We start from the raw sequence: 56,300 nt of genomic DNA, 5'->3' as shown, positions 1-56,300 counted from the left end.
CGGCGAGGAGCGCGGTCTGCTCGGCGCGCAGCCGGGCGGAGTCGGCGGCCTCCCGGTGACTGCGCACGATCAGGCCGGTGGAGGCGGGCCCGAACGACACGATCCCGACCGCCACCCCGATCAGCAGCGCCTCGGGCACCCGCCACACGGCGAACGGCACGACGGTGGCCGCCACCGTCAGCAGCCCCGTGATCCACGGGATGCGGCGGGCGGTGCCCGGGGTGCCGTACAGGACGGCGGCGTACATCAGGTCGGTGTACATCACCAGCGTGACCAGGCTGCCCTGGGTCATCGTGTCCAGGACCAGCGCGGCAGTGCCGGTCAGGACGGCGGTGCGCGGGGCGGCCCGGCGCAGCAGCTCGCAGCCGGACGTCACCGCCAGCGGGACCAGCAGCGGCCAGCCCCCGCCGAACAGCACGATCGGGTCGTCGGCCGGCCGGACGCCCAGCCCGACGCCCCACAGCAGCACCCCGCCGAGCAGCCCGCCGGCCGCGACGTACCCGTCGAAGCGGTGCGGGCGGGGGAGTCGTACGGCCATGGCTCCCATCCAACACGGCGGGCGGCGCCTTCGCCTGGTGCCGGCGGAGGGTCCCGGACTGCATCCTTCGATGTACCGCGGATTCGTCATGGCCGACGACGCCCCGCGGCGCCGCACGCGGAAGCCTGGAAGGGTGAACGAGAGGAACCCACCATGATCGTCACCCTGATCATCGTCTGCGAGATCGGCTTCTGGGTGCTGCTGGCGGCCGGGCTGGGCGCCCGCTATCTGCTGCGGATGCCGCGCACCGGCCTGGCGCTGCTGCTGTGCGAGCCGCTGCTGGAGGCCGTCCTGCTGGTCGTCACCGCCCTCGACCTGAAGAACGGCGCCGACCCGGACTGGACGCACGGCCTGGCCGCGCTGTACATCGGCTACACCGTCGGCCACGGCCACCGCACGGTGAAGTGGCTCGACGGCCACGCCGCCCACCGCCTCGACGGCCGCCCGCTGCCCGTGGCGCCGCGCTACGGCATGGCCCGCGCCGCGCACGAGGGCAAGGTGTGGCTCGGCACGGTCGTCGCCGCCGCGGTCGCGACGGGGCTGCTCGCCCTCGCCATGTGGTACGTCGGCGACCCGGCCCGCACCGGCCCGCTGGAGAACTGGACGCACACGGCCTGGCGGGTGGCCGGCATCCACGGGCTGATCGCGCTCACGTACGCGATCTGGCCGAAGAAGGCACCGGCCGAGCGGGCCGGCCTGGAGAAGACCCCCCGGTGACTACCGCTCCCCGCCCGGCACCCACAGCACGTCCCCGACCTCCTTGTTGGCGTACCGCGCCAGGATGAACAGGAGGTCGGAGAGGCGGTTGAGGTAGGTGGCGGTGAGCGGGTTCATCGTGTCGCCGTGCGCCTCCAGTGCCGCCCAGGTCGAGCGCTCGGCCCGGCGGACCACCGTGCAGGCCTGGTGCAGCAGGGCGGCGCCGGGGGTGCCGCCGGGCAGGATGAACGAGCGCAGCTTCTCCAGCTCGGCGAGGAACCGGTCGCAGTCGGCCTCCAGCCGGTCGACGTAGAACTGCTCGACCCGCAGCGGCGGGAACTCGGGCTCCGCCACCACCGGCGTCGACAGGTCGGCGCCCACGTCGAACAGGTCGTTCTGCACCCGGACCAGGACCTTGACGACCTCCTCCTCCAGCGCGCCGAGCGCGATCGCCGTGCCGAGCACCGCGTTGGCCTCGTTGGCGTCGGCGTACGCGGCGATCCTGAGGTCGGTCTTGGGTACGCGGCTCATGTCCCCGAGGGCCGTCGTGCCCCGGTCGCCGGTCCTGGTGTAGATGCGCGTGAGGTTGACCATGGGTCCAGCGTAGTTACGCCCCGGCGGTGCGGAAGACGCGTGTGCCGACCGCCACCGACAGCACGGCCAGGCCGACGGCGACCAGGACGCCGTACAGCATGTGCGCGGTGGCGTACTGCCCGACGTAGGCGTCCCGCAGGGCGTCCACCAGGTAGCGGAACGGCATGAAGTGGGAGAGGACGTCCAGCCAGCGAGGGCCCAGGGTCATCGGCAGCATCAGGCCGCTCAGCAGCATCGCGGGCATGGTCAGCGCGTTGACCACCGGCCCGAACCCCTGCGGGGTGGCGACCTTCATCGCCAGCGCGTACGACAGGGCGGCCAGGGAGACGGTGAGCAGGGCGACGAACCCGAAGCCGATCAGCACGCCCGGCAGCGGGGCCCGCAGCCCCATCGCCACGGCGGCCAGCACCAGCAGCACCGCCTGGAAGACGAAGACCGTCGCCTCCCGCAGCACCCGGCCCAGCAGCAGCGCCAGCCGGCTCACCGGCGTGACCCGCATCCGCTCGACCACCCCCTGCCCCTTCTCCAGGATGATCATGAATCCGGCGAACGAGGCCCCGAACAGGCCGAGTTGGAGCAGCAGTCCTGGCACCAGTACCTGCCAGGAGTCGCCCCGCCCGCCCAGTGGCAGGCCGGTGAGCAGCGGCCCGAAGAAGAGGAGGTACAGCAGCGGCATCAGCACGCCGAAGAGCAGCGCGAAACGCGAGCGCAGCGACTGGCGCAGATAGCGTCCGTAGACGAGAGCGGTGTCGTGCAGCAGCATGCGGGGTCCTATACGGCGACGGGGGCGGACTCGGCCGGGGAGGGGCCGCGGCCGGTGATGGCGAGGAACGTGTCCTGGAGGCTGGCGTCGATCGAGCCGCAGTGCGCCAGCTTCAGCGCGCCCGGGGTGCCCTCGGCGGCCACCACGCCCCGGTCGACGATCACCAGGCGGTCCGCGAGCGCGTCCGCCTCGTCCAGATAGTGGGTGGTCAGGAAGACCGTCGTGCCGTGCTCGTCGCGCAGCCGGCGCACCAGCTCCCACAGACCGGCGCGGCTGCCGGGGTCCAGGCCGGTGGTCGGCTCGTCGAGGAACAGCACCCGGGGGCGGTGGGTGAGCGCCATCGCGATGTCCAGCCGTCTGCGCTGGCCGCCGGAGAGCGCCCCGCACCTGCGGTCGAGCAGGTCGGTCAGGTCCAGGTCGCGGGCGAGTTCCCGGGCGCGCTCGGCCGCCCGCGCCTTGCCCAGGCGGTAGAACCGGCCCTGGGTGACCAGCTCCTCCCGCACGGTGATCTGCGGGTCGACGCCGCCGGACTGCGCCACGTACCCGCAGGCCGCGCGGACCCCCGCCGGGTCGCCGGCCAGGTCGCACCCGGCCACCGTGGCCGTGCCGCCGGTCGGCGCCAGCAGCGTGGTCAGCATCCGCAGGGTGGTGGTCTTCCCGGCGCCGTTCGGCCCGAGGAAGCCGAGGATCTCGCCCTCCCGGACGGTCAGGTCGATGCCGCGCACGGCCTCCACCGGGCCGTGCTTGGTGCGGAAGGTACGGGCCAGTCCGGCCGTACTGATGAGTGCCATGGCCCCAGAAAAACAGAGCCTCACCAATTTTGCAATGACCCCAACTTTTCAGGATGCCAACTTTTGCTTCGCCTCCAAGTTTTCATCGGCCCCAGCGAAGCTAGGATGGCGGTGTGGCCGAGGGACTCAGGGAACGGAAGAAGCGGCAGACCAGGCAGTACATCTCCGATGTCGCCACGGGTCTGTTCATCGAGCGCGGCTTCGATGCCGTGACCGTCGCGGAGGTGGCCGAGGCGGCGGACGTCTCGGTGAACACCGTGTACAACTACTTCCCGGCCAAGGAGGACCTCTTCCTCGACCGCTCCAAGGGCGTCGTCGACCGGCTCTCGCGCTGGGTGCGCGGCCGGCGGGACGGCGAGTCGGCCGCCGCGGCGGTCCTGCGCGAACTGCGCGAGGAGGTCGAGTCGGTGTCCCCACGGATCGGCCTGATGGACGGCTACGCCGCCTTCATGCGGGTCATCCACGACTCGCCCGCCCTGCGCTCCCGCATGTGGGCCATCGGCCAGGAGGTCGTCGTCGACCTCGAACGGACCCTGCGCGAGGAGACCGGCGCCGGCCCCGACGACCCCCTGCCCGACCTGATCGCCGGTCAGCTCAGCTGGGCGCACGGGACGGTCATGGCCGGCATCGGCCGGCGCATGCTGGCGGGCGGCACCCCCGCCGAGGTCTCCCGCGAGATGCTGCTCGTCCTGGACGAGATGGAGGACCTGTTGAGCGACCGGGTCCTCAACTACGCCGTACGAGGCGCCGGATGACCCCCCACGGTGTGATGTCCGTCATGTGAGACGTGACGCGCGTTACTTACCGGTCACAGGGCCCCTCGCGCCCGCTAATGTCCGCCGGAGACACACAAAGACCCGTATCCAGGGGAGTCGTACAGTGGCACGGAAGCTCGCCGTCATCGGAGCCGGCCTCATGGGGTCCGGAATCGCCCAGGTCTCCGCCCAGGCGGGCTGGGACGTCGTCCTGCGCGACGTGACCGACGAGGCGCTGCGGCGCGGCACCGACTCCATCAAGGCGTCGTACGACAAGTTCGTCGCCAAGGGGAAGCTGGAGGCGCACGACGCCGACGCCGCCCTCGCCCGGATCACCCCGACCACCGACCTGGACGCGGTCGCCGACGCGGACGTGATCGTCGAGGCCGTCTTCGAGAAGCTCGACGTCAAGCACGAGATCTTCCGCGCCCTCGACAGGCTGGCGAAGGACGAGGCGATCCTCGCCTCCAACACCTCCGCCATCCCGATCACCAAGATCGCCGCCGTCACCGGCCGCCCGGAGCGGGTCGTCGGCACGCACTTCTTCTCGCCGGTGCCGATGATGGCGCTGTGCGAGCTGGTGCGCGGGTACAAGACGAGCGACGAAACCCTCGCCAGGGCCCGCGAGTTCGCCGAGTCGACGGGCAAGACCTGCATCGTCGTCAACCGGGACGTCGCCGGGTTCGTGACCACCCGCCTCATCTCCGCCCTCGTCGTCGAGGCCGCGAAGCTCCACGAGTCGGGCGTCGCCACCGCCGAGGACATCGACCTCGCCTGCAAGCTGGGCTTCGGCCACGCCATGGGCCCCCTGGCCACCGCCGATCTCACCGGCGTGGACATCCTGCTCCACGCCGCGAGCAACATCTACACCGAGTCGCAGGACGAGAAGTTCGCCCCGCCGGAGTCGATGCGCCGAATGGTGGACGCCGGTGACATCGGCCGCAAGAGCGGGCAGGGCTTCTACACGTACGAAGCTCACTCGCCGGAGTGAATTAGGTATCGATCGGCTCACGGGCGGCAACCGTTGGGCGTTGCACACAGTCAGAAGGTGCATCACCCTCGTCACCTTGCCGCCACACCGACCACCGGTACGAGACCACACCGCGGAGCACGAGACGCACGCACGGGGAGCGCATATGCACATCAGGGGCGATCACGCCGAGCTGGCCGTCGGGGGCCGCCTCGACGTCCGCAGCGCGGCGGACGCCCGTACGGTCCTGCACTCGGCCGTCGACGACGGGGCCGGCGACCTGGTGCTCGACCTGTCCGAACTGGACTCCTGGGACGCCACCGGACTCGGCGTCATCATGGGAGCCCACCGGCGGGCCGGCCGCTGCGGCCGGCGCCTCGTGCTGCGCGGCGTACCGCCGCAGATGCAGCGCCTGCTGGTGGCCACCCGGCTGCACCGCATCCTCGCGATCGAGGGCGGCATCGGCGTGGAGACCCTGCCCCGGGTGTGACCCCCGGACGGGTGTGACGAGACGGACGCGGGGGACCCGGACAGCTCCGGCCGAACCGCGCGCCACACCCAATCCTCACGAGACTGTGACGTCTCGGGCGGCCCGGCACCCCGGACTGTCGGAGATACTGGGCTACGGTTTAGGGTCTGGCTGCCCGCTGTCCTCAGACCCACTGGCGGGCCCGGACCAGAAGCGACAGCGCGGTGTGCGGCAAGGCCGGGAGGGTGGTCCCGACCGGTGACCGAAGCACACGACGCTTTTGGGGGGCTTGGAACCTATGGACCCGAACAACCGGGGACCTCGGGAGTACGGCCATGACGGCGACGGCAGCGCGCCGCGCCCACGCCCGTCCCGGGACCCCCTCACCTCCGACTACGGACAGCCGACGGCCACGCCGGCCCGCACGGCCCAGCTCGTCGCCGGCGACTTCCTGCTCACCGTCAACCCGGTCGACGGCAGCGAGATCGAGGTCTGCCCGCCGGGAGAGCGGCCCGCCCGCCCGGAGAAGCTGACCGCCGCCGAACGCGCCGAGACCGAGCGCGCCGCCCGGCCGCCCGTCCCGCCGGGACCGGCGCTGCCCGCGCTGCCGCTCCTGGCCCGCCAGGACGAACGGGAACGCCTCGTGCGCCTCCTCGCCCGCGGCCGCAGCGTCCGCCTCACCGGCCCCGGCGGCTCCGGCCGCACCAGCCTCCTCGACCGTGTCGCCGAGGACTGCGCCGACCTCGCCCCCGACGGCGTCGTCCGCCTCAACGGCTTCCACCGCACGGCCGACGACCTCCTCCACGACCTCTTCCACGCCGTCCACCGGGCACCCCGGCACCGCCCGGCGCGCGAGGAACTCCTCGCCCACGTCCGGGAGATCGGCGCCGTCGTCATCCTGGACGACGCCGGGTTCGGCGGCGCCGCGCTGGACGACCTGCTGGCCGCGACCCCCGAGTGCGCCTTCCTGATCGCCGCCACCCCGGACGTCCCGGCCCCGTCCCCCGACGCCGCCGTCGAGGAGGTCTTCCTCACCGGACTCGACCGCGCCGACGGCGTCGCCCTGCTGGAGCGCGCCGCCGGCCGGCCCCTCACCGAGGAAGAGGCCAACTGGGCCGGCGACCTCTGGTTCGAGTCCGAGGGCCTGCCGCTGCGCTTCGTCCAGGCCGGCGCCCTGCTGCGCCGCCGCGACCGGCTGCGGGCCGGCGCCGACGCCGTCGACGAGCACGGCGTCTTCACCGACGCCCCGTCCGAGGACGGCACACCGCACGACACCGCCGCCGTCGACGACGTACCGCTGCCGTCGCTCGGGGAGGCCGCCGCGCCCGCGCCGCTGCTCGCCTCCCGGCTGAGCAGCTCCGCCCGCGCCGCCCTGGAGTTCGCCGTCGCCCTCGGCGGCGAGGTGCCGCACCAGGCGCACCTGCCCGCACTGGCCGGCGACACCCACGCGGACGCCGCCCTCGGCGAGCTGGCCGCCTGCGGCCTGGTCTCCCCGGTCGGCTCCCGCTACCGGCTCGCCGCCGGCGTCCTGACCCAGCTGGAGGCCGCCGGGTACGGCGAGGCCGCCGCCGGCCGGGTCCTGGAGGCTGCCCGGCACTACGCCTGGTGGGCCGGGCACCCCTCGGTCACCCCCGAGCGCGTCTGCGCCGAGGCCGACGCGATCCTGGCCGCCCTGACCGTGCTCGCGCCGGCCGCGGCACCGCCCGGCCCGGCCGCCGACGGCGACGAGGACCCGGACCCGGGCGACCCCGCCGTACGGCTGGCCCGCGCGGCGGCGCCCGCGTTCGCCGCCGGGCTGCACTGGGGCGCCTGGGAGCGGGCGCTGCGCTCCGGCAGCGAGGCCGGCCGGCTCGCCGGGGACGTCGCCGAACAGGCCTACTTCCACCACGAGCTGGGCGTGCTCGCGCTCTGCGAGGACCAGCTCGACCGGGCCCGCGCCGAGCTGGAGGCGTCCATCGGGCTGCGCGGCGCCGCCGCCGACAAGCGCGGCACCGTCGCCGGCCGCCGGGCCCTCGCCCTGGTCGCCGACCGGGCAGGGGACACCCCGGGCCTCGGCGCGATCGGGGGCGGGACCCCGGCCGCGGCGGTGGCCGTGTCCGGGACGACGGCGGGGGAGGAGGTGCCCGACGTCCGGCACGAGGAGTCGGCGGCACCGCCCGCCGGGGTGCCCGAGCCCTTCCCGCCGCTCCAGCCGGCCCCGCAGCCGCCGACCCTGGTCACCCACCGCGGCCCGGCCGCGGGCCGTCCGGTGACGGGCCCGTCCCGCAAGGCGCGCGGCGGCCTCACGGGCTTCGCCCGGCGCAACCTGGTCGCGGCCGGCGCGGGCGCGCTGCTGGTCGCGGTGCTCGGCACGGTCGTCACCCTCGGCGCCACCTCCGACGGCGAGGGCGAGACCCCCGCCGACCAGGTCGGCGTCAACCCGTCCGCGAGCCAGGGCGTCGACGACGGCGGCCTGGGCGCCGACCGCCCCGAGGACGGCGGCGCGGGCGGCGCCGGGGAGCCCGCCGGCGCCGACACCACCGACCCCGGCCCGGACGGCACCCCGGGGACCTCGGACGATCCGACGCCCTCGGCCTCCGGGACGCCTTCGGACGAGCCGAGCGGCAGCCGCGACCCCGGTGACCCGGAGGACTCGGACGACCCGTCGACGACGCGCCCGCCGACGTCTTCCAGGCCGCCGTCCTCCCCGAAGCCGTCCGGGCCGTCGTCCCCCACCTCGCCGGACCCCACCGAGCCGTCGGCCTCGGAATCACCGGAGACATCCGTGCCCCCGGAGACGTCCGAGCCGCCCCCGGAGACCACCCCCGAGACCTCCGACTCGGCCAGCGGCCCCACGACCACCACCAGCGCCACCACCAGCGGCTCGGCGGGCGCCCCGCGGAGCAGCGCGAGCGGCACCGGCACGGGATCGCCGCAGATCATCTGAGGCCGGACGCGGAACGACCGGGGAGGGCGGGGAAACCCCCGCCCTCCCCGGTCGTCCGTGTGATCCGCGCGGTCCGCGCGGACCGCGTGCTCAGAACAGCCGCAGCTTGTCGTCCTCGATGCCGCGCAGCGCGTCGTAGTCCAGCACCTGGCAGCCGATGCCGCGGTCGGTGGCCAGCACCCGGGCCTGCGGCTTGATCTCCTGCGCGGCGAACACCCCGCGCACCGGCGCGAGACGGGGATCGCGGTTCAGCAGTTCGAGGTACCGGGTGAGCTGCTCGACGCCGTCGATCTCGCCGCGCCGCTTGATCTCCACGGCGACCGTCTTCCCCTCGGCGTCCCGGCAGAGGATGTCCACCGGGCCGATGGCCGTGGGGTACTCGCGGCGGATCAGGGTGTAACCCGCTCCGAGGGTCTCGATGCGGTCGGCGAGCAGCTCCTGGAGGTGCGCTTCCACGCCGTCCTTGATCAGGCCCGGGTCCACGCCCAGCTCGTGCGAGGAGTCGTGGAGGATCTCCTCCATCGTGATGATGAGCTTCTCACCCGCCTTGTTGACGACGGTCCAGACGCCCGCCTCGTCGCCCGTGCCCTCCTTCAGGGTGCACGGCGGCGACATCCAGTTCAGGGGTTTGTAGGCCCGGTCGTCGGCGTGGATGGAGACGCTGCCGTCCGCCTTGACCAGGATCAGGCGGGGAGCCGAGGGCAGGTGCGCGGTGAGCCGCCCGGCGTAGTCCACGGAGCAGCGGGCAATGACGAGACGCATGGTCGGCAACGCTACTCGACGCGCCCGCCCCGGCGCGATTCGCACCCCGCGACGGCACCGCGCGCGACCGGCGCGAGTCGTCCCACCTGTCCCATAAGCACCGGTGTGCGCACTGGCCGATTGTGTGCCCACGCCGAACCGCGCATCCGGGCATTCTCCTGGTGCCGCCCCGCCGGGGTGCTTACGGTATTCAACGGGAGGTCGCGGGATGTGCACGCAGCGTGTCCGACATCGTGATCTCCCTTTACTGTCCGGCAACCCCTGCTGCCCGGGGGTGCGAGAGGAGTACTCATGTCGCTCGACGTCTCACCGGCCCTACTCGAACAGGCCGAGCGAGGCGAGGTCGACGAAGCGGACTTCGTCGACTGCGTCCGGACCTCCCTGCCGTACGCGTGGGAGATGATCAGCTCCCTGGTGGCCCAGCTGAAGGTCGACGGCGGAGACTTCGCCGACAACCAGACGCCTCCGCCGGACGAGCAGGCACGCGGCCAGCTGCTGCGTGTGCTCGCGAGTGACGCGATACGCGGCGCCCTGCAACGGCACTTCGGGGTACGGCTGGCCTTCCAGAACTGCCACCGGGTGGCGGTCTTCCCGACGGACCCCTCGGTCGACGACACGCTGGCCCGTTTCACCTCGGTGCGCAACCAGTTGCTGAACCAGTCGCCCGAACTGCGCGACTGCTGACGCCGATGAGCATCGGCTTGCCGCTCCGTACGCGGGAGGTGCGGGTTGTGCCGGGGCGGCAAGCTTCCCGGGGCCGGTCAGCGCAGCTGGGGGAGGACCTCGGTGCCGAGCCGCCGCACGTTCTCCTCGGTGGCCGCGAGGTCGCCGGAGCCCTCCGTGAGCAGTGCGAAGCGGGTCACGCCCGTGCGCTCACTGGTCGCGGTGAGCCGGTCGGCGCAGAGCCGGGGGGTGCCCACCGGGTGCAGTCCGCAGAGCAGCTCGGTGTAGGCCAGCGGGTCGCGCATCCGCCGGGGCCGCCCGTCCACCGTGACATGGGCGCCCAGACCCTGCCGCAGCCAGCCCGGCATCGCCTTCGTCAGCGTCTCCGTGGCGTCGGTGCGCCGGTCGGCGATCTGGCAGACCCCGGCCGAGACGTGCCCGGCGTCCCGGATCTCCCCGGCCGGGCGTCCGGCGGCCCGTGCGTGCCGCTGCCACAGGGCGACCATCGCGGCCTTCTCCTCGTCCCCGATGTGCATCCCGAGCAGCATCGGCAGCCCCCGCTCGGCGGCGAGGCGCACACTCGCCGGTGAGGTGCAGGCGACGACGACCTCGGGCCCCGCCGCGTCCGTGAGCGCCTCCGCGGGCCGCGGGACGACCGGCACCTGGCGGAACCGGTAGCGCTCCCCTGCGGCCCCGACCGCCGGCTCGCGCAGCCAGCGCAGCAGCAGGTCCAGGGAGTCCGGGAACCCCTCCTCGTACGCCGCGAGGCCCGCGCCGAAGACCTCCAGGTCGACCCAGGGCCCGCCGCGGCCCACGCCCAGCGAGAACCGGCCGCCGCTGGTCAGGTGGAGCAGCGCGGCCTGCTCACCGAGGGCCACCGGGTGGGCGGTGGGCAGCACACTGACCGCCGTACCCACCCTCAGGCGGCGGGTGCGGCCCAGCAGCAGGGCGGCCAGCGTCACCGCCGAGGGACAGGTGCCGTACGGCACGAAGTGGTGCTCGGCGAGCCAGACCGCGTCCAGCCCCGCCTCCTCGGCGACCTCCGCCGAACGGACCGCCCGGTGCAGCGCCTCCCCCTGGCCCTGGCCCGGGAACTGGGCCGCCAGCACGAAACTTCCCACGCGCATCGCTGTTCCTGCTTCCTTGGCTCCGACACGGAGCTCCCCCACAGGGCATAACCGCGTGACACGTGCCGAGGACACGGCCGGACGAGGAGATTGGCGGATTGTCTGCCGAATGGGCCGTCCGCTCACCGCCGTACGGAGCGGAGACCACCGCCGTGCCGGCCGCCGGGCGGCACGGCGCGGGCTCCCCGGTGCCCCCCGTGCGGTGCCCGGAGTGCCCCGCGCGGATCGGCGGCCGTCCCGGGCGCCGTAGGCGTGCCCCTGTCCGGCCCGCGTAGGCTGGACGCGGCCCGTACTCCCCTGTATAGACCCGTGAGGTGTCCTGTGTCCCCGCGTCGTAACCGACTCAAGGGAGCCGGATCGTCCGGCCGCAGCGCCGAGGACGACCGGCCGGGGCGTTACGGCGGCTGGCAGTCCGCCGAGCACTGGCGGGGCGAGGACTGGTACGTGCGGCACGTGGCGGGCGCGAGCGCGCAGGGCAAGTCCTACCGCTGCCCGGGCTGCGACCAGATGATCCCGGACGGCGTCCCGCACGTCGTGGCGTGGCCGGACCACTCGGGCGTGGACGAGCGCCGGCACTGGCACAAGGCGTGCTGGAACGCGAAGGACCGCCGCACCGCACGGGTGCAGCGGTCCCGGAACGCGCCGCGGTTCTGACCGGCGGCGACCTAGACGTCCCGGCGCTGGAGCAGCACGAAGGCGATGCCGAAGACGACGGCCGTGACACCGAGGATGATCCCCAGGGGTCCCCAGCCCGACGGGCCGGAGTCCGACAGGGAGTTGGCGTAGAAGACACTGAGCTGGTTCGGGATCGAGTACTCCAGCAGGAACTCCTGCACGTCCTTCAGCGACTCCGAGAACATGAACAGCGCGATCACCAGCGGCGCGAGCAGCAGGCCGATCATGATGGTGATGGCGCCCGCCGAGTGGCGGATGATCGAGCCGACGGCCAGCGAGAGCAGGCCGAGCAGGGCGATGTACAGCGAGACGCCCACGGTGGACCGGAGCCAGTCCTCACCGCTGGGCTCGTCGGCGCCCGGCAGCATCGCCACCTGCGCGACGGCCACCAGCGTCGCCGAGACCAGCGTCACCGCGAACGACACCAGGAAGAACACCAGGCCCTTGGCGGCCAGCACCCGGCCGCGGCTGGGGCAGGCGGTCATGGTGGTGCGGATCAGACCGGTGCCGTACTCAGAGGCCGTGGTCAGCACGCCCAGCGTCATGATGCACATGCTGCCGAGGAGCAGGCCGAAGAAGCCCAGCTCCAGCGGGTTGGAGCCGGACAGGTCGGCCTCGGTCCCGGCCACCACCCCGCCGACCAGCAGTCCGATGCCTACCACCAGCAGCACGAAGACGCCGAGCGTCCACAGCGTCGAGCGCACCGAGCGGATCTTCGTCCACTCCGAGGCGACCGCGTGCATCAGGTTGGTGCGCACCACCGGGATCGGGGAGGTGTAACCGGCGTACGCCGGACCGGGCGCCGCCCACCGGTCGGGTGCGGCCTGCGGCATCGGGGGCTGGGGCGTGCTCATCGGGCGTCCTTGGGCTCGGGCTCGGCGGGGGCGGGAGCGGCGGGCTGCTGCGGGGCGGGGGGCGGCGGCGCCGGCTGCGCGTAGGGGTTGGCGGGCGGCGCGGGCGGGGCGAAGGGCTGCCCGCCCCGCTGGGGCGGCGGCGGGGCGTACCAGCCGGGCTGGCCCTGTCCGGGCACCGGCACCGGCGGCTGCGCGCCGGGCGGCAGCGGCTGCTGGAGGCCGGCCTTCTGGTCGGCGGTCGAGCGGTAGTCGACGGCGCCCTGCGTCATCCGCATGTACGCCTCCTCCAGCGACGCCTGGTGCGGTGACAGCTCCCACAGCCGTACGCCGGTGTCGTGCGCGAGGTCGCTGATGCGGGGGAGCGGCAGCCCGGTCACGCGGAGCGCGCCGTCCTGCTCCGGCAGCACGTGGCCGCCCGCCTCGGTGAGCGCGGCGGAGAGCTTCTCGCGCAGTTGGGGCTCGGTGTCGGGGGTGCGGACCCGGGCGAAGTCGGCGGAGTTGGCGGAGATGAAGTCCGTCACGCTCATGTCGGCCATGAGCTGCCCGCGCCCGATGACGATGAGGTGGTCGGCGGTGAGCGCCATCTCGCTCATCAGGTGCGAGGAGACGAAGACCGTACGGCCCTCGGCGGCGAGCGCCTTCATCAGATTGCGCACCCAGAGGATGCCCTCCGGGTCGAGGCCGTTGACCGGCTCGTCGAAGAGGAGCACCTGGGGGTCGCCGAGGAGGGCGGCGGCGATGCCGAGCCGCTGGCCCATGCCGAGGGAGAAGCCCTTGGAGCGCCGGCGGGCCACGTCCTGGAGGCCGACCACACCGAGCACCTCGTCCACCCGGCGGGCCGGGATGCCGGAGAGCTGGGCGAGGCTCAGCAGGTGGTTGCGGGCGGACCGGCCGCCGTGCACGGCCTTGGCGTCGAGCAGGGCGCCGACCTGGCGGGGGGCGTTGGGCAGCTTGCGGTAGGGGTAACCGCCGATGGTCACCTGTCCGCTGGTGGGGTTGTCCAGACCGAGGATCATCCGCATCGTCGTCGACTTCCCCGAGCCGTTCGGCCCGAGGAAACCGGTGACAGTGCCGGGACGCACCTGGAAGGACAGGTCGTACACAGCGGTCTTGTCGCCGTAGCGCTTGGTCAGGCCGACAGCCTCGATCATGCTCCGCACCCATCGAAAGGATCAGGACAGCGGGGCGCACGCCCCCGTAAGGGTTAGGAGCTTATCCACGCGCCGACGGTTCCGTTCACGTCCGGACGGGATCGGCACCGGCGCGGTCGGACTCAGGCGTCCCGCCGCTTGAGCACCAGGTAGCCGCCGAGGAGGGCCGCGACCACCCAGAGCACCATGATGCCGAGGCCGCCCCACGGCCCGTAGGGGGTGTCGTCGTCGAGCGGCGGGACCACCTCCATGATCTTGCTGCCCGCCTGGTCCGGCAGGAACCGCCCGACCTTCTTCGTCACGTCGACGCTGCCGAGGATGTTGGAGATCAGGAAGAAGAACGGCATCAGGATGCCCAGGGACAGCATCGGCGAACGCAGCATCGCGGCGACGCCCATCGAGAACACCGCGATCAGGGTCATGTAGAGGCCGCCGCCGATGACCGCCCGCAGCACCCCGTCGTCCCCGAGGGACGCCTTCAGGTCGCCGAGCATCATCTGCCCGAGGAAGAACGCGGCGAAGCTGGTCGCCATCGACACCACCAGGGCCAGCACGGTGGCGACCGCGACCTTGCCGGCGAGGAACGTGCCGCGCCGGGGCACGGCCGCGAGCGAGGTGCGGATCATGCCGCTGCTGTACTCGTTCGCCACCACCAGCACCCCGAACACGATCATCGCGAGCTGGCCGAGGCTCATCCCGGCGAAGCTGGTGAACGTCGGATCGAAGGTGAGCTGGTCCTGCCGGTCCATCGTGTCGAACTCGCTCTTCGACAGCGCCGAGATCAGCATGCCGAGGGCGATGGTGACGACCACGGCCAGCCCCAGCGTCCACACGGTGGACGCGACCGACCGGATCTTGGTCCACTCGGACCGGACCACCTGCGTCGCCGCCATGCTCATCCCTTCCTCCAGTCGCTGCCCCACGGCCGCTGCCCCTGCCCCTGCGCCTGCCCCTGCGCCTGCGGCGGGAGCGGTCCGGCGGCCGGCTGCCCGTCGTGCGCGTGGTACTCCACCGACTCCGCGGTGAGCTGCATGAACGCCTCCTCCAGCGAGGCCCGCTGGGGGCTCAGCTCGTGCAGCGTGATCTGGTGCCGCGCGGCCAGCTCACCGATCGCCTCGGCCTTGTCGCCGTCCACCTCCAGCGCCTCCCCGCCGCCCGGCGCGACCGCGATCCCGGCCGTGGCCAGCACGTCCAGCAGCCGCTCCCGCTGCGGGGTGCGGACACGGACGTAGGAACGCGAGTTCTCCGCGATGAACCGGGCCATCGAGGTGTCCGCCAGCAGCCTGCCCTGGCCGATGACGACCAGGTGGTCCGCCGTCAGCGCCATCTCGCTCATCAGGTGGGAGGAGACGAAGACGGTACGGCCCTGCGCGGCGAGGGTCTTCATCAGATTGCGGATCCAGTGGATGCCCTCGGGGTCGAGTCCGTTGACCGGCTCGTCGAACATCAGGATGCGCGGATCGCCGAGCAGCGCGCCCGCGATGCCGAGCCGCTGCCCCATGCCCAGCGAGAACCCCTTGGCCTTCTTCTTCGCCACCGCCGTCAGACCGACCGTGTCCAGCACCTCGTGCACCCGCCGCGCGGGGATGCCGTTGGCCTGGGCGAGGCAGAGCAGGTGATGGTAGGCGCTGCGCCCGCCGTGCACCGCCTTGGCGTCCAGCAGCGCGCCGATGTACGTCAGCGGGTCCTTCAGCTCGTGGTAGTGCCGGCCGTCGATGCGGACGTCACCGGCGGTGGGCCGGTCGAGCCCCAGCACCATCCGCATGGTCGTCGACTTGCCCGCGCCGTTGGGGCCGAGGAAACCCGTGATGATCCCCGGCCGGACGGTGAAGGTCAGGTCGTTCACCGCCACTTTCTCGCCGTACCGCTTGGTCAGCCCCGAGAGCTCGATCATGCCGCCCACGCTAGAACGCGGCGTAGCCCTCTGCCACCCCAGTGGCAGAGGGCTACGTCAATGGTCCGACCCGGGTACGGACGTCAGCGGGACTGCTGGGCGGGCACCCCGCGGGAGATGGAGTCGTCCTCCGACGGCGTGCCGGCGGCGGCCACCGCGGCGCCCGTGAGGGTCGCCAGCATCTCGCGCACGTTGGTGAGCTGCGCGTTGATGGAGTCGCGGCGGTTGGTGAGGGCGGCCAGCTCGCGCTCGGATTCCGAACGGATGCGGTCGGCCTTGGCGTTGGCGTCGGCCACGATGTCCTCGGCCTGGCGCTGCGCCGTCTCCACGGTCTGGCGGGCGCGGCGCTCGGCGTCCGTGCGCAGCTTCTCCGCCTCCAGGCGGAGCTGCTCCGCGCGGTGCTCGATCTCCGCGAGGCGCTTCTCGGCCTTGGCCTGACGCGAGGCCAGGTCCCGCTCGGACTGCTCGCGGCGCTTGGCCAGGTTGGTCTCGAAGTCGGCGGCGGCCTGCGCGGCCTTGGCGCGGGTCTCCTCGAAGAGGGCGTCCGCCTCCTCCCGCTTGGACTGCGCGTCCTTCTGCGCCTCGGCACGCAGCTGCGACGCGTCGCTCTTGGCCTTCTCGACGATCCGGACGCCCTCGTCCTCGGCCTTGGCCTTGCGGTCGGTCGCGTACGACTCGGCGTCGTTGCGCACCTGCTGGGCGGCCGACTCGGCCAGCTCACGGTGCTGCTCCGCCGCGCGCCGGGCCTCCTCGCGCAGGTCCTTCGCCTCTTCCTCGGCGAGCCGCAGGATCTTCTCGACCCGCGCGCCGAGCCCCGCGTACGACGGCTCGGCGTCGCTGACCTGGGCCTGGGCGTTCTGGGTTTCGAGGTGAAGCTCCTCGATGCGCTTTTCCAGAGCGGTGATGCGGGCGAGAGCGCTGTCACGGTCGGAGACGAGCTTGGAGATACGTTCGTCCACCTGAGCGCGGTCGTACCCACGCCGCACAAGCTCGAAGCCGTAGGGGGAAGTGTCGCTCATGGGGTTCCTGTCGAATGAGACCGGTGAGGTGATAGGTGGAATCCTAGGGGCCAATGCGGTGTGTCATCGAGCGTATGCGTGTTTGATCTGGAGAATGACACCTCTTTTGAGTGGCGGACACGCCGACGGCTTGCCAAAGTCTTGGTCAAGGGTCTAGCCGAGGGTTGTAGCCAAAGGTCCCAGGAGACACCGAATTCGGTCTCCACGCTACCCGTCTGACGACTTGCCACCCGAACGAGGGGCGCCCACCGTCGCTCCGGCCTTCACACCGGGGTCCTTGGCGCCGACCGCCGGTGCCTCGAAGGACTCCAGCGCCTCCAGCACGTCCTGCACCCGGGAGATCTCCGCGTTGATGTCCTCGCGGCGCCGGACCAGGATCTCCAGTTCGCGCTTGCCCTCCTCGACCGTGCGCCGCGCCTCGCGGATCGCCTCGGCCTTCAGCTCCTCGGCCTCCTTCACCAGCTTGGCCTTCTTCTGCTCGGCCTCCTTCAGCAGCCCCTCGGCCTTCTTCACCGCGGCGATACGGACCTTGCCCGCCTCGGAGTTGGCCTCCGACACGATCTCCTTGGCCTTCGCCTCCGCCTTGGCGAGCTGCTCCTCGGCGGCCTTGACCAGCGCGTCGCAGCGGTCACCCGTCGACCTCATGGTCTCGGCAGCCTCGCGCCGCGCCCGCTCGTGGAGTTCCTCGATCTCGCCGGTGAGCCGCTCGCGCAGCTCCTCCGCGCGCTCCCTGATGGCGGTGGCGTCCCGGCGGGCCCCGACCAGCAGCTCGTCGGCGTCCGTACGGGCCTTCTCCACCCGGGTGTTGCCCTCGACCGTCGCCTCGGCGACGATCCGGTCGGCCTCCGAACGGGCCGCGCCCACCATGGAGTCGGCCTGCGCCTCCGCGTCCGCGGTGGTCTTCTGCGCCTGCTGCTGGGCCTCGGTGAGCAGCTTGTCGGCCTCGGCCGTGGTCTCCGTGATGAGCTTGTCGACCTGCTCGGCCGCTTCCGACCGCCGCTTGTTGGCGTCCTTGCGGGCCTCGTCGAGGGTGTGCTCGGCCTCCTCGCGGGCCGCCGCCGTGAGCCGCTCCGCCTCGGCCGCCGCCTCCGCCTTGACCCGCTGGGCCTCGGTGCGGACGCGCTCCGCGTGCTGCCGCGCCGAACCGACCGTCTCGGCGGCCTCGGCCCGCAGCCGCTCCGCGTCCCCGGCGGCCTCGGCCCGGACCCGGTCGGCCTCGGCCAGCGCCTCGGTGCGGACCCGCTCGGCCTCCGCGACCGTCTCCGTGCGCAGCCGGTCGGTGTCGGCGAGGGTCTCCGTCGTCAGCTTCTCGGCCTCGGACCGCGCCTCGGTGATCAGGCGGTCCGCCTGCGTCGCCGCCTCCGACCGGATGCGGTTGGCGTCCTCCCGGGCCTCCGCGCGGGCCCGTGACGCGGCCTCCTCGGCCTGGGCGACCGTCTCCGACGCCGCGGCGCGCATCCGGTCGGTCTCGGCGACCGTCTCGGCGCGCAGCCGGTCGGTCTCGGCGGCCGTCTCGGTGGTGAGCCGCTCGGCCTCCGCGCGGGCCTCGGTGATCAGGGTGTCCGCCTGGGTGGCGGCGTCGGAGCGGATGCGGTTGGCGTCCTCCCGGGCGTCCGCCCGGGTGCGCGCCGCGCTCTGCTCGGCCTCGGCGATGGCGTCGGACGCCTCGGTACGCACCCGCTGGGCGTGCTCGGCGACGTCCGAGCGGATGCGCTCGGCCTCGGTGATCGCCTCGGAGACGGTCCGCTCGGCGAGCGCCTTGGCGGCCTCCGTCTCCTCCTGCGCCTCGCGCCTGAGCCGGGTCGCGTCCTCGCCGGCCCGCTCCCGCTCGGCGTAGGCGTCGGAGCGGACCCGGTCCGCCTCCTCCTCGGCCTCGCGCCGGGTGCGGTCGGCGGCGTGCTCGGCGGCGCTGCGCAGCCCGGTGATCTCCTCCTGGGCCTGCTCGTGCAGCCCGGCCACCGACTCGCGCACCTGCGTGGCGTGCTGCTCGGCCGCGGAGACCATCTCGGTGGCGCGCCGGTCGGCCTCCTCGACCAGCCGGACCGCCTCGGCCTGCGCCTCCTCCACGCGGGTGCGCGCCGAGGCCAGCAGCTCCTCGCTCTGCTCGCGGGCCCGCTCGCGCTCCTGGCCGGCCTCCTCGCGGGCCGAACCGAGCAGCTCCTCCGCCTCGCGGCGGCGCCGGGCCGCCTCCTCCTGCGCGGCGGCCAGCGTCTCGGACGCCTCGGCCGCGAGCCGCTCGGCGGCGCTCTGCGCCTCCGCCCGCACCCGGTCGGCGCTCTCCTGCGCCTCCGACTTCAGCCGCTCGGCCTCGCTCGCCGCCTCCGTGCGCAGGCGTACGGCGACGGCCTCGCCCTCGGCGCGGGAGGCGGAGGCGTCGGCGGCGGCCTCGGTGCGCAGCCGCTCGGCCTCCTCCTCGGCCTGCTGCTGGAGGGCGCGGACGCGCTCGGCGGCCTCGACGCGCTGCCGCTCGGCCTCCTCGGCGGCCTCGCGCCGGATGCGTCCGGCCTCCTCACGGGCCTCGGCCAGCGCCCGCTCGGCCGAGGCGAGCCGCTCCTCGGCCTCCGTCCGGAGCCGGGTCAGCTCCTCGGCGGCCTCCGACGCGCGGGCCTCGACGGCACGCTCGGTCTCCTCGCGCAGCTCGGTGGCGGCGCGCTCGGCGTCCGCGCGGAGCGCGTCGGCCGCCTCGGCGGCGTCCGCGCGCTGCCGCTCGGCCTCGGCGCGGGTGCGCTCCAGGGTCTCCTCGGCCTGCCGGCGCAGGGCCGTGGCCCGCTCGATGGCCTCGGTGCGGACCTTCTCGCTGTCGGTGGTCGCGGCCTGCCGCAGCTCGTCGGCGTCCGCCTTGGCCTTGGCGAGCAGCTCCTCGGCGGACTTGGCCGCCTCCTCGATCTGCGCGACCGCCTCCCGGCGGGCCTCGGCGCGGATCTTCTCGCCCTCGGCGACCGCGTCGGCGCGCAGCTGCTCGGCCTCGCCGCGCAGCCGGCGGGCCTCCTCCTGGAGCTCGACCGTCTTGGCCCGGTACTCCTTGGTGTCGTCCTTGGCGGCGCCCTTGAGCTCCTCGGCGATGTCGTGCGCCTCGGCGCGCAGCCGGTCGGCCTCCGCCTCGGCCTCGCCGCGGATGCGCTCGGCCTCCTCGGCGGCGGCCCTGGTGGTCCGCTTGGCCTCCTCCGACGCCTTGTTGAGCACCTCCTCGGCGGTGCGGGCGGCCTTGGAGAGCTGGGTGGCGGTCTCCTCGGCGGTGATCGTGCGGGCCTTCTCGGCGGCCTCGGCGACGAGTTTCTCGGCCTCGGCGCGGGCGTCCTCGACGAGCTGCTCGGCCTCCGCCCTGGTGGCCTCGGCCTCCTTGGTGGCCTCGCCGACCAGCCGGGCGACCTGCTCCTTGGCCGTGCGGGTCCGCGTCTCGTTGGCCGCCTCGGCGCCGGCGAGGGCCTTGGCCGCGTTCTCCTTGGCCTCGGCGACCAGCTTCTCGGCCTCGGCCTGCGCCTTGCGCAGCGCCTCCTCGGCCGCGGACATGCGCTGCTCGGCGGCGCGGGTCAGCTCCTGGGAGCGGCGCCGGGCCTCCTCGGCCTCGCCGGCGGTGGAGGTGCGCAGCCGCTCGGCGTGGTCGGTGGCCTCCTGGGCCTGCCCCGCGGCCGTGTTCAGCAGCCGCTCGGCGTCGGCGCGGGCGCGGCGCAGGATCTGCTCGGCCTCGGCGCGGGCCGACTCCGCCTCGCTCCGCAGCCGCTGGCGGGCCTCGGCGGTCAGCCGCTCGGCCTCCGCGCGGGCGGCGGCCAGGGACTGCTCGGCCTCCGCGCGGGACTCGTCGAGGAGCCGGCGGGCCTGCTGCTCGGTGCGGGCGCGCAGCTGCTCGGCCCAGGCCACGTTCTCGTTGACGTGGGACTCGACGGTCTGCCGGCGCTCGGCCAGCTCCTGGTCGAGCTGCTGGCGCCGGTTGACCGCCTCCTGGTGCAGCTCCGCCTGGAGCCGGGCCGCCTGCTCGGCGTGCTCCTGGAGGATGCGCTGGGTCTGCGCGCGGGCCTGGCTCAGCTCCCGCTCGGCGTCGGCCCGGATCTGGTCGGCCTGCACCTGCGCCTGGCGCAGCAACTGCTCGGCCTGGTACCCGAGATCGCCGCCGTCGAAGGCGGGCCGGGACATGATGGTGCGGCGCGCCTCGTGCAGCTTGGCGCGCAGCACCTCGACCTGGTAGCCGAGGTCCTCGGCGTGCTGGATCGCCTTTTCCCGCTCGGTCCTCAGCCGCTTCATCTCGGCCTCGAACCGAGAGAGGTGGTCGACGTCAGCCGCCGGCTCTCGCTCCTGGCTCTCGTAGCCCCGCACTGCGCGGTCCCATCCGTCCCCTGGTCGCAACACTCTCCGAACGAACCCCGACCGTCCTTGCGAACCGGGGCCCCCGGGGAATGGTGTCAGATCAACGGCGGAGCATGTGCTGCTGCCCCGGCGCTCGTCCCCCGAAACCCGGACCCCGGCGTACGGTCCCACGCGTGACGACGGGACCGGGTCACCCTGGATCGAGCGGCGACCGCACCCAACCCTACCGGCCCCTATGTACGAGGGTCAGTGCTCAGGTGACTCAACAGCCGCCGAAGTGACCAGTTCTGTGAGGACGCCATGACAGTCCTTGGGGTGCAGGAAGGTGATCCGCGACCCCATGGAACCGCGCCGCGGCTCGTCGTACAGCACCCGTACGCCCTTGCCCCGGATGTCCTCCGCGTCGGCGTCGACGTCCGCCGTGCCGAAGGCGATGTGGTGGACACCCTCCCCGTTCTTCGCGAGCCACTTGCCCACCGCGGAGTCCTCGCGGACGGGTTCCAGCAGCTGGAGGTAGGACGATCCGCCGTCCGACGTATCGTTGATCTTGAGCATGGCCTCGCGTACGCCCTGCTCCTCGTTCACCTCGGTGTGGAACACCTCGAAGCCGTAGGTGGTCCGGTAGAACTCGACGGTCGCGTCGAGGTCATGACAGGCGATCCCGATGTGGTCGATCCGCGTCAACATGGAACCAGTGGAGCGCTGTCCGGGTGGTTACGCAACGTGCGCGCGATCACACCGACGGCCCGATGACGGGTCGCATACCGCTCAGTACATTCGAGTAAACCCTCGTTCACTCCTCGGCCGTGCAGGCCGGTAAGGGGATCGCAGCACATGGCTTCCACTACGAACAGCTCCGTGATCGTCGCGGGCGCGCGGACGCCCATGGGCCGTCTGCTCGGCTCGCTGAAGTCCTTCTCGGGGGCCGATCTCGGCGGCTTCGCGATCAAGGCCGCCCTCGACCGTGCGGGGATCGGCGGCGACCAGGTGCAGTACGTGATCATGGGGCAGGTGCTCCAGGCCGGGGCGGGGCAGATCCCGGCACGCCAGGCCGCCGTCAAGGCCGGCATCCCGATGAACGTGCCGGCGCTCACCGTCAACAAGGTCTGCCTCTCCGGCCTCGACGCGATCGCCCTGGCCGACCAGCTGATCCGGGCCGGCGAGTTCGACATCGTGGTGGCCGGCGGCCAGGAGTCCATGACCAACGCCCCGCACCTGCTGCCGAAGTCCCGCGAGGGCTTCAAGTACGGCGCGGTCGAACTGCTCGACGCGATGGCGTACGACGGTCTGACCGACGCCTTCGAGCACATCGCGATGGGCGAGTCCACCGAGAAGCACAACAGCCGCCTCGGCCTGACCCGCGAGGAGCAGGACGAGATCGCCGCGCTCTCCCACCAGCGGGCGGCGGCGGCCCAGAAGAACGGGATCTTCGAGGCGGAGATCACGCCGGTGGAGATTCCCCAGCGCAAGGGCGAACCGGTGGTGTTCAGCAAGGACGAGGGCATCCGCCCCGACACCACCGCCGAGTCGCTCGGCCGGCTGCGCCCGGCCTTCAGCAAGGACGGCACGATCACGGCGGGCTCGTCCTCGCAGATCTCCGACGGCGCGGCGGCCGTGGTGGTCATGAGCAAGGCCAAGGCCGAGGAGCTGGGCCTGGAGTGGCTCGCCGAGATCGGCGCCCACGGGAACGTGGCCGGGCCGGACAACTCTTTGCAGTCGCAGCCGTCGAACGCGATCCGGCACGCGCTCGGCAAGGAGGGCCTGGACATCTCCGACCTCGACCTGATCGAGATCAACGAGGCGTTCGCGGCGGTCGCCGCCCAGTCAATGAAGGACCTCGGCATCTCCACCGAAAAGGTGAACGTGAACGGCGGTGCCATCGCCCTCGGCCACCCCATCGGCATGTCCGGCGCCCGTCTGGTGCTGCACCTGGCCCTGGAGCTGAAGCGGCGCGGCGGCGGCACCGGCGCGGCGGCGCTGTGCGGCGGGGGCGGCCAGGGTGACGCGCTGATCGTCCGGGTACCGAAGAGCTGAGACCGGCCGGTACGCCGTGGCCGGTACGACGTGAAGGGAGCTGTGCGCATGCAGGACGTCGCCGCACTGGTGGCTCAGGCCAGGGAGGGCAGGCCGCGGGCCGTGGCCCGGCTGATCTCCCTGGTGGAGGGGGCGTCCGGGCAGCTCCGCGAGGTCATGGCCGCGCTGGCCCCGCTGACCGGCGGGGCGTACGTGGTCGGCCTGACCGGTTCGCCGGGCGTCGGCAAGTCCACCTCCACGTCGGCGCTGGTGACGGCGTACCGCAAGCAGGGCCGACGGGTCGGCGTCCTCGCCGTGGACCCGTCGTCCCCCTTCTCCGGCGGCGCCCTGCTCGGCGACCGGGTGCGGATGTCCGACCACGCCTCCGACCCCGGCGTCTACATCCGCTCCATGGCCACCCGGGGCCACCTCGGCGGCCTCGCCTGGGCCGCGCCGCAGGCCATCCGCGTCCTGGACGCGGCGGGCTGCGACGTGATCCTGGTCGAGACGGTCGGCGTCGGCCAGTCCGAGGTGGAGATCGCCTCGCAGGCCGACACCTCCGTCGTCCTCCTCGCCCCCGGCATGGGCGACGGCATCCAGGCCGCCAAGGCCGGCATCCTGGAGATCGGCGACGTCTACGTCGTCAACAAGGCCGACCGGGACGGCGCGGACGCGACCGCGCGCGAGCTGAACCACATGCTCGGCCTCGGCGAGTCCCGTGCCCCGGGGGACTGGCGCCCCCCGATCGTCAAGACGGTCGCCGCCCGCGGCGAGGGCATCGACGAGGTCGTGGAGGCCCTGGAGAAGCACCGGGCGTGGACGGAGGAGCGGGGCGTCCTCGCGGAGCGCCGGCGGGCGCGGGCCGCCCGCGAGGTGGAGACCCTCGCGGTGACGGCCCTGCGCGCCCGCATCGGCGACCTGCACGGCGACCGCCGTCTGGGCGCGCTGGCGGAGCGGATCGTCGCGGGCGAACTGGACCCGTACCGCGCGGCCGACGAACTGGTGGCGGGGCTCACGGAGGGGTGACGCGGGGCGCCCCTTCCCGGCCCCGCCACCCGCCGGCAGGCTCCGGCAGCCGTTTTCCGGCGCCGGCAGCAGTCTCCGGCCCGTCAGTCGCCGGGGCCGTCAGTCGTCGTCGGAGTCGCCGGAACCTTCGGAACCGTCCGTGCCGTCGTCGTCCCGGTCGGCGGTGACGGTGCCCGAGGTGAGGCCGACCCGCCAGTCCCGCTCGTCCCCGCCGCCGGAGGCCCGCGTCTCCACCTCCCAGCCCCGGTCCGTGCCGTCGTCGTCCAGGTCCACGGAGGTCACGGTCCCCTTGCCGGCCGCCGCTCCGGCCGCCTCGGCGGCGGTGACGGAGGCGTTCTCCAGGGCCGCCCGCACCTCGGCGGTGCCGTCCTCGTCGTCGTCCGCGCGGGAGCCGAGGACGCCGCCGCCGTCCGGGTCGACCCGGACGCTGTGCCAGGTGCCGTCCCCGGCGAGGACGTCCACCTCCCAGGCCGCCTTCCCGCCCTCGTCCTCGTCGTCCAGCTCGGCGGAGACGGCCGTGCCGGAGGTGTCCTTCAGCGCCGCCGCGATCGCCTCGGCCGCCGTTACCCCGGAAGCGGCCTGCCGGACGTTCTCCCGCCGGTCGCCGCTCCCGCCGGTGCCGTCGTCCCCGCCGACCGCGAGGGCGGTGGCGGTCCCTCCGCCGACCAGCGCGGCGGCCGCGACGACGGCGATGACGATGTTGCGCTTCATTGGATTTCCTCCCGGGTCGGTCCGTTCTGCCGGCGTCTGTGCCGACGTCCTCACTGTCCTGGACCGACGCTGAGGGGAACCTGAAGCCACCTGAAGCGATCTTCAGCTCGGGTACGCGACCCTTGACCCATGCGCCTGCTCATCGTCGAGGACGAGAAACGACTGGCCCTGTCGCTGGCCAAGGGCCTGACGGCCGAGGGCTACGCCGTGGACGTCGTCCACGACGGACGGGAGGGCCTGCACCGGGCCGGGGAGGGCACGTACGACCTGGTCGTCCTCGACATCATGCTGCCCGGCATGAACGGCTACCGGGTCTGCGCCGCCCTGCGCGCCGCCGGCCACGAGGTGCCGATCCTGATGCTGACCGCCAAGGACGGGGAGTACGACGAGGCGGAGGGCCTGGACACCGGCGCCGACGACTACCTCACGAAACCGTTCTCGTACGTCGTCCTGGTGGCCAGGATCAAGGCGCTGCTGCGCCGCCGGCCGGGTGCCGGGGCCTCCCCGGTGCGCGTCCTCGGAGACCTGCGGGTCGACACGGCAGCCCGCCGCGTCTTCCTCGCCGGCGAGGAAGTCACCCTCACGGCACGGGAGTTCGCCGTACTGGAGCAGCTGGTGCTGCGGCCGGGCGAGGTGGTCTCCAAGGGCGAGATCCTGGAGCACGTCTGGGACTTCGCCTACGAGGGCGACCCCAACATCGTCGAGGTGTACGTCAGCGCCCTGCGCCGCAAGCTGCGCGCCGACCTCATCCGGACCGTGCGCGGCGCCGGGTACCGGCTGGAGGCGGGCCGGTGAGCCGCCTGTTCGGTTCCGTCCGGGCCCGCGCCACCCTCGGCGCGACCCTGGTGGTCGCCGTCGCCCTGGTCGCCGCCGGGACCGCGGTGCTGCTCTCCCTGCGCTCGAACCTGCTCGGCGAGGCCGGCACCGCCGCGGAACGCTCCGCGCGGGAGGTCGCCGCCCAGCTCGCCGCCGGCACCCGCTACGACGACCTCTCCCTGGACGTCGACGACCGGCCGGTGCAGGTGACCGACGAGAACGGCGTCCTGGTTGCCGCCAGCGAGGACCTGGAGCGGATCAGCGGCACGGGCGTCACCGGCGTACGCCCGCGTCCGGACGCCGACGGGCGCCCCGCCGGCGACGAGGACGACCGGGACGAGGGGCGGGAGCCCGGCGAGATCGGCGGCCGGACCACCGTCACCGACGGTTCCGCGACGATCGACGGCGAGACGGAGGACTACCGCTTCGCCGCCGTCACCGTGGAGACCGACGACCGGGGCACCCTCACCGTGCACGCCGGCTCCCCGCTCTCCGCCGAGCACGGCGCCGTCCGCACCGCGCTGACCGTCATGCTGATCGGCTTCCCCTGCCTCGCGGCCGTCGTCGCCGGCGTCACCTGGCTGGTCACCCGGCGCGCGCTGCGCCCGGTGGAGGGCATCCGCCGGGAGATGGCCGCGATCACCGCATCCGAGGACCTCGCCCGCCGCGTCCCGGTCCCGGACACCCACGACGAGGTCGCCCGGCTCGCCCTGACCACCAACGAGACCCTGGCCGCCCTCCAGACCTCGGTGGAGCGCCAGCGCCGCTTCGTCGCGGACGCCTCGCACGAACTGCGCAGCCCCATCGCGTCCCTGCGCACCCAGCTCGAAGTGGGCGCCGCGCATCCCGAATTGCTCGACGTCGACGGCGCGGTGGAGGACACCGTACGGCTCCAGCGGCTCGCCGCCGACCTGCTGCTGCTCGCCCGCCTGGACGCGGGGGAGCGGCCGGGCGACGCGCGGGTGGACCTCGCCGCGCTCGCCCGGGAGGCGGCAGCGGGGCGTGCCGGGGTGCGGGTGCGGACCGCGGGGGGCGTGACCGTCGCGGGGTCGCGCGGGCAGCTGGGGCGGGTCCTGGCCAACCTGCTGGACAACGCCGAGCGGCACGCCCGGTCGGCGGTCGAGGTCACCGTGGCCCGCGAGGGGGACACGGCCGTGCTGGCGGTCGCCGACGACGGCGAGGGCGTCCCCGCCGCCGACCGGGACCGGATCTTCGCGCGCTTCGTACGGCTCGACGCGGCCCGCAGCCGGGACGACGGCGGCGCCGGGCTGGGCCTCGCCATCGCCCGGGACGTCGCCGTACGCCACGAGGGCACGCTCACCGTCCGTGAGGCACCGGCGGGCGGCGCCCTGTTCGAACTGCGCCTGCCCGCGCTCCAGGTGTATTGACCCGCAGCGTTGTTGACGCGGCTGATGGGTGGCTGGCCGCCGAGGGCGGTGTGGCAGCGGTGGTGGTTGTAGGTGTGGAGGAAGGCGCAGCCGATTCCCCCGCGACCTGATCCGAACGACAGGCCCTGGGCCGCGTCCGCGGAGTCCCTCCTGCCCCGCGACGCCCGGCACGCACTCTCGCCCACGGGACTGAGCCCGGCACGGCGGGAGCACGCACCCGACGCCGCGTGACCCGCCCTCCGGCCGGCCGGACGGAGGGACTTCCCGGACACGGCCTGGCGTCTCAGGGACGGCCGCGCTGCCCCCGCAGATGGTCGGCGATGGGCCGCAGCGCCTTGTCCAGCTCCGTGAGCGCCTCGGGGGAGAGCAGGTCGATGAAGTGCCGGCGCACCGAGGCCACGTGGTGCGGGGCGACCTTCCGCATGGTCTCCATGCCGTGCTCGGTCAGTACGGCGTACAGGCCCCGGCGGTCGGACTCGCAGTTCTCCCGCCGCACGAGGTCGGCGTTCTCCATGCGCGTGATCTGGTGCGAGAGGCGGCTCTTGGACTGGAGCGTAGCGGTGGCGAGGTCGCTCATCCGCATCCGCACGTCCTCCGACTCGGAGAGGTTCACCAGGATCTCGTAGTCGTTCATGGTCAGGCCGAACGGCTGAAGATCCTTCTCTAGCTGGTAGGACAACAGCTTGTTGACCTCCAGGTGGGTGCGCCAGGCGGACTGTTCCGCTTCGGTCAGCCAGCGGGTGGCCGTCTCGGTCTCCATGGATGAAGTCTACCTAAGAAGTTGAAAGACGAACTAGTGAGGGTGTCCCCGGGGTCGGTGCGCACGCGTTCGACGTCACCCTCCGCAGGGTACCGCTCACAGCCCGAAGCGACGCTGGAGGTCCCCGAGCTGTCCGGGAAGGCGCGGTGCGCCGGGCGGCGCCCCCGGCGCGCCGTGCGCCCCGCCGCCGGGCACGCCCGGTTCGTGCGGGGTGCCGCCCGCCGGCTGCTCCGGCAGCAGCGCCTCGCTCGACTGGAGCAGCACCGTCCCGGCCCCGACGAACTCGAACTGGTGCTCCTCGCCCGACGCCCCGCCGAGCCCCGTCAGCGCACGCAGACCGCCCAGTACGCCGGTCATGTACCCGTGGTCGTAGTGGTGGCACGGCGAGGGGCAGTCGGCCCAGCCCACCAGGGCCTGCGGGTCCACCCGCAGCGGCGGCTCCATGAACACCACCGGCCCGTTCGAGGCGGCCACGAACTTCCCCGTCCCGATCAGGGTCAGGAACCCCGGCACGATCGACTGCTTCAGCGACAGACTTGGCTGAAAAGCGAGCAGATTGCCCGAGCGAACGGTCAGATTGCCGTCCTCCAGGTCGAACGAATTGACATCGAAGGCCCGGTCGGCCAGGAGCATCTTGCCCGAGCCCTCGGCCACCACCCAGTCGCTCGCGTGCAGAGGCGAATGGAAGGACGTCCGCACCAGGCGGTCCAGCCGCCCGTGCCCGATCCCGTTGAACTCGATCGCCCCGTAGTAGGCGATCATCTTCCCCTTCTGAAGGAACCACTGGCTCCCCGCCAGCTCCACGCAGAAGGTGTACGGGTTGACGTTGTCGTCGACCGGCAGCGTCGACGGATCATGGTGGACCACGCTCACAGCTTCTCCTCCGACGCCTGCACGTACACCGCGCCGCTCCCGCTCAGCTCCAGCTGGAACGCCTCACCGGACCCGCGCCCCACCATGTCCCGCCAGCCCAGCGCCGTGGACAGCTTGTTCCGTACGTCACCGTGATGGGCGACGTACGCCTGCGGATCGACGTGCACCGGCCGCCCCGGCGAGATCGGCACCTCGATCACGCCCCCGTGCGCCATGACGGCCACGCCGCCGTGCCCCTTGAGCGAGGTGGTGAACAGCCCCTGCCCGCTGACCTGCCCCCGCACCATCCCCATGACCCCGCCCTGCGCGCCCAGGAACACGGTCCCCTGCTCCAGCGTCCCCTCGAAGGCGAGCAGCCGGTCCGCCTCCACGTACAGCGTGTCCCCGGCCAGCCGGATCACCTGCACATGGTGCCCGCCGTGCCCGAACAGCACGGTCCCGCTGCCCTCGACGGTCATCAGCGGCGTGTCCTCGTTCGCGACCCGCCGCCCGATCATCGACATGACCCCGCCCTGCCCGCCCCGGAGGTTCGGGGTGAAGGACACCTCGCCCCGGTAGGCGAGCATGGCGCCGCGCTGGCTGAACAGCCGCTGACCGGGCGCGACCGTCGCCTCGACCATCTTCGGATTGATCTCCCGGAACCCCACGTCACACATCCCCCGCGATCGTGTTCCGCTCACTCGGCTGCACGTACACCAGCCCGTCCCCCTCGAAGCGGATCTGGAAGGCCTCCCCGCCGCCTTCGCCCAGCATCGTGCGGAACGTCACACCGGACTGGAACGACTGCCGCAGATTCCCCTGGTGGGCGACGTACGCCCCCGGATCGACGGTCAGCGGGTACCGCGCGCTGACCCGCAGCACCACCGCCGGCCCGTCCGACATGATCGCCGCCTGGCCGTGCCCCTCGATGCTCGTCGTGAAGAGCCCGTTGCCCTGCGAGGCGCCGCGCAGCCCCGTGAACTCGGTCCCGGTCCGCAACCCGGCGTCGGCCGCGAGGAAGTTGCCGGCCTCCACGTACAGCTTGTCCCCGTGCAGCGCCACGAGGTTGATCTCGGACGCCCGGTCCGCGAACCAGCAGGTCCCGTGCCCCTTCACCTCCATCACCGTCATCTGCTCCCCGGTGAGCCGCCGCGTCACCATCCCGCGCAGCCCCTCACCCCCGCCGCTCAGTTTCCTGAAGCTCATCTGTCCGTCGTACGCGACCATCGAGCCGTTCTTCGCCTTGACGGCGTCCCCGGTCATGTCGACGGCGAGCACCTTGCTGCCCTGAAGTCGGAACATCGCCACGCTGCGAAGGTAACCGAGGCCGTACCCGCCCGGCCGGTCCCCTCGATGATTTGCCACAATGGCCGGGCGCTTGTGCGCACGTTCACAAGATGATCGTCGACGTCCCTCCCACCGAAGGTGACCACCCGTGGACCTCAAGACCGCCGCAGCCCTCCGCCGCCTCCGCCTGGTGTCCGCACCCGAGGCGATCTCCTTCCTCCTCCTGCTCGTCTGCTCGGTCCTGAAGCGGACCACCGACTTCAACGCCGTGCCGGTGATGGGCATGGTCCACGGCGTGCTGTTCGTCCTCTACGTGATCTTCTGGGCGGACGCGTGGAACCGGGCCAAGTGGTCCTTCGGCACCGGAGCCCTCTACTTCGTCCTCTCCGTGCTGCCCACCGGCGGATTCTTCGCCGAGCGCCGGCTGAAGCGGGAGGCCGAGGACGCGGTGATCGCCTCCCGCGCCCGCCAGGAAGGGGTCGTGAACGCATGATCGTCGCCTTCTCCGTGACGCCGCTGGGCGTCGGCGAGGACGTGGGGGAGTACGTGGCCGACGCGGTACGGGTCGTCCGCGAGTCGGGGCTGCCGAACCGGACGGACGCGATGTTCACATCCGTCGAGGGGGAGTGGGACGAGGTCATGGACGTCGTCAAGCGCGCGGTCGCGGCGGTCGAGGCGCGGGCGCCGCGGGTGTCCCTGGTCCTGAAGGCGGACATCCGTCCCGGCGTGACGGACGGACTGACGTCCAAGGTCGCGACGGTGGAACGGCATCTCTCCGAGTGACGGTCCGCTCCCGTCGGCCCCGGGGCCGGGGCTGAGGCCGGGGGGTGCCGCGCAACCCGGCGCTGCCGGGGGGCCGCCGCGCCCACCCGCGCCGCCCCGGGCGGCACGACTGCCCGCGGTCGGGCGCGGCCGGCCGCCCGGCCGGTAGCCGCGGTCGCGTACGGCGAGAAGGGGACGGGGCGGGGGTGTCCGCCCGCGGCGGCTGGCGCGTCCACCCCGTTCACTTCCCCGAACGGCCGGTTCCGCGCCGTTCCGGGGACGGACCCGCCCGGCCCCGCCCCACCCGCCGGCCCGAGGCGCCACGCGCGTCCCCACCGGACCCGACAGGCGCCGCGGGCATCCCACCGCACCCCCCCGCAGCGCACCCCATACCACCCACCCACCTGGACGCCCCCAGTTCGACACGCCCTCAGTTCTCCACTTTCGTAGGGGTATCACTCCCCACTCACTGGAGGACGCTGTGCGGCCGGAGGGCTACGACTACGACACCCACAGCCGACTGGCCGGTCCGCTCACGGAGCCGTCCGGGAGCGCGTACCGGGTGCAGTACACCTCGCTGCTCTCCCGCGAGCCCCGGCGAATAAAAGCCGTCCTCCTGATGACCCTCGCGCCGCTGCTCACCGGCGCCCTGCTGGTCTACCTCGTCTGGCCCACCCACTGGGTGGAGCGAGAGGGCGCCGACTCCTGGCTGACCGCCCTCGACGTCACCATGCTCCTCGCGATCGGCCTGATCGAGCTGTTCATGGTCGTCAACGTCGCCTCCGTCGCCCACGCCACGATGGTCGCCCGCGACCCCGTCCCCGTCACCCCCGAGCCCGGCACCCGCGTCGCCTTCCTCACCACGTACGTCCCCGGCAAGGAACCCCTCGCCATGGTCCGCGCCACCCTGGAGGGCGCGACCCGCATCACCCACCCCGGCACCCTCGACGTCTGGCTCCTCGACGAGGGCGACGACCCCGGCGCCAAGGCCCTCTGCGCCGAACTGGGCGTCCGCCACTTCACCCGCCACGGCGTCCCCGAGTGGAACCAGGAGTCCGGCGTCCACAAGGCCCGCACCAAGCACGGCAACTACAACGCGTGGATCGCCATGCACGGCGACGCCTACGACTTCTTCGCGTCCGTCGACCCCGACCACGTCCCGCTCCCCGGCTTCCTGGAGCGGATGCTCGGCTACTTCCGCGACCCGGACGTCGCCTTCGTCGTCGGCCCCCAGGTGTACGGCAACTACCACAACCCCGTCACCAAGGCCGCCGAGTCCCAGCAGTTCCTCTTCCACGCCCTCATCCAGCGGGCCGGCAACCGCTACCGCGCCCCCATGTTCGTCGGCACCAACAACGTCGTCCGGATCTCCGCCGTGAAACAGGTCGGCGGCCTGTACGACAGCATCACCGAGGACATGGCCACCGGCTTCGAGATCCACCGCCGCAAGAACCCCCGCACCGGCCACCACTGGCAGTCCGTCTACACCCCCGACGTGCTCGCCGTCGGCGAGGGCCCCGCATCCTGGACCGACTTCTTCACCCAGCAGATGCGCTGGTCCAGGGGCACCTACGAGACCCTCGTCAAGCAGTACGGCAAGGCCGTCCTCACCATGCCGAAGGGCCGGCTCCTCTCCTACACCCTGATGCTCGTCTACTACCCGATGACGGCCGTCAACTGGTTCCTCGGCGTCCTCAGCTGCCTGCTCTTCCTCTGGTTCGGAGCCTCCGGCACCGAGGTCGCCGCCTCCGTCTGGCTGATGCTCTACAGCGACGCCGCCGCCCTCCAGGTCGGCCTCTACCTCTGGAACCGCCGCCACAACGTCTCCCCGCACGAACCCCAGGGCTCCGGCGGCCTGGCCGGCATGGCCATGTCGGCGATCTCCGCCCCGATCTACCTGAAGTCGTTCAGCGAAGCGCTCCTGCGCCGCCCCAGCCGCTTCGTCGTCACCCCCAAGGGCGAAGGCGCCAGCCCCGACCGCCCGCTCACCTTCCGCATCCATCTCACCTGGGCGTTCCTCCTGGTCAGCGCCCTGATCGGGTCCGCCGTCCTGGACCACACCCACGTGGCCATGCGCACCTGGACCCTCCTCGCCACGGCGATCTCGCTCGCTCCCTTCGCGGTCTGGGCCGTCACCACCCGGCGCGCCCGCAGGGCGGCACCCGCCCCCGCGGCATCCCCCGAGCCCGCCGCCCAGCCCGACACGGCGGCCACCACCACGGCCACCGCCACTCCCGCCTTCGCCGCCACCGGCATCACGTCGACCGTCTCCGGCACCATGACAGGAGGCAACTAGGCCATGGCCTACACGCCCTCGCAGAAGACCAAGAAGACCGTCCTCGGCGTCGGCGGCCTGGCGGTCCTGGCCGCGCTCAACGCCCCGGCCGCCCTCGACTTCGCGGGCGAGAAGTACCACGCGTACAAGATCTCCCGCCCGGCGTACAAGGCGAAGTACGGCTCCTGGGACCAGGTCGCCATCCCGAAGGAGTACCGCACCAACGCCATCCACGCCGCCCTGCTGCACACCGGCAAGGTGCTGATCGTCGCGGGCTCCGGCAACGAGCAGAAGAAGTTCGACGCCGGCTCCTTCGACACCGTGCTGTGGGACCCGGAGAAGAACACCTTCAAGAAGGTCCCCACCCCGGAGGACTTCTTCTGCTCCGGCCACGCCCAGCTCCCCGACGGCCGCCTCCTGGTGGCCGGCGGCACCGCCCGCTACGAACTCCTCGACGGCGAGGTCGACCGGGCCGGCGGCGGCATGCGCGTGAAGAACGAGAACCCGGACAGGACCGTCCACCTCCCCAAGGGCACCCGCTTCCGCTCACCCGCCGGCGTCGAGTACGTCTCGAAGTTCGACGTCACCCTCCCCCGGGCCAAGCGCGAGTTCGAGATCACCCGCGACGAGCGGGGCGTCGTACAGCCGTACCGGACGAAGGTCACCGCCAGTGAGCGCCGCGTCTTCGTGGAGGCCGTGGAGAAGGGCCCGCTGTCGGTCACCGACACCCAGGCCCAGTACGAGATCGTCGGCCTGAAGGGCAAGGAGGCCGCCGACACCTACGGCCTCAGCGAGAAGATCACCCTGGAGAAGCAGGACTTCCAGGGCATCCGCGCCGCCTACGAGTTCGACCCGGTCGCCGAGAAGTACATCCCCGTCGGCCCGATGGACAAGGCCCGCTGGTACCCGACCCTCGTCGGACTCGACGACGGCCGCGTCCTCGCCGCCTCCGGCCTGGACGACGTGGGCGTGATCGACCCCGGCGACAACGAGATCTACGACCCGGAGACCAAGAAGTGGTCGCCCGGCCCCAAGCGGTACTTCCCGACCTACCCCGCCCTCTTCCTCACCAAGGGCGGCAAGCTGTTCTACTCCGGTTCCAACGCCGGTTACGGCCCCGCCGAGAAGGGCCGCGAACCCGGACTGTGGGACCTGCGGACCAACACCTTCCAGAAGGTCCCCGGCCTCACCGATCCCGACCAGCTGGAGACCTCCGCCTCCCTCCTCCTGCCCCCGGCCCAGGACCAGAAGGTCATGGTGCTCGGCGGCGGCGGGGTCGGCGAGTCCCGGAAGTCGACCGAGCGCACGGCCGTCGTCGACCTCAAGAAGGCCGCCCCGGCCTTCGAGCGCGGTCCCGACCTCCCGCAGGGCACCCGCTACCTGAACAGCGTGATCATGCCGGACGACACCGTCTTCACGTCCAACGGCTCCAAGGACTACCGCGGCCGCAGCGCCAGCAACATCCTCAAGGCCCAGGTCTACGACCCGAAGACCAACGCCTTCACCGAGGCCGCCTCGCCCGCCGTGGGCCGCAACTACCACTCCGAGGCGCTGTTGCTGCCCGACGGCCGCATCGCCACCTTCGGCTCCGACCCGCTCTTCGACGACCAGCAGAACACCAAGCTCGGCCACTTCGAACAGCGCATGGAGGTCTTCACCCCGCCCGCGCTGCACCGCAGCTCCGCCGCCCGCCCGGTGCTCAAGGGCGGTCCGAAGACCCTGGCCGCCGACCACCGGATCACCTACCGCACCGACCACCCCGACCGGGTGGCCCGGGCCCGGCTGATGCGCCCCAGCGCGGTCACCCACACCACCGACGTCGAACAGCGCTCCATCGAGCTGGAGGTGACCAGGAAGGGCAAGGCGGTCACCTTCGACATCCCGAAGGACCGCGCCCTGGTCCCGCCGGGCTGGTACATGCTCTTCGTCACCGACGCCGACGGCACCCCGTCGAAGGCGAAGTGGGTCCAGGTGAAGTAGCCGGTCTCACGCCCGGCCCCGCACCCCGGCCTCACGCCCCGGCGTTACGCGCCAGCCCCAGCGCGTACTCCGGCCACCACCGGCCCGCCGCCGGACCGCCCTCGCAGGTGCCGTCCGACTCCCCGGGCCGCTTGATCCACAGGTAGGCGTCGACGACCGGGTCCCCGGTGTCGGTGGTCGGCCGGGTGCCCAGCGCCCGGCCGGGCGGGTTGCACCAGACACCGGGCAGCGGCCCGTTGCCGTTGCGGCTGGTGTCGATCACGAAGTGCTTGCCGCCCAGCCGCTCGGAGAGCTTCTTGCCGTACGCCGTCGTGTCCTCGGTCGTCTGGAAGTTCGAGACGTTGAGCGCGAAGCCGTCGGCCCCTTCGATCCCGGCCCGCTCCAGCGGCTCGACCAGCGCGTAGGGGTCGGTGATCCACGCCGGGTTGCCGGCGTCCAGGTACACCTCGGTCCGCGGCTGCGCCTTCAGCCGGCTGATCGCCTCGCCCAGCAGCCGCTCGCGCTCGGCGTGCAGCTCGCGGGGTGTGCAGCCGTCGACGATGTGGGCGACGGCGTCCGGCTCCAGCACCACCACCGCCTCGGCGTCCCCGATGGCGTCGGCGAACCGGCCGATCCACTCCCGGTAGGCGTCCGCGTCGGCCGCGCCCCCGGCGGAGTGCTGGCCGCAGTCGCGGTGCGGGATGTTGTAGGCGGTCAACAGGACCCGCTGGCCGGCCTCGGCCGCGGCCCGGGTGGCCCGGCGCACCAGCGGCGTCGGATCGATCTCCCCGGCCGGCCACAGCGCGGCGGGCTGTCCGGCGATCCTCTGGAGGAGTTCGGCGTCGGCGGCGCGGCCCTGCCGCTGCCAGAGCCGGCCCTGCCGGGCGGCGGGGCTGTCCGGGTCGACCCAGAAGGCGGGTCCGGCCGCCTTCTTCTGGCGGGCACCGGCCACCGACGCCTCGTCCACGTCGGCGCCGGAGGAACAGCCCGCGGCGAGCCCGAGGGCGGTGACGACCGCGAAAGTCTGGATCAGCCGGAACATGCCGCTCCCTGGAAGCAGAGGTAACGATGCGTAACGATCCATTGCCTATCGTGACATATCCGGCATGTCGGTCCGGGGACCGCCATGCCCGTGCCCGGTCGATCGGATGTGCCCAGGGCGGTGGCGGTCCGAAAGGCGGGACGGAGCTGACCGGCATGTGACCGGCCGGTAAGGTCTGATGCCGTGCCGAAGCCCCTCAGCCTCTCCTTCGACCCCATCGCCCGCGCCGACGAAAGCTGGAAGCGGCGCTGGGGCAGCGTGCCCTCGATGGCCGCCATCACCTCGATCATGCGGGCCCAGCAGATCCTGCTGGCCGAGGTGGACGCGGTGGTCAAGCCGTACGGGCTGACCTTCGCGCGCTACGAGGCGCTGGTGCTGCTCACCTTCTCCAAGTCGGGGGAACTGCCGATGTCCAAGATCGGCGAGCGGCTGATGGTGCACCCCACCTCGGTGACGAACACCGTCGACCGGCTGGTCAGGTCGGGCCTGGTCGACAAGCGCCCGAACCCCAACGACGGCCGCGGCACCCTCGCCGCGATCACTGCCAAGGGCCGCGAGGTGGTCGAGTCCGCCACCCGCGACCTGATGGCCATGGACTTCGGCCTCGGCGCCTACGACGCAGAGGAATGCGCCGAGATCTTCGCGATGCTCCGCCCCCTGCGGGTGGCCGCCGGCGACTTCGAGGAGGAGTGACGCGCCGCCGCACCCGCCGCACGATCGCCCGGAACGTCTCGTTACGCTCGGGGGCATGAAAAAGAGCGTGCTGACCCGCTACCGGGTCATGGCGTACGTCACCGGCGTGCTGCTGATCCTGCTGTGCCTCGGCATGATCGCGAAGTACCTGCTGGATGTGAACGGTGCCGACGACTTCACCCGCGTCGTCAGCATCGCGCACGGCTGGCTCTACGTCATCTACCTCGTCTTCGCCTTCGACCTCGGCGCGAAGGCGAAGTGGCCGGTCAAGAAGCAGCTGTGGGTGCTCCTCGCGGGCACGATCCCGACCGCCGCGTTCTTCGTGGAGCGCCGGATCACCCCGGAGCTCCAGGCGCGGATCACCGAGGGCCGCCCGGCCGTCGCCAAGGCGTAGCCGACACCGCCGTACGCGCGTACGGCGGTATGGCATCGACAGATACTAGGACGTCCTAGTAAATTCGAAGCATGGACGCTGACGCCATAGAGGAGGGCCGCCGACGCTGGCAGGCCCGGTACGACGCGGCGCGCAAGCGCGACGCGGACTTCACGACGCTCTCCGGCGATCCCGTGGAGCCGGTGTACGGGCCGCGACCCGGGGACACGTACGAGGGATTTGAGCGGATCGGCTGGCCGGGGGAGTACCCCTTCACCCGCGGCCTGTACCCGACCGGCTACCGGGGGCGCACGTGGACCATCCGGCAGTTCGCCGGGTTCGGCAACGCGGAGCAGACCAACGAGCGCTACCGCATGATCCTGCGCAACGGCGGCGGCGGGCTCTCGGTCGCCTTCGACATGCCGACGCTGATGGGCCGCGACTCCGACGACCCGCGCTCGCTGGGCGAGGTCGGCCACTGCGGGGTCGCCATCGACTCGGCCGCCGACATGGAGGTCCTCTTCCGGGACATCCCGCTCGGTGACGTCACGACGTCGATGACGATCAGCGGCCCGGCCGTGCCCGTCTTCTGCATGTACCTGGTCGCCGCCGAGCGCCAGGGCGTCGATCCGTCCGTGCTCAACGGCACGCTCCAGACCGACATCTTCAAGGAGTACATCGCCCAGAAGGAGTGGCTCTTCCAGCCCGAGCCGCACCTGCGCCTCATCGGCGACCTGATGGAGCACTGCGCGGCCCGCATCCCCGCGTACAAGCCGCTCTCCGTCTCCGGTTACCACATCCGCGAGGCCGGGGCGACGGCCGCGCAGGAGCTGGCCTACACGCTGGCCGACGGCTTCGGCTACGTCGAACTGGGCCTCTCCCGCGGCCTGGACGTGGACGTCTTCGCGCCCGGCCTGTCCTTCTTCTTCGACGCGCACGTCGACTTCTTCGAGGAGATCGCCAAGTTCCGCGCGGCCCGCCGGATCTGGGCCCGCTGGATGCGCGACGTGTACGGGGCGCGGACCGAGAAGGCCCAGTGGCTGCGCTTCCACACCCAGACCGCCGGCGTCTCCCTCACCGCCCAGCAGCCGTACAACAACGTGGTGCGGACGGCGGTGGAGGCGCTGGCCGCCGTCCTCGGCGGCACCAACTCGCTGCACACCAACGCGCTGGACGAGACCCTCGCGCTCCCCTCCGAGCAGGCGGCGGAGATCGCCCTGCGCACCCAGCAGGTCCTGATGGAGGAGACCGGCGTCGGCAACGTCGCCGACCCGCTGGGCGGTTCCTGGTACGTCGAGCAGCTCACCGACCGGATCGAGGCCGACGCCGAGAAGATCTTCGAGCGGATCAGGGAGCGGGGGCTGCGGGCGCACCCGGACGGACGGCACCCCATCGGTCCGATGACCTCCGGCATCCTGCGCGGCATAGAGGACGGCTGGTTCACCGGCGAGATCGCCGAGTCCGCCTTCCGCTACCAGCAGGCGCTGGAGAAGGGCGACAAGAAGGTCGTCGGCGTCAACGTGCACACCGGGTCCGTCACCGGCGACCTGGAGATCCTGCGGGTCAGCCACGAGGTGGAGCGCGAGCAGGTCCGGGCGCTGGGCGACCGCCGCGCCGCCCGCGACGACGCGGCCGTACGGACCGCCCTGGACGCCATGCTGGACGCGGCCCGCTCCGGCGCCAACATGATCGAGCCGATGCTGACCGCCGTCCGCGCGGAGGCGACCCTCGGCGAGATCTGCGGGGTGCTGCGGGAGGAGTGGGGGGTGTACACGGAACCGGCGGGATTCTGAGGCGCCCCGGCCCCCCGCCGTACGTACCCCCCGCCCCGCGCCTACGCGGGCCCGCCGTCCGGGCCGGTCCGGGAGGCGAGGCCCTGGAGCAGGACCCGGGTGAGTCCCCGCACCCACTCCTCGTCCGCCGGCTCGGCGCTCACCAGGGTGCGGTGGACCACCGCGCCCGCGACCACGTCGAAGATGAGGTCGACGGCGCGGGCGGCCTGCTCGGGGTCGGGCTCGGGGGGCAGTTCGCCGCGGGCCTGGGCGCGGGCGCGGCCCTCCAGGACCAGACGTTTCTGCCGCGCCACGATCGAGCAGCGGATGCGTTCGCGCAGGGCCGGGTCGCGGGTGGACTCGGCGACGACCGCCATCAGGCCGCTGCGTGCCTCCGGGCGGTCCAGGATCGCCGCGAACTGGAGGACCACGCCCTCGATGTCCGCGGCGAGGCAGCCGCGGTCGGGCAGGCGCAGTTCGTCGAAGAGTTCGGCGACCGCGTCGACCACCAGCTCGTTCTTGCCCGCCCAGCGGCGGTAGAGGGTCGTCTTGGCGACCCCGGCCCGCGTCGCCACGTCGCCCAGGGTCAGTTTCGACCAGCCCAGCTCGACCAGCGCCTCCCGTGTCGCGGCCAGGATCGCGGCGTCGGCCGCGGCACTGCGCGGGCGGCCGGCCCGGCCGGCGGGGGAGCGGTTCGGCATCCCCCGACCCTATCCCCGGGTTTGCCGGGGGCGGCCGTGAGGCAGATCACCGGAAGGCCCTGCCGCGGGCGGCACCGCTGCCATTACGCTACGACTCGTAGCGAAAGCGGGACGCCCTCCCGCCGGAGCGACGACCACGGGCGTCAGGTGGGGACCCGGCGCCGCACAGCACACATCAGAGCGGGTTTCGGGCCGCTTTTCACGGACGCGCGCGGTACGGGGGAGGATAGGCGCATGCAGCCACGGAACATGTCCATGAGCGGGGTCGTCGACCTCGCCGCGGTGAAGGCGGCCCAGGAGGCCAAGGCGAAGGCGGAGCAGGCGCGCGCCCAGGCCGCGCGGCAGGGCGGCGGCGGCGCCGTCTCCCCGGCCGATCTCGTCATCGACGCCGACGAGGCCGGCTTCGAGCGCGATGTCCTTCAGCGGTCCACCGAGGTCCCGGTCGTCATCGACTTCTGGGCCGAGTGGTGCGAGCCCTGCAAGCAGTTGAGCCCCGTACTGGAGCGGCTCGCCGTCGAGTACAACGGCCGGTTCGTGCTCGCCAAGATCGATGTCGACGCCAACCAGATGCTGATGCAGCAGTTCGGCATCCAGGGCATCCCGGCCGTCTTCGCGGTGGTCGCCGGGCAGGCGCTGCCGCTCTTCCAGGGGGCGGCGGGCGAGGCCCAGATCCGCGAGACCCTCGACCAGTTGGTGCAGGTCGCCGAGCAGCGCTTCGGCCTGACCGGCCTGGTCGTCGACCCCGAGGCCGACCCGGGCGCCGCTCAGCAGGCCCAGGCCGTCCCGGCCGGACCGCACGACGCCGCCCTGGAGGCCGCCGTCCAGGCGCTGGACGCGGGCGACCTCGGCGGCGCGGTCCGCGCGTACCAGAACGTGCTGAACGAGGACCCGGGCAACATGGAGGCCAAACTGGGCCTCGCCCAGGCCGAGTTGCTCCAGCGCGTGCAGAACCTGGACCCGCAGCGGGTGCGCAAGGACGCCGCCGACAACCCGGGCGACGCGCAGGCGCAGATCGCCGCCGCCGACCTCGACCTGGTGGGCGGCCATGTCGAGGACGCCTTCGGGCGGCTCATCGACACGGTGCGGCGCACCGCCGGGGACGAGCGGGACACCGTACGGGTGCGGCTGCTGGAGCTGTTCGAGGTGGTCGGCGCCGACGACCCGCGCGTCGCGGCGGCCCGCCGGGCGCTCGCCCGCGCCCTCTTCTGACCGTCCCCCCGCCCGACCCACCGCCCGGCCGGTGATTCTCCGGCCGGGCGGTGCCGGAGTGGCGAAAAGCGTCGGCGGAGCGGTGCTGCGGCAGCGTTTTGCCAAAACTTGGTAATGCGGGTGCCTGTTACTGCGAGTAAGTCACCCGTTGGCGGGTGTCCCGGTCTGTCATCATGCGGGTGTTCTTGTCCCTTACCCGGAGGGCACCCAGCGTCGCCGGGCGGGGACCCTGTGCGGATCGTCGGTGACCCGTCCGTTACCAGCCAGTAACGAACCCCCTTGTGCGGGCGCCGAGAATGCACCACGATCGGCCACGCTCGGTCCCTTCCCGCACCCCGACAGCCAATCGGGCCGCGGGCCACCAGGGGTCCCCACCGGGCGGGTCCGGCAGCAGTGGAGCCGGACCCAGGACAGGGGGGTCTTCGCCCGCTCGGCGAAGCCTGTCCGGCAGGTTGTGCGTGATGTGTGTCAGGCGCGACCAGTGGTTGTCGCTCGGGGGTGATCGCCGGTGATTCGGGCGCGTGGTGCGCGCCGCCGAGTGCGGGCGCTCTCCTTCCCGAGGACGTAGCACTTCTCCCATCCCTGCCCGGCCGAGCCGCCGTTCCGGGGGCGAGCCGAGGCCAGGAGATGTACGTCCGAGAAGGAGGAAATATGGAGTCCCCAGTGCGTGGTGGGACCAGATGGAAGCGGTTCGCTGTGGTCATGGTGCCCAGCGTCGCCGCCACGGCAGCGATAGGCGTCGCTCTGGCGCAGGGTGCGCTGGCCGCGTCGTTCAGTGTGTCGGGGCAGCAGTTCAAGGTGACCGCCAAGGAGCTGACCGGTCACGGGTTCTCGCAGTACGGGGCCTACGACGACGGGGCGACCGGCCGTAACGCCGTGGCCGTCTCGGCGTTCAAGACCGCCGACATCGACAAGCTCTGCCAGTCGGTCGTCACGAACGTCCCTCTGCTGGGCCCGGTCACCCTGCGGCTCGAAGCGGGTGACACGTCCAAGAAGCAGGAGATGGTCTACGCCGAGCAGCTCTACATCGATGTCGCGGACCTGAAGGCGGACGCCACCTTCAGCAACATCGACATCGGTGTGGCGGCCGGGGCGATCGACAAGGGTCCGGGCATCAAGAGCGGCGATCACGCGGATCCGCGTGGCTTCGCCCAGCAGGCGACCGAGGCCAAGCTGACCGACGTGGAGCAGACGGCGTGGGCCACCACCGCCGGAACTTTCAAGCTCAGCGGTCTGCACATGTCGCTCAAGAAGGGGTCCGGCAAGGACATCGAGTGCTACTGAGCCCTCGTTGACGGGTGGGGGCCGGCCGCGCCCCCGCCCGTTCCACCCGCACATCACCACCACAGCAACGCCGCACCAGGGAGCTGTTTTCCATGAGCGCCGAGACTCCTGCCGCTGACGGCCAGTTCACCCGCCGCAGGCAGCAGTTCCGAGACTGGCGGGGCACCCGGCCGTTCTGGGCCGGTCTGTTCGTCCTGCTCGGTGGCTTCCCGATCATGTACTTCCCGTACGCCAACCTGCAGTTCGGCAACCTGACCGTGGCGATGTCCACCACGGCCGGCGCCGGCTCTCTCATCATCGGTGTGCTGCTGGTCGTCCTCGGCGTCAGCCTCTGGTTCCAGAAGCACGTACGGACCTTCGCGGGGGTCGCGGCGATCCTGCTCGCCCTCGTGTCCCTCCCCGTGTCCAACTTCGGCGGCTTCGTCATCGGTTTCCTGCTCTCGATGATCGGCGGAGCCATGGCCGTGTCGTGGGCGCCGGAGAAGCCGCGGGGCGAGGCCCCCGGGAGCGCGGTGGACGACCCGAACCATCTGCCAGGAACGAACCCGGCCACCGGGGCGAACGGGAGGCACAGTGCCGGCTGACGAGGTGACTCACGGGGCTGACGCGGAGGCGTCCCGCGTGAGAACCGGGCCGCGCCACGCGGCACCCAGGAAGCCGTTGTTCACCAGGTTCCACGTACCGGCCGGCAAGGCCATAGCCCTGGCGGCGATGCCGACGGCGGTCCTCATGGGCATGGGGCTCACCCCGACGCTCGCCGCGGCGGACGGCAACGACCCGGCGACCGCGTCCAAGAGCCTCACGGCCGAGGAGTACAAGGCCTGCGTGGAGGCCCTGGCGGACAAGGACCGTGCCTCGCCGTCACCCTCCGAGAGCGAGAGCGGGGACGACGCGGCGGAGGAGTCCGCGAGCCCCGAGCCGAGCCCGTCCGCCACCACCCCCTCCGCTTCGCCCTCCGTCCCTTCCTCCTCTTCGCCGGATTCAGGTTCCGACGACGGGGACGGGGACGGGGACGGGGCGGCCGAGGAAGGGGCGACGGGAAGCAAGGCGGACGCGGACGACGACCCGGCCGAGGCCGGGGCCGGGCCCTCCGCCCCCGCGTCGGTCTCCCCCTCGCCGTCCGCCTCCGCGAGCGGCGGCGGTCTGCTCCAGGGCATAGGCGACGCCCTTGAGGACCTCTTCACCGGCGGCAAGGGCGGCGAGGAGCCCGCGAGCCCCTCGGCCACCCCGTCGGCCTCGGCGTCCGCGTCCGCCTCCGAGAGCGCTTCCGGCACCGAGGACGGGGAGGACACCCCCGGCGAGGCGTCCGAGGCCGTCCAGGAGGCGACCGAGGCGGCCGGGGGCGCCGCGGAGACCGGGGGCACCGTGGAGACCGGGGGCGCCGGGGGCGCCGGGGGCGCCGGGGGTGAGGCCACCGCCTCCCCGGGCCCCGGTGCCAGCGCCGGTGCCGATCCCGGCGCTTCGGCGAGCCCGTCTCCCTCGGAGAGCGGCGCCGCCGAGGACTGCCCCATCGCCACCGACGCCGAGGGCGGGGTCGACAACAACCTCGCGCTGCCCAACCGGCCCTGGGAGCTGGAGGCCAGTTCGCTGAGGCTGAAGGGGGCGTCGTACAAGGGGGTCGTCGAGGTGCGGACGGCCGATGGGACCACGAAGAAGGTCCTGAAGTACGTCATCTCCAACGGCACCGACATCGGCGACCTGCACCAGATAGTGCACGACGACGCCACCGGCAAGACCTACCACGTGCAGGCGGCCGAGGGGTCGACGTCCACGATCACCGACGGCGACACGGTGATGTACACGGAGAGCATCTCCGGCAATCTGCTGGGGCTGATCCCGATCACCTTCGACCCGGAGCACCCGCCGCCGCTGGACATCCCGCTGATCTACTTCACCAACGTGAAGGTCGTGCAGGCGGGCCAGTTCGGCGGGACGCTGACCGTCCCCGGACTGCACCAGTACATCACCGACTGAACCGCCGGCACCGCTTGCACAACCCGTACGCGGCTGAGGGCGCCCCCTGCCACAGGGGGCGCCCTCAGCCGCGTACGGCACGGTCAGCTGCCGCGGACGGCCTCGCCCAGGTGGTGGACGCGGACCATGTTGGTGGTGCCGGGGACGCCGGGGGGCGAACCGGCGGTGATCACCACGATGTCACCGGGATTGAAGCGGTTGAGCTTCACCATCTCCTGGTCCACCAGGTCGACCATCTCGTCGGTGGAGTTGACGAACGGCACGACGTGCGACTCCACGCCCCAGCTCAGCGCGAGCTGGTTGCGGGTCGACTCGTCGGTCGTGTACGCGATGATCGGCTGGACCGCGCGGTAGCGGGACAGCCGGCGGGCGGTGTCGCCGGACTGGGTGAACGCCACCAGGCCCTTGCCGCCGAGGAAGTCGGCGATCTCGGCGGCGGCACGGGCCACCGAACCGCCCTGCGTCCGCGGCTTCTTGCCCGGGACCAGCGGCTGCAGGCCCTTGGAGAGCAGCTCCTGCTCGGCCGCCATGACGATCTTCGACATGGTCTTGACCGTCTCGATCGGGTACGCGCCCACGCTCGACTCGGCGGAGAGCATCACCGCGTCGGCGCCGTCCAGGATGGCGTTGGCGACGTCGGACGCCTCGGCGCGGGTCGGACGGGAGTTGGTGATCATCGACTCCATCATCTGGGTCGCGACGATCACCGGCTTGGCGTTGCGCCGGCACAGCTCGATGAGGCGCTTCTGCACCATGGGGACCTTTTCGAGCGGGTACTCGACGGCCAGGTCACCGCGGGCGACCATGACGGCGTCGAACGCCGCGACGACGTCCTCCATGTTCTCGACCGCCTGCGGCTTCTCCACCTTGGCGACGACGGGGACCCGGCGGCCCTCCTCGTCCATCACCCGGTGCACGTCGGCGACGTCCTTGGCGTCCCGGACGAAGGAGAGCGCGACCAGGTCGCAGCCCATGCGCAGCGCGAAGCGGAGGTCCTCGATGTCCTTCTCGGACAGCGCGGGCACGTTGACCGCCGCGCCGGGCAGGTTGATGCCCTTGTGGTCGGAGATGACACCGCCCTCGATGACGATCGTCTTCACCCGGGGGCCCTCGACCTCGGTGACCTTCAGCTCGACGTTGCCGTCGTTGATGAGGATCGGGTCGCCCTTGGACACGTCACCGGGCAGGCCCTTGTACGTGGTGCCGCAGATCGTCTTGTCGCCCGGGACGTCCTCGGTGGTGATGGTGAACTCGTCACCGCGCACCAGCTCGACGGGGCCCTCGGCGAAGGTCTCCAGGCGGATCTTCGGGCCCTGGAGGTCGGCGAGGACGCCGATGGCCCGGCCGGTCTCCTTCGCGGCGGCCCGGACCCGGTCGTACCGGCCCTGGTGCTCGGCGTGGGTGCCGTGGCTGAAGTTGAAGCGGGCCACGTTCATGCCGGCTTCGATCAGCGCGACGAGCTGCTCGTGGGAGTCGACCGCGGGGCCGAGGGTACAGACGATTTTCGAACGGCGCATGGGGCGATCCTATCGGTTTGTTTCGCTCCGGAATATTCCGCCTAGCGGAAGCTACAAACGGGCGCGGGGGTGCTCACCCGTGAATTCGGCGAGTCTTCAGTGGCTGTTCTTTTCGACCAGTGCGTACGTCTGTGTCGCGATCTCCAATTCCTCGTCGGTCGGCACCACGGCGACCTTCACCCGGGCGTCCTCGGGGGAGATCAGCCGGGGACCGTCGCCGCGTACGGCGTTCAGCCCGGCGTCGACCGCCAGGCCCAGCCCCTCCAGGCCGGCCACGGCAGCTTCCCGCACCGGTGCGGCGTTTTCGCCGACCCCGGCCGTGAAGGCGACCGCGTCCACCCGTCCGAGGACCGCGTAATAGGCGCCGATGTACTTCTTCAGGCGGTGAATGTAGATGTCGAAGGCGAGCTTCGCCGCTTCGTCCCCGGCGTCCACGCGGCGCCGGATCTCCCGCATGTCGTTGTCGCCGCACAGACCGAACAGACCGCTCCTCTTGTTGAGGAGAGTGTCGATCTCGTCCGTGGACATTCCGCCAACGCGCTCCAAATGGAAGATGACCGCCGGGTCCAGGTCTCCCGACCGGGTGCCCATCACCAGTCCCTCCAGAGGGGTCAGCCCCATCGAGGTGTCCACGCACCGGCCGCCTTCGACCGCGGAGGCCGAGGCGCCGTTGCCGAGGTGGAGCACGATGACGTTGACCTCCGCCGGGTCCTTGCCCAGCAGCCGGGCGGTCTCCCGGGACACGTACGCGTGCGAGGTGCCGTGGAAGCCGTAGCGGCGGATGCGGTGCCGGTCGGCGATCCTCGGGTCGATGGCGTAGCGCGCCGCCGACTCCGGCATCGTGGTGTGGAAGGCGGTGTCGAAGACGGCGACCTGGGGGAGGTCGGGGCGGAGCGACCGGGCCGTGCGCAGGCCGGTGAGGTTGGCGGGGTTGTGCAGCGGGGCCACCGGGATCAGCCGCTCGATCTCGGTGAGCACCTCGTCGTCGACGAGGGTGGGCTCGGTGAAGAACATCCCGCCGTGCACCACCCGGTGCCCGATCGCGGCCAGCTCGGGCGAGTCCAGGCCGAGGCTGTCGCGGGACAGTTCCCCGGCGACCGCCTTCAGGGCGGCTTCGTGGTCGGCGATCGGGCCGTTCTGCTCGCGGGTGTCGCCGTCGGTGACGTGGGTGTGCTTGAGCCGGGAGGTCTGCTCGCCGATCCGCTCGACCAGCCCCACCGCCAACCGGCTGCTGTCCCGCATGTCCAGCAGCTGGTACTTCAGCGACGACGAGCCGGAGTTGAGGACGAGGACGCGGGTGGGGGAACTCACTGTTCGGCAGCCTTCTCGATCGGGGACTGGGCCTGGATGGCCGTGATGGCGACGGTGTTGACGATGTCCTGGACCAGCGCGCCGCGGGACAGGTCGTTGACCGGCTTGCGCAGGCCCTGGAGGACCGGGCCGACGGCGATCGCGCCGGCCGAGCGCTGCACGGCCTTGTAGGTGTTGTTGCCGGTGTTGAGGTCCGGGAAGATCAGCACGCTGGCCTGTCCGGCGACCTGGGAGCCGGGCAGCTTGGTCGCCGCGACGGACGGCTCCACGGCGGCGTCGTACTGGATCGGGCCCTCGATCATCAGGTCGGGCCGGCGGGCGCGGACCAGCTCGGTGGCCTCGCGGACCTTGTCGACGTCGGCGCCGGAGCCGGAGGTGCCGGTCGAGTACGACAGCATGGCGATCCGCGGCTCGACGCCGAACTGCGCCGCCGTGGACGCCGACTGGATCGCGATGTCGGCGAGCTGCCGGGCGTCCGGGTCCGGGTTGACCGCGCAGTCGCCGTAGACGAGGACCTTGTCGGCCAGGCACATGAAGAAGACGGACGAGACGATGTCGGCGTCCGGCTTGGTCTTGATGATCTCGAAGGCCGGGCGGATGGTGGCCGCCGTGGAGTGCACCGAGCCCGACACCATGCCGTCGGCCAGGCCCTCCTGCACCATCAGGGTGCCGAAGTAGTTGACGTCGGAGACGACGTCGTAGGCCAGTTCCACGGTGACGCCCTTGTGGGCGCGCAGGGCGGCGTACCGCTCGGCGAAGCGGTCGCGCAGGTCGCTGGTGGCCGGGTCGATGAGCTGCGAGCCGCCGAGGTCGATGCCGAGGTCGGCGGCCTTCTTGCGGATCTGCTCGACGGGGCCGAGCAGGGTCAGGTCGCACACGCCCCGGCGCAGCAGCACCTCCGCCGCGTGCAGGACGCGGGGCTCGGTGCCCTCCGGCAGGACGACCCGGCGCAGGTCGGAACGGGCCTGTTCGAGGAGCTTGTGCTCGAACATCATCGGCGTGACGCGGTCGCTGCTCGGCGCGGAGACCCGCTTGTCCAGGGCGGCGGTGTCGACGTACCGCTCGAACAGGCCGAGGGCGGTCTCCGCCTTGCGCGGGGTGGCCGCGTTCAGCTTGCCCTCCAGGGAGAACAGCCGTTCGGCGGTGGGGAAGCTGTTGCCCGGCACGGCCAGCACCGGGGTGCCGGGGGCGAGGCGGGCGGCGAGGGTGAGGACGTCCTCGCCCGGCACTTCGTCCAGGGTGAGCAGCACCCCGGCTATCGGCGGGGTGCCGGCGCTGTGCGCGGCGAGCGAGCCGATGACCAGGTCGGCGCGGTCGCCGGGGGTGACGACCAGGCAGCCGGGGGTCAGGGCGCCGAGGAACCTGGCCAGCGAGGCGCCGCCGAAGACGAAGTCCAGCGCGTCCCGGGCCAGCCCCGAGTCGTCGCCGAGGACGACCCGCGCGCCGAGGGTGTGGGCGATCTGGGAGACGGTCGGCGCGGAGAGCGCGGGCTCGTCGGGGACGACGAAGCAGGGCGTCGGGAGCAGCCCGGAGAGCCGTTCGGCGAGCGCGTCCCGGTCCTCGCGGGCCACCCGGTTGGTGACCATGGCCAGCACGTCGCAGCCGAGGGTGTCGTACGCGCGGAAGGCGTTGCGGGTCTCGGCGAGCACCGGGTCCGCGGCCTGCCCCCGGCCGCCGACCACCGGGATGACGGACGCGCCGAACTCGTTGGCGAGCCGGGCGTTCAGCGCCAGTTCGTCGGGGAGCTGGGTGTCGGCGAAGTCGGTGCCGAGGACGAGGACCACGTCGTAGTCGCGGGCGACCAGGTGGAAGCGGTCGACCAGCGCGGAGACCAGTTCGTCGGTGCCCTGCTCGGCCTGGAGCGCGGACGCCTCCGGGTAGCCGAGGCCGTAGACGGTCGCCGGGTCCTGGGAGAGGCGGTAGCGGGCGCGCAGCAGCTCGAAGAGCCGGTCCGGGCCGTCGTGGACGAGGGGGCGGAAGACACCGACCCGGTCGACCTGCCGGGTCAACAGCTCCATGACCCCCAGCTCGACGACCTGGCGGCCGTCGCCGCGGTCGATGCCGGTTACGTACACGCTGCGCGTCACGCGTGCTCTCCGTTCCGTCGTCGTCTCCGGTCGCCGCTGGTCCCGGCGTGCGGCGGCCACAAAAATCGCCCACCGAGGTGAGCGGAACCCTCTTGACAATACCTCTGGCGATGGATAAGGCGCCCGTCAGTGCGACGTCGGCAGCCGCCGGGTGGACGTGGAAGAATCGGGAGTGCCTCACCGGTGCCGACAGGGAGCAGGAGACACAGCACGATGCGTATCGGAGTTCTCACCGCAGGCGGCGACTGTCCCGGCCTGAACGCAGTGATCCGGTCGGTCGTGCACCGAGCGGTCGACAATTACGACGACGAGGTCATCGGCTTCGAGGACGGCTACGCCGGTCTGCTCGACGGCCGCTACCGCTCCCTCGACCTCAACGCGGTCAGCGGCATCCTCGCCCGCGGCGGCACCATCCTCGGCTCCTCCCGGCTGGAGCGCGACCGCCTCCGCGAGGCCTGCGAGAACGCCTCGGACATGATCCAGAACTTCGGGATCGACGCGCTGATCCCGATCGGCGGCGAGGGCACGCTGACCGCGGCGCGGATGCTGTCGGACGCGGGCCTGCCGGTGGTCGGCGTGCCGAAGACCATCGACAACGACATCTCCTCCACCGACCGCACCTTCGGCTTCGACACGGCCGTCGGCGTCGCCGCGGAGGCGATGGACCGGCTGAAGACCACCGCCGAGTCCCACCAGCGGGTCATGGTCGTCGAGGTCATGGGCCGGCACGCGGGCTGGATCGCCCTGGAGTCCGGCATGGCGGCCGGCGCGCACGGCATCTGCCTGCCCGAGCGGCCCTTCGACCCCTCCGACCTGGTGAAGATGGTCGAGGAGCGGTTCGCCCGCGGCAAGAAGTTCGCGGTGATCTGCGTCGCCGAGGGCGCCCACCCCGCCGAGGGGACCATGGACTACGGGCACGGCGAGATCGACCAGTTCGGCCACGAGCGCTTCCAGGGCATCGGCACGGCACTGGCGTACGAGCTGGAGCGGCGGCTCGGCAAGGAGGCCAAGCCGGTCATCCTCGGCCACGTCCAGCGCGGCGGCACGCCCACCCCGTACGACCGCGTCCTCGCCACCCGCTTCGGCTGGCACGCGGTGGAGGCCGCGCACCGGGGCGACTTCGGCCGGATGACGGCGCTGCGCGGCACCGACGTGCTGATGGTGCCGCTCGCGGAGGCGGTCACCGAGCTGAAGACGGTGCCGAAGGACCGGATGGACGAGGCGGAGTCGGTCTTCTAGGGCCTGTCGTTCGGATCAGGTTGCGGGGAATCGGCTGTGCCTTCCAGGCCCCGCGTCCGCGGCGTGATCCGGACGACAGGCCCTAGCCCTGCCCCACGCCCCGGTCGCCTTCTCCGGTCCCCTTCTCGACGGCAGCCCAGAAGTACTCCGCGGCCCGGTCGCGCAGGTCGCGGCCGAGCGGGGTGGCCATCCGGGCCCGGTACTCGGCGTGCAGGGAGCGCAGGGCGTCGTCGACCACGTCCCGCTCCAGCGGGACGAGCTTGGCGATCTGGCGGGCGTGCCCCTGCCAGCGCGTGGTCACGGCCTTGGTGAGCAGCTCGGCGAGCCGCTCGTCCTGCCCGCTGACGGTGACGTACTCGGCGGGCGCCAGACCGAACAGCGCGATCAGCGCCGCCGACTGCCGGTCGGTGCCGCGCCACGCGTCCCTCTCCTCCAGCCGCAGGTAGGAGCGCGTGTCGAGCCCGACCGCGCGGGCGACGTCCTCCGGGCCGAGGCCCAGGGCGAGGCGGTGTTCGCGCAGCGTCCGGGGGCGGGCCAGCAGCTCGGCGGGGGAGCACCACAGGGTGCCCGCGAGGGCGTTGACCTCGGCCTCGGAGGGCTGGACGGAGCCGCCCTCCCAGGCGAGGACGAGATCCGGGCCGACGTGCGGCAGTCCGTAGGACACCCTGAGGTCGCGGGCGACGAGTTCCGGTCCCATGCCGAGGGCGGTACGGAACCGGTGGGCGGCCAGGGGGTCGAAGGGGGCGGCGGGCCGGCCGGGGCGGTCGGGAAGGGCGTCGGGTCGGGGCACGGGCCACAAGGTAGGGGCCCGGGGGCGTTTCCACTACGGTCCGTTCGGCCAGGAACACGGATCGTAGGAACGTACGGTCCCTTCCCTTACGTCACCCCATGACCTCACCCCTTGACCGCCCCGCCCAGCGCGAAGCCGCCGCCCAGGCGTCGCGAGATCAGGACATAGAGCAGGACCACCGGCGTCGAGTAGACGAGCGAGAACGCGGCGAGCTGGCCGTACGCCACCATGCCCCGGTTGCCGAAGAACTCGTTGACGCTGACCGAGGCCGGCATCCGGTCCGGGGTGAGCAGCAGCATGAAGGGGACGAAGAAGTTCCCCCACATCATGACGAACGAGAACACCGTCACCACCGCCACCCCGGGCCCCATCAGCGGCAGCACGATCCGCAGCAGGGACTGGAGCGCCGAGGCCCCGTCGGCCCAGGCCGCCTCCTCCAGCTCCTTCGGCACGCCGTCCATGAAGTTCTTCATCAGCCAGATGGCGAAGGGGAGCTGGGAGGCGGCGAAGAAGAACACCGTGCCGTGGACGGTGTCGATGAGACCGACGCGGACGTACAGGGCGTACACCGGGACCATGATCGCGGTGATGGGCAGCGAGGTGGCGAAGAGGACGGTGAGGAGGAAGGGGCGGTTCAGGCGGGACCGGAACCGGGAGAGCGGGTAGGCGGCGAGCGCCGCGCAGGCCACGGTGAGCGCCGTCGCGCCGCCGCACAGGACCAGGCTGTTGAGCAGCGGCGTGAAGGTGATCTCCGGGGTGAGGATCGCGTCGAAGTGGTCGAGGGTGAGGGCGTCGGGAACCCGGACGCGCAGGCCCGCGTCCGGGTCGACGGCCGACAGCACCACCCACAGCAGCGGCAGCGCGAACGCGGCGGCGGCCAGCAGCAGCCCCGCGTCGGCGGCCAGCCGGCGGCGGGTGCGCCGGGCGGCGGGCGTACCGGCCGGGCCTCTCACGCCTCGGTCCGCAGCAGCCGCAGGTACAGCACCGAGAACAGCGAGCCGATCAGCAGCATGAGCAGGGCGACCGCCGTGCCGTAGCCGATCATGCTGTTCTGGAAGGCCTGCTCGTACATGTACAGCGGCAGGGTCTGGCTCCGGCCGCTCGGGCCGCCCCGCGTCATCACCCAGATCAGCCCGAAGACGGAGAGCGTCTGGAGGGTGTTGAGCATCAGGTTGGTGCCGACGGCGCGGCGGATCATCGGCAGGGTGACGTGCCACAGCCGGCGCAGGCCGCCCGCGCCGTCGACCTCGGCGGCCTCGGTGACCTCCCGGGGGATCTCGTCCAGCGCCGCCGAGTAGACCAGCATCGAGAACGCCGTGCCCCGCCACACGTTGGCGAAGGACACGGCGAGGATCGGCAGGGTGAACAGCCAGTTCTGCGACGGCAGCCGGAGCCAGTCGAGGACGGCGTTGAGGGTGCCCTCGCGGCGGAAGAAGGCGTACAGCAGGAACCCCGCGACCACCTCCGGCAGCACCCACGCGGTGATCACCACGGCGCCGGTCAGGGTGCGCACCGGCTTCGAGGCGCGCCGCAGCAGGGCGGCCAGCGCCAGTCCCAGGGTGTTCTGCCCGAGCAGCGACGACACGACCGTGAACACCAGGGTCAGCCATACGGCGTTCAGGAACGCGTCGTCCCCGAGCGCCCGCCGGAAGTTGTCGAACCCGACGAAGGACTCCTCGGCCTGCCCGGTGAGCTGGAGGTCGGTGAAGGCGAGGACGACGCAGTAGGCGATCGGCCCGGCGAGGAAGAGCAGCAGCAGGACGACGGCGGGGGCGACCGGCACCGCCCGGAGCAGGGCCCGGCGCGTCCGCCTCACCGGCCGGCCACCCGGTCGCCGACGGCCTCCTCCAGCGCGCTGTCGTAGGCACGCACCGCCTCCTCGACCGACCGGTCACCGGTCGTCACGCTCTCCATGGCCTCCTGGATGGCGACCGACACCTTCGGATAGGCCGGGTAGGCGGGCCGGTAGTGGGTGTGGGCGACGAGGCCGGTGAAGAACGCGGTGCCGGGCTGGGCGCCGGTGTAGGCGGGGTCGCCGGCGACGTCCTCGCGGACGGCGATGCCGGAGTTGGCGACGTACCACTTCTGGGCGTTGGCCTTGGTCTGGAGCGTCCTGATGAACGCGAAGGCGAGGTCGGGGTTGGCCGCCTTCGCCGGGATCGACCAGGTCCAGCCGCCCGACATGCTGACCTTGCCGGGTGCCTGCCCGTTCTGCGTCGGCATGTACGCGAGCCCCAGCTCATCGGACCACTCGGGCCACTCGTGTCCGCTTCCCGGCAGCCAGTCCTGCGGCAGCCAGGAGCCGTCCAGCGCGATGCCCAGCTTTCCCTCGGGCAGCAGTTCGCCGCGTACCCGGGTCATGATGTGGGGGTCGAGGGCGTCGGACACGTCCGGGCCCAGCTTCTCCTCGTACACCGTCTCCACGAAGGAGAGGGCGTCCGCGAACCCCTTCCCCGCGGGGCGCCACTTCTTCGAAGCCGTGTCGTACAGCGGGTCCGACGTGCCGTCGCCCGTGCCGTACAGCAGCATCTGGAAGCCCTGCATGGTGGCGCCCTCGCCGACGGGCTTGCCGGTGTAGACGTTGAGCGGGACCACACCGGGCACCTTCGCCTTGACGGCGCGGGCGGCGTCCAGCAGGTCGTCCCAGGTGCGGGGCTGCCAGTCGGCGGGCAGCCCGGCCTTCGCGAAGACGTCCTTGCTGAACCACAGGCCCCGGGTGTCCGTGCCGTCCGGCACGCCGTACGTCTTCCCGTCCTCGCCCCGCGCCGCCGCCTTCGCCGTGTCGAAGAACCGGTCCCAGTCCTCCCACTCCGCCAGATACGGGTCGAGGGGCCTCAAGTACCCGCTGACGATGTCGGAGTTGATGAGGAAGGTATCCTCGTAGACCAGGTCGGGCGCGGTCCTCGGGGAGCGCAGCATCTGCTGGAGTTTCGTGTAGTACTCGGAGTCGGGCGCCTTGACGGGGACGAACTCGACCTTCTTGCCGGGGTGCGCCCTCTCGAATTCCTTCTTGACGCCGGCGAGGTACTCGTCCATCACCTTGACGGAGTTGTCCGTCGACTGCTTGAAGGAGACCTTCAGTGTGTCCGGGTCACCACCGCCGCCGCCCGAGCAGGCGGTGAGCGCGGTGGCGGCGAGGGCTAGTGCGGCGAGAGCCGGGAGTACGGCGGTGCTGCGCACGGGCATGACCTCCTGCGGGCACGTCGCTGTGGCCGGGACGGCTGCTCGGTGAACGTAGGAGGAAGGGACCGGTCAGGTCAATACGGACGTCTCGGGTGACCGGAGCCAGAAGGCGCGCGGGGGCGCCGGCCCGGCCCCCCGCGCGCCCTCGGCGAGGGCGCGCGGGGGGCCGGGACGCCGGTGGGTCAGGCGGGGTCCTCGGCCACCAGGTAGCGGCCCCAGACCTCGCCGCCCCGGTAGGGGCCGAGACCGTCGCTGTCGCGCTGCGGCTCGTCGAACCGCACTTCGTAGACGAGTTCGCCCTCGTGGCCGCGCCCGCCCCGCACCGGGAAGGGAACCAGCGTCGCGGCGATGGTGCCGGAGAACTCCACCTGGTACGGGCCGTCCCACTCCGGGTCCTTGATCACGCGCACCCGGGTGCCGGGCGGCCAGGCGTCCTCCGGCCAGTCCGCCGGCACGGCCCCGCTCCGCTGCGTCATGCGTGCCTGCCTTTCGTGGCTCCGCCCACTCAGTCCGAGCGGTCCTTGTACTTGAAGTCCTCCGCCGTGCGGGTGTTCTTGTTCCACACGTAGTGGATCTCGACGCCGTCCACGGTCTGCTCCATCTTGACCCAGCCCTCCGAGGCGGGCCAGCGCGGGTCCTTCATGGTGAGCGGCAGCTCGTTGCCGTACTCCGGGTACTCCCGCACGAGATCCATCGCGCGCTGCTCGTTGGCACCGCCGGCCGAGGTGCGGCCCGTGGAGTTGTTGCCCGCGTTGCGCAGCGCCGTGCGCAGCCCGTCGCTCATCCGGGAGATGCCGTCGGCCGTCCCGTAGGCGCCCGTGACGACGAGCCCGGTGCCCATCGCGATGGCGGGTGCCCCCGCGAGGCAGCCGACCCCGGTCAGGCAGACCGCGCCGCCCGCCAGGTCCTCGCTCGCGCCGAACCCCATGAGGAAGATCGAGCCGCCGGTCTCCGCCGCGCCGATCCACAGGTCCGGGCTGGTGAGGATCGCCTCGCCGTAGTCGAGGACCTTGCTCCCGGTGTCCTCCAGCCAGTCCGGGATCCAGTCGTTGCCCTCGTCCGGCTCCTCGATCGGATGGTCCGCCAGGTACTGCCGCTTGATCTGCTCCCAGCGGGCGATCTCCTCCTGCTTCTTCTGGACCGCGGCCGTGAGGGCGCCCAAGTACGCCTGTGTGGCGGCCACCGCGTCCTTGCCCGCCGCCACGGCGGAGGCCCGGGCCTGCTCGGCCGAGGCGCTCGCCTCGCTCGCCGACGCGCCGGCCGCGTCCGCCGAACGCTGCGCGTGCGCCGCGGAGTTCACCGCCCGTACGACCGCGTTCTCGGCGTCAGCCTGCGCCTTGCGCGCGGTGTTGGCGGACTCACGGGCCTGGGCGGCGGAGGCGGCGGCGTCGTCGGCCGAGCGCTTGGCGTCGTCCGCGTAACCCGCCGCCAGCTCGGCGGACGCCTGGGCGGCGGCCGCGGCGTCCTTGGCCTCCTGCGCCGACTGGCGTGCCTCGGCGGCGGCCTTCGCCGCGAGCGCGGCGTTCTGCTGCGCCGTCGCCGCGATCTGCCGGGCCCCCGCGATGACGCCCCGCACCTGCGCGACGTGCGTGGCGGCGAGCTGGTCCTTCTGCCGGGCCATCGGCTCACCGGTCTGTGTGAAGGCGTGCAGCAGCGAGGAGGGCCCCTCCAGCGCGATCCGCGCGGCGGCCCGCACCTCGGGGCCTCCGCTCTCCACGAGCTGGGTGGCGTGCACGCGCTCGTCCTGGCTGCGCGCCTCCTCGAACCCCGAGGTGACGAAGTCCCGCAGCGCGTCCACCGTTCCGGCGGTCAGCGCCGCACGGCCCCGCTCCTGGACGACCGGACCCCCGGCATCGATCAACTGCGCGACGTACACGCGCAGTTCGCCCTCGACGGCCTCGAACTGGCCTTCGGTGAGGAAGGTGTCCGTGGCCGCCTCGCTCGTCAGCGCCTGCCCGGCGGCCGACCGCAGCTTGGCGGACGGGGAGTTGATCCACAGCTCCTCGACCTCGGCCCGGGTGTCGAGGCGTTCGGCCCGCGTCCAGCCGGTGCGCAGATAGGCGAGGACGTCCTCGGTGCCGCCCGCGAGGGCCGTCGCGGCGGCGGCGCGGCTCCACGGGCCCCGGATCTTCATGGCCTCCACGGCCATCGCCCGCCCGTCACGGACGAGCTGCTCGGTGTCCGCGCCCGCGTCGGCCGCCCGCCCGGCCAGCTCCCTGGCCTTCTCACGCAGGTCGGTGCCACGCTTGACGACCCCGGCCGCCTCGGCGCGGACGCGCTCGTCCTGGGCCTTGAGGTCGCGGGCCCGGTCGATGCCGTCGTTCGTG

At 72.4% G+C, this 56,300-nt stretch carries 52 protein-coding genes (2 of these 52 cut by a window edge); 23 read left to right on the top strand and 29 right to left on the bottom strand.

Features of this window, described 5'->3' with window-relative positions; all coding sequences use genetic code 11:
* On the bottom strand, window positions 1-538 hold the 5' end (the start) of the coding sequence (locus tag Sdagh_RS13205; RefSeq protein WP_190077672.1) for a sensor histidine kinase. 638 nt of this gene lie to the left of the window's left edge; only the first 538 of its 1,176 coding nucleotides appear in the window; its start codon is at window positions 536-538; its stop codon lies off the left edge, out of view.
* Window positions 539-691: 153 nt separating this feature from the next.
* On the opposite strand from Sdagh_RS13205, the gene Sdagh_RS13200 reads away from it, so the two are divergent.
* Window positions 692-1,255 carry a hypothetical protein gene (locus Sdagh_RS13200; protein ID WP_189414920.1) on the top strand — a complete coding sequence of 188 codons (564 nt, stop codon included), beginning with the start codon at window positions 692-694 and terminating at the stop codon, window positions 1,253-1,255.
* On the opposite strand, the gene Sdagh_RS13195 is transcribed toward Sdagh_RS13200, so the two are convergent.
* From Sdagh_RS13195 to Sdagh_RS13185, 3 genes are read right to left on the bottom strand one after another with little or no spacing between them, the layout of a single operon-like run.
* Entirely contained in the window at window positions 1,256-1,828 is a 573-nt protein-coding gene (locus tag Sdagh_RS13195) for a cob(I)yrinic acid a,c-diamide adenosyltransferase (RefSeq protein WP_189414918.1), read from the bottom strand. It abuts the gene before it with no gap.
* A 13-nt stretch (window positions 1,829-1,841) separates the two neighbouring features.
* Window positions 1,842-2,591, bottom strand: a complete 750-nt coding sequence (locus Sdagh_RS13190; protein WP_189414916.1) for an ABC transporter permease — start codon at window positions 2,589-2,591, stop codon at window positions 1,842-1,844.
* An 8-nt stretch (window positions 2,592-2,599) separates the two neighbouring features.
* Window positions 2,600-3,382, bottom strand: a complete 783-nt coding sequence (locus tag Sdagh_RS13185) for an ATP-binding cassette domain-containing protein (protein ID WP_189414914.1) — start codon at window positions 3,380-3,382, stop codon at window positions 2,600-2,602.
* 113 nt (window positions 3,383-3,495) lie between these two features.
* Between Sdagh_RS13185 and Sdagh_RS13180 the strand changes: the two genes are divergently transcribed.
* From Sdagh_RS13180 to Sdagh_RS13165, 4 genes are all read left to right on the top strand, one after another.
* Entirely contained in the window at window positions 3,496-4,137 is a 642-nt protein-coding gene (locus tag Sdagh_RS13180) for a TetR/AcrR family transcriptional regulator (RefSeq protein ID WP_189414912.1), read from the top strand.
* Window positions 4,138-4,261: 124 nt separating this feature from the next.
* A complete protein-coding gene (locus tag Sdagh_RS13175; RefSeq protein ID WP_189414910.1) occupies window positions 4,262-5,128 on the top strand; it encodes a 3-hydroxyacyl-CoA dehydrogenase family protein in 867 nt (288 codons plus the stop codon).
* Between the two features lie 145 nt (window positions 5,129-5,273).
* The gene (locus Sdagh_RS13170) at window positions 5,274-5,597 is read left to right on the top strand and encodes an STAS domain-containing protein (RefSeq protein ID WP_189414908.1); all 324 of its coding nucleotides are present in this window, start codon (window positions 5,274-5,276) and stop codon (window positions 5,595-5,597) included.
* A 277-nt stretch (window positions 5,598-5,874) separates the two neighbouring features.
* Window positions 5,875-8,502: an ATP-binding protein gene (locus Sdagh_RS13165; RefSeq protein ID WP_190077671.1), complete on the top strand. Its 2,628-nt coding sequence runs from the start codon at window positions 5,875-5,877 to the stop codon at window positions 8,500-8,502.
* A 90-nt stretch (window positions 8,503-8,592) separates the two neighbouring features.
* On the opposite strand, the gene nucS is transcribed toward Sdagh_RS13165, so the two are convergent.
* Complete coding sequence (gene nucS, locus Sdagh_RS13160; protein ID WP_190008794.1) at window positions 8,593-9,264, bottom strand: endonuclease NucS; 672 nt, start codon at window positions 9,262-9,264, stop codon at window positions 8,593-8,595.
* A gap of 291 nt (window positions 9,265-9,555) precedes the next feature.
* Here nucS and Sdagh_RS13155 point away from each other — a divergent pair, with 291 nt between their 5' ends.
* Complete coding sequence (locus Sdagh_RS13155) at window positions 9,556-9,948, top strand: SCO5389 family protein (protein ID WP_190008796.1); 393 nt, start codon at window positions 9,556-9,558, stop codon at window positions 9,946-9,948.
* A gap of 77 nt (window positions 9,949-10,025) precedes the next feature.
* Here the strand turns inward: Sdagh_RS13155 and Sdagh_RS13150 are convergent, their stop codons facing one another.
* On the bottom strand, window positions 10,026-11,054 hold the full coding sequence (locus Sdagh_RS13150) for an LLM class flavin-dependent oxidoreductase (protein WP_189414900.1): 1,029 nt from the start codon (window positions 11,052-11,054) through the stop codon (window positions 10,026-10,028).
* 321 nt (window positions 11,055-11,375) lie between these two features.
* Here Sdagh_RS13150 and Sdagh_RS13145 point away from each other — a divergent pair, with 321 nt between their 5' ends.
* Window positions 11,376-11,708, top strand: coding sequence for an Rv1322 family protein (locus Sdagh_RS13145; RefSeq protein WP_190077670.1), 333 nt, complete (start codon window positions 11,376-11,378; stop codon window positions 11,706-11,708).
* An 11-nt stretch (window positions 11,709-11,719) separates the two neighbouring features.
* Here the strand turns inward: Sdagh_RS13145 and Sdagh_RS13140 are convergent, their stop codons facing one another.
* The 7 genes from Sdagh_RS13140 to mce all read right to left on the bottom strand — a co-directional run bounded on the left by Sdagh_RS13140 (window position 11,720) and on the right by mce (window position 21,636).
* Window positions 11,720-12,583 carry an ABC transporter permease subunit gene (locus Sdagh_RS13140; protein WP_189414896.1) on the bottom strand — a complete coding sequence of 288 codons (864 nt, stop codon included), beginning with the start codon at window positions 12,581-12,583 and terminating at the stop codon, window positions 11,720-11,722.
* Window positions 12,580-13,734 carry an ABC transporter ATP-binding protein gene (locus Sdagh_RS13135; protein ID WP_189414894.1) on the bottom strand — a complete coding sequence of 385 codons (1,155 nt, stop codon included), beginning with the start codon at window positions 13,732-13,734 and terminating at the stop codon, window positions 12,580-12,582. Before Sdagh_RS13135 ends, Sdagh_RS13140 begins: the two co-directional genes overlap by 4 nt.
* Window positions 13,735-13,856: 122 nt before the next feature.
* Window positions 13,857-14,627 carry an ABC transporter permease gene (locus Sdagh_RS13130; protein WP_189414892.1) on the bottom strand — a complete coding sequence of 257 codons (771 nt, stop codon included), beginning with the start codon at window positions 14,625-14,627 and terminating at the stop codon, window positions 13,857-13,859.
* A 2-nt stretch (window positions 14,628-14,629) separates the two neighbouring features.
* Window positions 14,630-15,628 (bottom strand): ABC transporter ATP-binding protein, encoded by a 999-nt coding sequence (locus tag Sdagh_RS13125; RefSeq protein WP_190077669.1) that lies wholly within the window; start codon window positions 15,626-15,628, stop codon window positions 14,630-14,632.
* 83 nt (window positions 15,629-15,711) lie between these two features.
* Entirely contained in the window at window positions 15,712-16,647 is a 936-nt protein-coding gene (locus tag Sdagh_RS13120; protein WP_189414888.1) for a coiled-coil domain-containing protein, read from the bottom strand.
* 207 nt (window positions 16,648-16,854) lie between these two features.
* On the bottom strand, window positions 16,855-20,958 hold the full coding sequence (gene scy, locus Sdagh_RS13115; protein WP_189414886.1) for a polarized growth protein Scy: 4,104 nt from the start codon (window positions 20,956-20,958) through the stop codon (window positions 16,855-16,857).
* 237 nt (window positions 20,959-21,195) lie between these two features.
* Window positions 21,196-21,636, bottom strand: coding sequence for a methylmalonyl-CoA epimerase (gene mce, locus Sdagh_RS13110; protein ID WP_189414884.1), 441 nt, complete (start codon window positions 21,634-21,636; stop codon window positions 21,196-21,198).
* Between the two features lie 147 nt (window positions 21,637-21,783).
* On the opposite strand from mce, the gene Sdagh_RS13105 reads away from it, so the two are divergent.
* Window positions 21,784-22,983, top strand: a complete 1,200-nt coding sequence (locus Sdagh_RS13105) for an acetyl-CoA C-acetyltransferase (RefSeq protein WP_189414882.1) — start codon at window positions 21,784-21,786, stop codon at window positions 22,981-22,983.
* 48 nt (window positions 22,984-23,031) lie between these two features.
* Window positions 23,032-23,988: a methylmalonyl Co-A mutase-associated GTPase MeaB gene (gene meaB, locus Sdagh_RS13100; protein ID WP_189414880.1), complete on the top strand. Its 957-nt coding sequence runs from the start codon at window positions 23,032-23,034 to the stop codon at window positions 23,986-23,988.
* Window positions 23,989-24,087: 99 nt separating this feature from the next.
* Here the strand turns inward: meaB and Sdagh_RS13095 are convergent, their stop codons facing one another.
* Window positions 24,088-24,699: a PepSY domain-containing protein gene (locus tag Sdagh_RS13095; RefSeq protein WP_190077668.1), complete on the bottom strand. Its 612-nt coding sequence runs from the start codon at window positions 24,697-24,699 to the stop codon at window positions 24,088-24,090.
* A 129-nt stretch (window positions 24,700-24,828) separates the two neighbouring features.
* On the opposite strand from Sdagh_RS13095, the gene Sdagh_RS13090 reads away from it, so the two are divergent.
* Both Sdagh_RS13090 and Sdagh_RS13085 read left to right on the top strand, forming a co-directional pair.
* Window positions 24,829-25,494 carry a response regulator transcription factor gene (locus tag Sdagh_RS13090; RefSeq protein WP_189414876.1) on the top strand — a complete coding sequence of 222 codons (666 nt, stop codon included), beginning with the start codon at window positions 24,829-24,831 and terminating at the stop codon, window positions 25,492-25,494.
* A complete protein-coding gene (locus tag Sdagh_RS13085; protein ID WP_189414874.1) occupies window positions 25,491-26,903 on the top strand; it encodes a sensor histidine kinase in 1,413 nt (470 codons plus the stop codon). Before Sdagh_RS13090 ends, Sdagh_RS13085 begins: the two co-directional genes overlap by 4 nt.
* Before the next feature lie 283 nt (window positions 26,904-27,186).
* On the opposite strand, the gene Sdagh_RS13080 is transcribed toward Sdagh_RS13085, so the two are convergent.
* From Sdagh_RS13080 to Sdagh_RS13065, 4 genes are all read right to left on the bottom strand, one after another.
* Entirely contained in the window at window positions 27,187-27,663 is a 477-nt protein-coding gene (locus tag Sdagh_RS13080; protein WP_189414873.1) for a MarR family winged helix-turn-helix transcriptional regulator, read from the bottom strand.
* A gap of 96 nt (window positions 27,664-27,759) precedes the next feature.
* Window positions 27,760-28,536 (bottom strand): AIM24 family protein, encoded by a 777-nt coding sequence (locus Sdagh_RS13075; protein WP_189414871.1) that lies wholly within the window; start codon window positions 28,534-28,536, stop codon window positions 27,760-27,762.
* Complete coding sequence (locus Sdagh_RS13070; RefSeq protein ID WP_190077704.1) at window positions 28,533-29,183, bottom strand: AIM24 family protein; 651 nt, start codon at window positions 29,181-29,183, stop codon at window positions 28,533-28,535. Before Sdagh_RS13070 ends, Sdagh_RS13075 begins: the two co-directional genes overlap by 4 nt.
* Window position 29,184: 1 nt before the next feature.
* Window positions 29,185-29,817, bottom strand: a complete 633-nt coding sequence (locus Sdagh_RS13065; protein WP_189415519.1) for an AIM24 family protein — start codon at window positions 29,815-29,817, stop codon at window positions 29,185-29,187.
* Window positions 29,818-29,950: 133 nt separating this feature from the next.
* Here Sdagh_RS13065 and Sdagh_RS13060 point away from each other — a divergent pair, with 133 nt between their 5' ends.
* The 4 genes from Sdagh_RS13060 to glxA all read left to right on the top strand — a co-directional run bounded on the left by Sdagh_RS13060 (window position 29,951) and on the right by glxA (window position 34,819).
* Window positions 29,951-30,295 (top strand): DUF3817 domain-containing protein, encoded by a 345-nt coding sequence (locus tag Sdagh_RS13060; protein ID WP_189414870.1) that lies wholly within the window; start codon window positions 29,951-29,953, stop codon window positions 30,293-30,295.
* Complete coding sequence (locus Sdagh_RS13055) at window positions 30,292-30,585, top strand: MTH1187 family thiamine-binding protein (RefSeq protein ID WP_189414869.1); 294 nt, start codon at window positions 30,292-30,294, stop codon at window positions 30,583-30,585. The genes Sdagh_RS13060 and Sdagh_RS13055 overlap by 4 nt, the downstream gene beginning before the upstream one ends.
* Window positions 30,586-31,045: 460 nt before the next feature.
* Entirely contained in the window at window positions 31,046-32,860 is a 1,815-nt protein-coding gene (locus Sdagh_RS13050) for a glycosyltransferase family 2 protein (protein WP_190077667.1), read from the top strand.
* Window positions 32,861-32,863: 3 nt separating this feature from the next.
* Entirely contained in the window at window positions 32,864-34,819 is a 1,956-nt protein-coding gene (gene glxA / locus Sdagh_RS13045; RefSeq protein WP_189414867.1) for a radical copper oxidase GlxA, read from the top strand.
* Window positions 34,820-34,850: 31 nt separating this feature from the next.
* Here the strand turns inward: glxA and Sdagh_RS13040 are convergent, their stop codons facing one another.
* Window positions 34,851-35,840 carry a glycoside hydrolase family 6 protein gene (locus Sdagh_RS13040; RefSeq protein WP_189414866.1) on the bottom strand — a complete coding sequence of 330 codons (990 nt, stop codon included), beginning with the start codon at window positions 35,838-35,840 and terminating at the stop codon, window positions 34,851-34,853.
* A 183-nt stretch (window positions 35,841-36,023) separates the two neighbouring features.
* On the opposite strand from Sdagh_RS13040, the gene Sdagh_RS13035 reads away from it, so the two are divergent.
* From Sdagh_RS13035 to icmA, 3 genes are all read left to right on the top strand, one after another.
* The gene (locus Sdagh_RS13035) at window positions 36,024-36,533 is read left to right on the top strand and encodes a MarR family winged helix-turn-helix transcriptional regulator (RefSeq protein WP_189414865.1); all 510 of its coding nucleotides are present in this window, start codon (window positions 36,024-36,026) and stop codon (window positions 36,531-36,533) included.
* A 55-nt stretch (window positions 36,534-36,588) separates the two neighbouring features.
* On the top strand, window positions 36,589-36,927 hold the full coding sequence (locus Sdagh_RS13030; RefSeq protein ID WP_189414863.1) for a DUF3817 domain-containing protein: 339 nt from the start codon (window positions 36,589-36,591) through the stop codon (window positions 36,925-36,927).
* 71 nt (window positions 36,928-36,998) lie between these two features.
* On the top strand, window positions 36,999-38,699 hold the full coding sequence (icmA, locus tag Sdagh_RS13025; RefSeq protein WP_189414861.1) for a coenzyme B12-dependent isobutyryl-CoA mutase large subunit: 1,701 nt from the start codon (window positions 36,999-37,001) through the stop codon (window positions 38,697-38,699).
* A gap of 41 nt (window positions 38,700-38,740) precedes the next feature.
* Here icmA and Sdagh_RS13020 read toward each other — a convergent pair whose 3' ends face one another.
* Window positions 38,741-39,379, bottom strand: a complete 639-nt coding sequence (locus tag Sdagh_RS13020) for a TetR/AcrR family transcriptional regulator (RefSeq protein WP_189414859.1) — start codon at window positions 39,377-39,379, stop codon at window positions 38,741-38,743.
* A 234-nt stretch (window positions 39,380-39,613) separates the two neighbouring features.
* Between Sdagh_RS13020 and Sdagh_RS13015 the strand changes: the two genes are divergently transcribed.
* The 4 genes from Sdagh_RS13015 to Sdagh_RS13000 all read left to right on the top strand — a co-directional run bounded on the left by Sdagh_RS13015 (window position 39,614) and on the right by Sdagh_RS13000 (window position 43,846).
* A complete protein-coding gene (locus Sdagh_RS13015) occupies window positions 39,614-40,588 on the top strand; it encodes a tetratricopeptide repeat protein (RefSeq protein ID WP_189414857.1) in 975 nt (324 codons plus the stop codon).
* A 651-nt stretch (window positions 40,589-41,239) separates the two neighbouring features.
* Complete coding sequence (locus tag Sdagh_RS13010) at window positions 41,240-41,872, top strand: DUF6230 family protein (protein ID WP_189414855.1); 633 nt, start codon at window positions 41,240-41,242, stop codon at window positions 41,870-41,872.
* 92 nt (window positions 41,873-41,964) lie between these two features.
* Window positions 41,965-42,456 carry a DUF6114 domain-containing protein gene (locus tag Sdagh_RS13005; protein WP_189414853.1) on the top strand — a complete coding sequence of 164 codons (492 nt, stop codon included), beginning with the start codon at window positions 41,965-41,967 and terminating at the stop codon, window positions 42,454-42,456.
* On the top strand, window positions 42,446-43,846 hold the full coding sequence (locus Sdagh_RS13000; RefSeq protein WP_190077666.1) for a hypothetical protein: 1,401 nt from the start codon (window positions 42,446-42,448) through the stop codon (window positions 43,844-43,846). The genes Sdagh_RS13005 and Sdagh_RS13000 overlap by 11 nt, the downstream gene beginning before the upstream one ends.
* 83 nt (window positions 43,847-43,929) lie before the next feature.
* On the opposite strand, the gene pyk is transcribed toward Sdagh_RS13000, so the two are convergent.
* The 3 genes from pyk to pta form a co-directional block, all read right to left on the bottom strand.
* Window positions 43,930-45,363 (bottom strand): pyruvate kinase, encoded by a 1,434-nt coding sequence (gene pyk, locus Sdagh_RS12995; RefSeq protein WP_189414849.1) that lies wholly within the window; start codon window positions 45,361-45,363, stop codon window positions 43,930-43,932.
* 96 nt (window positions 45,364-45,459) lie between these two features.
* Complete coding sequence (locus Sdagh_RS12990) at window positions 45,460-46,674, bottom strand: acetate kinase (protein ID WP_190077665.1); 1,215 nt, start codon at window positions 46,672-46,674, stop codon at window positions 45,460-45,462.
* Window positions 46,671-48,761 (bottom strand): phosphate acetyltransferase, encoded by a 2,091-nt coding sequence (gene pta / locus Sdagh_RS12985; protein ID WP_190077664.1) that lies wholly within the window; start codon window positions 48,759-48,761, stop codon window positions 46,671-46,673. Before pta ends, Sdagh_RS12990 begins: the two co-directional genes overlap by 4 nt.
* A gap of 213 nt (window positions 48,762-48,974) precedes the next feature.
* Here pta and Sdagh_RS12980 point away from each other — a divergent pair, with 213 nt between their 5' ends.
* Window positions 48,975-50,000, top strand: a complete 1,026-nt coding sequence (locus tag Sdagh_RS12980) for an ATP-dependent 6-phosphofructokinase (RefSeq protein ID WP_189414844.1) — start codon at window positions 48,975-48,977, stop codon at window positions 49,998-50,000.
* 82 nt (window positions 50,001-50,082) lie between these two features.
* Here Sdagh_RS12980 and Sdagh_RS12975 read toward each other — a convergent pair whose 3' ends face one another.
* The 6 genes from Sdagh_RS12975 to Sdagh_RS36470 all read right to left on the bottom strand — a co-directional run.
* The gene (locus tag Sdagh_RS12975; protein ID WP_189414843.1) at window positions 50,083-50,790 is read right to left on the bottom strand and encodes an XRE family transcriptional regulator; all 708 of its coding nucleotides are present in this window, start codon (window positions 50,788-50,790) and stop codon (window positions 50,083-50,085) included.
* 104 nt (window positions 50,791-50,894) lie between these two features.
* Complete coding sequence (locus Sdagh_RS12970) at window positions 50,895-51,743, bottom strand: carbohydrate ABC transporter permease (protein WP_190008815.1); 849 nt, start codon at window positions 51,741-51,743, stop codon at window positions 50,895-50,897.
* Complete coding sequence (locus Sdagh_RS12965) at window positions 51,740-52,606, bottom strand: carbohydrate ABC transporter permease (RefSeq protein ID WP_190077663.1); 867 nt, start codon at window positions 52,604-52,606, stop codon at window positions 51,740-51,742. The genes Sdagh_RS12970 and Sdagh_RS12965 overlap by 4 nt, the downstream gene beginning before the upstream one ends.
* A complete protein-coding gene (locus tag Sdagh_RS12960) occupies window positions 52,603-53,976 on the bottom strand; it encodes an extracellular solute-binding protein (protein ID WP_189414840.1) in 1,374 nt (457 codons plus the stop codon). The genes Sdagh_RS12965 and Sdagh_RS12960 overlap by 4 nt, the downstream gene beginning before the upstream one ends.
* Window positions 53,977-54,155: 179 nt before the next feature.
* The gene (locus tag Sdagh_RS12955; RefSeq protein WP_189414839.1) at window positions 54,156-54,449 is read right to left on the bottom strand and encodes a ferrous iron transport protein A; all 294 of its coding nucleotides are present in this window, start codon (window positions 54,447-54,449) and stop codon (window positions 54,156-54,158) included.
* A gap of 29 nt (window positions 54,450-54,478) precedes the next feature.
* Window positions 54,479-56,300 carry the 3' portion of an ALF repeat-containing protein gene (locus tag Sdagh_RS36470; protein WP_264201190.1) on the bottom strand. It continues 1,652 nt past the right edge of the window, so 1,822 of the gene's 3,474 nt are visible here — the last part of the coding sequence; the start codon falls outside the window, past its right edge; the stop codon is at window positions 54,479-54,481.

The organism is Streptomyces daghestanicus, assembly GCF_020521275.1.
GTDB lineage: Bacteria > Actinomycetota > Actinomycetes > Streptomycetales > Streptomycetaceae > Streptomyces > Streptomyces griseoviridis.
This window is presented reverse-complemented; position numbering and strand designations above follow the sequence as displayed.

Bases quoted from the DNA above. Each gene is read 5' to 3' on its own strand.
- Sdagh_RS13200 (WP_189414920.1), top strand. From the start codon at position 692: ATGATCGTCACCCTGATCATCGTCTGCGAGATCGGCTTCTGGGTGCTG.
- Sdagh_RS13195 (WP_189414918.1), bottom strand. From the start codon at position 1,828: ATGGTCAACCTCACGCGCATCTACACCAGGACCGGCGACCGGGGCACG.
- Sdagh_RS13190 (WP_189414916.1), bottom strand. From the start codon at position 2,591: ATGCTGCTGCACGACACCGCTCTCGTCTACGGACGCTATCTGCGCCAG.
- Sdagh_RS13185 (WP_189414914.1), bottom strand. From the start codon at position 3,382: ATGGCACTCATCAGTACGGCCGGACTGGCCCGTACCTTCCGCACCAAG.
- Sdagh_RS13170 (WP_189414908.1), top strand. From the start codon at position 5,274: ATGCACATCAGGGGCGATCACGCCGAGCTGGCCGTCGGGGGCCGCCTC.
- Sdagh_RS13165 (WP_190077671.1), top strand. From the start codon at position 5,875: ATGGACCCGAACAACCGGGGACCTCGGGAGTACGGCCATGACGGCGAC.
- nucS (WP_190008794.1), bottom strand. From the start codon at position 9,264: ATGCGTCTCGTCATTGCCCGCTGCTCCGTGGACTACGCCGGGCGGCTC.
- Sdagh_RS13155 (WP_190008796.1), top strand. From the start codon at position 9,556: ATGTCGCTCGACGTCTCACCGGCCCTACTCGAACAGGCCGAGCGAGGC.
- Sdagh_RS13150 (WP_189414900.1), bottom strand. From the start codon at position 11,054: ATGCGCGTGGGAAGTTTCGTGCTGGCGGCCCAGTTCCCGGGCCAGGGC.
- Sdagh_RS13140 (WP_189414896.1), bottom strand. From the start codon at position 12,583: ATGAGCACGCCCCAGCCCCCGATGCCGCAGGCCGCACCCGACCGGTGG.
- Sdagh_RS13135 (WP_189414894.1), bottom strand. From the start codon at position 13,734: ATGATCGAGGCTGTCGGCCTGACCAAGCGCTACGGCGACAAGACCGCT.
- Sdagh_RS13130 (WP_189414892.1), bottom strand. From the start codon at position 14,627: ATGGCGGCGACGCAGGTGGTCCGGTCCGAGTGGACCAAGATCCGGTCG.
- Sdagh_RS13125 (WP_190077669.1), bottom strand. From the start codon at position 15,628: ATGATCGAGCTCTCGGGGCTGACCAAGCGGTACGGCGAGAAAGTGGCG.
- Sdagh_RS13120 (WP_189414888.1), bottom strand. From the start codon at position 16,647: ATGAGCGACACTTCCCCCTACGGCTTCGAGCTTGTGCGGCGTGGGTAC.
- mce (WP_189414884.1), bottom strand. From the start codon at position 21,636: ATGTTGACGCGGATCGACCACATCGGGATCGCCTGTCATGACCTCGAC.
- Sdagh_RS13105 (WP_189414882.1), top strand. From the start codon at position 21,784: ATGGCTTCCACTACGAACAGCTCCGTGATCGTCGCGGGCGCGCGGACG.
- meaB (WP_189414880.1), top strand. From the start codon at position 23,032: ATGCAGGACGTCGCCGCACTGGTGGCTCAGGCCAGGGAGGGCAGGCCG.
- Sdagh_RS13095 (WP_190077668.1), bottom strand. From the start codon at position 24,699: ATGAAGCGCAACATCGTCATCGCCGTCGTCGCGGCCGCCGCGCTGGTC.
- Sdagh_RS13090 (WP_189414876.1), top strand. From the start codon at position 24,829: ATGCGCCTGCTCATCGTCGAGGACGAGAAACGACTGGCCCTGTCGCTG.
- Sdagh_RS13080 (WP_189414873.1), bottom strand. From the start codon at position 27,663: ATGGAGACCGAGACGGCCACCCGCTGGCTGACCGAAGCGGAACAGTCC.
- Sdagh_RS13065 (WP_189415519.1), bottom strand. From the start codon at position 29,817: ATGTTCCGACTTCAGGGCAGCAAGGTGCTCGCCGTCGACATGACCGGG.
- Sdagh_RS13055 (WP_189414869.1), top strand. From the start codon at position 30,292: ATGATCGTCGCCTTCTCCGTGACGCCGCTGGGCGTCGGCGAGGACGTG.
- glxA (WP_189414867.1), top strand. From the start codon at position 32,864: ATGGCCTACACGCCCTCGCAGAAGACCAAGAAGACCGTCCTCGGCGTC.
- Sdagh_RS13040 (WP_189414866.1), bottom strand. From the start codon at position 35,840: ATGTTCCGGCTGATCCAGACTTTCGCGGTCGTCACCGCCCTCGGGCTC.
- Sdagh_RS13030 (WP_189414863.1), top strand. From the start codon at position 36,589: ATGAAAAAGAGCGTGCTGACCCGCTACCGGGTCATGGCGTACGTCACC.
- icmA (WP_189414861.1), top strand. From the start codon at position 36,999: ATGGACGCTGACGCCATAGAGGAGGGCCGCCGACGCTGGCAGGCCCGG.
- Sdagh_RS13020 (WP_189414859.1), bottom strand. From the start codon at position 39,379: ATGCCGAACCGCTCCCCCGCCGGCCGGGCCGGCCGCCCGCGCAGTGCC.
- Sdagh_RS13015 (WP_189414857.1), top strand. From the start codon at position 39,614: ATGCAGCCACGGAACATGTCCATGAGCGGGGTCGTCGACCTCGCCGCG.
- Sdagh_RS13010 (WP_189414855.1), top strand. From the start codon at position 41,240: ATGGAGTCCCCAGTGCGTGGTGGGACCAGATGGAAGCGGTTCGCTGTG.
- Sdagh_RS13005 (WP_189414853.1), top strand. From the start codon at position 41,965: ATGAGCGCCGAGACTCCTGCCGCTGACGGCCAGTTCACCCGCCGCAGG.
- pyk (WP_189414849.1), bottom strand. From the start codon at position 45,363: ATGCGCCGTTCGAAAATCGTCTGTACCCTCGGCCCCGCGGTCGACTCC.
- Sdagh_RS12980 (WP_189414844.1), top strand. From the start codon at position 48,975: ATGCGTATCGGAGTTCTCACCGCAGGCGGCGACTGTCCCGGCCTGAAC.
- Sdagh_RS12960 (WP_189414840.1), bottom strand. From the start codon at position 53,976: ATGCCCGTGCGCAGCACCGCCGTACTCCCGGCTCTCGCCGCACTAGCC.
- Sdagh_RS12955 (WP_189414839.1), bottom strand. From the start codon at position 54,449: ATGACGCAGCGGAGCGGGGCCGTGCCGGCGGACTGGCCGGAGGACGCC.